This is a genomic window from Nonomuraea antimicrobica (assembly GCF_039536965.1).
GTDB lineage: Bacteria > Actinomycetota > Actinomycetes > Streptosporangiales > Streptosporangiaceae > Nonomuraea > Nonomuraea antimicrobica.
The window spans coordinates 1-41571 of sequence record NZ_BAAAZP010000070.1 but is presented as its reverse complement, the minus strand read 5'-3'; the positions used below and the strand labels follow the sequence as shown (position 1 = coordinate 41571).

Annotated in this window: 42 protein-coding genes and 7 pseudogenes; 23 read left to right on the top strand and 26 right to left on the bottom strand. The window is 67.8% G+C overall.

Annotated features, from left to right (window positions below):
* From ABD844_RS17975 to ABD844_RS17950, 6 genes are all read right to left on the bottom strand, one after another.
* Window positions 1–244 (bottom strand): hypothetical protein (locus ABD844_RS17975; RefSeq protein ID WP_344878464.1); only part of this gene is annotated, 244 nt, incomplete at its 3' end.
* 538 nt (window positions 245–782) lie between these two features.
* A complete protein-coding gene (locus tag ABD844_RS17970; protein ID WP_344878460.1) occupies window positions 783–1136 on the bottom strand; it encodes a DoxX family protein in 354 nt (117 codons plus the stop codon).
* Between the two features lie 93 nt (window positions 1137–1229).
* Window positions 1230–2396, bottom strand: coding sequence for an NAD(P)/FAD-dependent oxidoreductase (locus ABD844_RS17965; RefSeq protein ID WP_344878457.1), 1167 nt, complete (start codon window positions 2394–2396; stop codon window positions 1230–1232).
* Window positions 2397–2631: 235 nt separating this feature from the next.
* Window positions 2632–2865 carry a ferredoxin gene (locus tag ABD844_RS17960; protein WP_344878454.1) on the bottom strand — a complete coding sequence of 78 codons (234 nt, stop codon included), beginning with the start codon at window positions 2863–2865 and terminating at the stop codon, window positions 2632–2634.
* A gap of 7 nt (window positions 2866–2872) precedes the next feature.
* Entirely contained in the window at window positions 2873–4096 is a 1224-nt protein-coding gene (locus ABD844_RS17955) for a cytochrome P450 (protein WP_344878451.1), read from the bottom strand.
* 173 nt (window positions 4097–4269) lie between these two features.
* Window positions 4270–5178, bottom strand: coding sequence for an RNA polymerase sigma-70 factor (locus ABD844_RS17950; protein ID WP_425568603.1), 909 nt, complete (start codon window positions 5176–5178; stop codon window positions 4270–4272).
* Between the two features lie 300 nt (window positions 5179–5478).
* Between ABD844_RS17950 and ABD844_RS17945 the strand changes: the two genes are divergently transcribed.
* Together ABD844_RS17945 and ABD844_RS17940 are read left to right on the top strand one after the other, a co-directional pair.
* Complete coding sequence (locus ABD844_RS17945; protein ID WP_344878444.1) at window positions 5479–6330, top strand: SDR family NAD(P)-dependent oxidoreductase; 852 nt, start codon at window positions 5479–5481, stop codon at window positions 6328–6330.
* 51 nt (window positions 6331–6381) lie between these two features.
* A complete protein-coding gene (locus ABD844_RS17940) occupies window positions 6382–7587 on the top strand; it encodes an NAD(P)/FAD-dependent oxidoreductase (RefSeq protein ID WP_344878442.1) in 1206 nt (401 codons plus the stop codon).
* A gap of 175 nt (window positions 7588–7762) precedes the next feature.
* On the opposite strand, the pseudogene ABD844_RS53200 reads toward ABD844_RS17940, so the two are convergent.
* The 3 genes and pseudogenes from ABD844_RS53200 to ABD844_RS17930 form a co-directional block, all read right to left on the bottom strand.
* Window positions 7763–7945, bottom strand: a pseudogene (locus ABD844_RS53200) (HIT family protein); the annotation flags it as partial.
* A gap of 32 nt (window positions 7946–7977) precedes the next feature.
* Window positions 7978–8271 (bottom strand): annotated as a pseudogene (locus ABD844_RS53195) (hypothetical protein); the annotation flags it as partial.
* A gap of 292 nt (window positions 8272–8563) precedes the next feature.
* The gene (locus ABD844_RS17930; RefSeq protein WP_344878436.1) at window positions 8564–9073 is read right to left on the bottom strand and encodes a winged helix-turn-helix transcriptional regulator; all 510 of its coding nucleotides are present in this window, start codon (window positions 9071–9073) and stop codon (window positions 8564–8566) included.
* 81 nt (window positions 9074–9154) lie between these two features.
* Between ABD844_RS17930 and ABD844_RS17925 the strand changes: the two genes are divergently transcribed.
* Entirely contained in the window at window positions 9155–9589 is a 435-nt protein-coding gene (locus ABD844_RS17925) for a tautomerase family protein (protein WP_344878433.1), read from the top strand.
* Between the two features lie 162 nt (window positions 9590–9751).
* Here the strand turns inward: ABD844_RS17925 and ABD844_RS17920 are convergent, their stop codons facing one another.
* A complete protein-coding gene (locus tag ABD844_RS17920) occupies window positions 9752–10234 on the bottom strand; it encodes a tyrosine-type recombinase/integrase (RefSeq protein WP_344878430.1) in 483 nt (160 codons plus the stop codon).
* 772 nt (window positions 10235–11006) lie between these two features.
* Between ABD844_RS17920 and ABD844_RS17915 the strand changes: the two genes are divergently transcribed.
* Together ABD844_RS17915 and ABD844_RS17910 are read left to right on the top strand one after the other, a co-directional pair.
* The gene (locus ABD844_RS17915) at window positions 11007–11510 is read left to right on the top strand and encodes a SigE family RNA polymerase sigma factor (protein WP_344878427.1); all 504 of its coding nucleotides are present in this window, start codon (window positions 11007–11009) and stop codon (window positions 11508–11510) included.
* A 5-nt stretch (window positions 11511–11515) separates the two neighbouring features.
* Window positions 11516–12568 (top strand): hypothetical protein, encoded by a 1053-nt coding sequence (locus ABD844_RS17910; protein ID WP_344878424.1) that lies wholly within the window; start codon window positions 11516–11518, stop codon window positions 12566–12568.
* Here ABD844_RS17910 and ABD844_RS17905 read toward each other — a convergent pair.
* From ABD844_RS17905 to ABD844_RS53190, 5 genes and pseudogenes are all read right to left on the bottom strand, one after another.
* Window positions 12550–12870, bottom strand: coding sequence for a hypothetical protein (locus tag ABD844_RS17905; RefSeq protein ID WP_344878421.1), 321 nt, complete (start codon window positions 12868–12870; stop codon window positions 12550–12552). The genes ABD844_RS17910 and ABD844_RS17905 overlap by 19 nt on opposite strands.
* A gap of 171 nt (window positions 12871–13041) precedes the next feature.
* Complete coding sequence (locus ABD844_RS17900; protein WP_344878418.1) at window positions 13042–13335, bottom strand: hypothetical protein; 294 nt, start codon at window positions 13333–13335, stop codon at window positions 13042–13044.
* Window positions 13336–13480: 145 nt separating this feature from the next.
* Window positions 13481–13609 (bottom strand): hypothetical protein, encoded by a 129-nt coding sequence (locus ABD844_RS17895; protein ID WP_344878415.1) that lies wholly within the window; start codon window positions 13607–13609, stop codon window positions 13481–13483.
* 89 nt (window positions 13610–13698) lie between these two features.
* Window positions 13699–14094 carry a peptidase inhibitor family I36 protein gene (locus ABD844_RS17890; RefSeq protein ID WP_344878412.1) on the bottom strand — a complete coding sequence of 132 codons (396 nt, stop codon included), beginning with the start codon at window positions 14092–14094 and terminating at the stop codon, window positions 13699–13701.
* 258 nt (window positions 14095–14352) lie between these two features.
* Window positions 14353–14502: pseudogene (locus ABD844_RS53190) on the bottom strand (IS701 family transposase); the annotation flags it as partial.
* 330 nt (window positions 14503–14832) lie between these two features.
* Here ABD844_RS53190 and ABD844_RS17885 point away from each other — a divergent pair.
* The 3 genes from ABD844_RS17885 (at window position 14833) to ABD844_RS17875 (ending at window position 17139) form a co-directional block, all read left to right on the top strand.
* Entirely contained in the window at window positions 14833–15204 is a 372-nt protein-coding gene (locus tag ABD844_RS17885) for a peptidase inhibitor family I36 protein (RefSeq protein ID WP_344878409.1), read from the top strand.
* 177 nt (window positions 15205–15381) lie between these two features.
* Entirely contained in the window at window positions 15382–16446 is a 1065-nt protein-coding gene (locus ABD844_RS17880) for a hypothetical protein (RefSeq protein WP_344878406.1), read from the top strand.
* A gap of 294 nt (window positions 16447–16740) precedes the next feature.
* On the top strand, window positions 16741–17139 hold the full coding sequence (locus tag ABD844_RS17875; protein WP_344878403.1) for a peptidase inhibitor family I36 protein: 399 nt from the start codon (window positions 16741–16743) through the stop codon (window positions 17137–17139).
* Window positions 17140–17176: 37 nt separating this feature from the next.
* Here ABD844_RS17875 and ABD844_RS17870 read toward each other — a convergent pair whose 3' ends face one another.
* The 3 genes from ABD844_RS17870 to ABD844_RS53185 form a co-directional block, all read right to left on the bottom strand.
* Window positions 17177–17743 (bottom strand): helix-turn-helix transcriptional regulator, encoded by a 567-nt coding sequence (locus ABD844_RS17870; protein WP_344878399.1) that lies wholly within the window; start codon window positions 17741–17743, stop codon window positions 17177–17179.
* A gap of 192 nt (window positions 17744–17935) precedes the next feature.
* Window positions 17936–20698, bottom strand: coding sequence for an AfsR/SARP family transcriptional regulator (locus ABD844_RS17865; protein ID WP_344878396.1), 2763 nt, complete (start codon window positions 20696–20698; stop codon window positions 17936–17938).
* 383 nt (window positions 20699–21081) lie between these two features.
* Entirely contained in the window at window positions 21082–21237 is a 156-nt protein-coding gene (locus ABD844_RS53185) for an HNH endonuclease (RefSeq protein ID WP_425568602.1), read from the bottom strand.
* A gap of 119 nt (window positions 21238–21356) precedes the next feature.
* Between ABD844_RS53185 and ABD844_RS17860 the strand changes: the two genes are divergently transcribed.
* The 3 genes from ABD844_RS17860 to ABD844_RS17850 are packed head-to-tail and all read left to right on the top strand — an operon-like array spanning window position 21357 to window position 23480.
* Window positions 21357–22580 (top strand): S8 family serine peptidase, encoded by a 1224-nt coding sequence (locus ABD844_RS17860; protein WP_344878393.1) that lies wholly within the window; start codon window positions 21357–21359, stop codon window positions 22578–22580.
* Window positions 22581–22609: 29 nt separating this feature from the next.
* Window positions 22610–22738, top strand: a complete 129-nt coding sequence (locus tag ABD844_RS17855; RefSeq protein WP_344878390.1) for a peptide deformylase — start codon at window positions 22610–22612, stop codon at window positions 22736–22738.
* A 10-nt stretch (window positions 22739–22748) separates the two neighbouring features.
* Complete coding sequence (locus ABD844_RS17850; RefSeq protein WP_344878387.1) at window positions 22749–23480, top strand: SDR family oxidoreductase; 732 nt, start codon at window positions 22749–22751, stop codon at window positions 23478–23480.
* A 574-nt stretch (window positions 23481–24054) separates the two neighbouring features.
* On the opposite strand, the gene ABD844_RS17845 is transcribed toward ABD844_RS17850, so the two are convergent.
* The gene (locus ABD844_RS17845; protein WP_344878384.1) at window positions 24055–24816 is read right to left on the bottom strand and encodes a GNAT family N-acetyltransferase; all 762 of its coding nucleotides are present in this window, start codon (window positions 24814–24816) and stop codon (window positions 24055–24057) included.
* Window positions 24817–25109: 293 nt separating this feature from the next.
* Here ABD844_RS17845 and ABD844_RS17840 point away from each other — a divergent pair, with 293 nt between their 5' ends.
* Window positions 25110–25832 carry a transposase gene (locus ABD844_RS17840; protein ID WP_344878380.1) on the top strand — a complete coding sequence of 241 codons (723 nt, stop codon included), beginning with the start codon at window positions 25110–25112 and terminating at the stop codon, window positions 25830–25832.
* A 201-nt stretch (window positions 25833–26033) separates the two neighbouring features.
* Window positions 26034–26165 (top strand): annotated as a pseudogene (locus ABD844_RS53180) (Tn3 family transposase); the annotation flags it as partial.
* 145 nt (window positions 26166–26310) lie between these two features.
* Here ABD844_RS53180 and ABD844_RS17835 read toward each other — a convergent pair.
* On the bottom strand, window positions 26311–26997 hold the full coding sequence (locus ABD844_RS17835) for a TetR/AcrR family transcriptional regulator (protein ID WP_344878377.1): 687 nt from the start codon (window positions 26995–26997) through the stop codon (window positions 26311–26313).
* Between the two features lie 130 nt (window positions 26998–27127).
* On the opposite strand from ABD844_RS17835, the gene ABD844_RS17830 reads away from it, so the two are divergent.
* The 9 genes and pseudogenes from ABD844_RS17830 (at window position 27128) to ABD844_RS17795 (ending at window position 37420) form a co-directional block, all read left to right on the top strand.
* The gene (locus ABD844_RS17830) at window positions 27128–28183 is read left to right on the top strand and encodes a serine hydrolase domain-containing protein (RefSeq protein WP_344878373.1); all 1056 of its coding nucleotides are present in this window, start codon (window positions 27128–27130) and stop codon (window positions 28181–28183) included.
* Window positions 28184–28501: 318 nt separating this feature from the next.
* Entirely contained in the window at window positions 28502–30289 is a 1788-nt protein-coding gene (locus tag ABD844_RS17825; RefSeq protein ID WP_344878370.1) for an ABC transporter ATP-binding protein, read from the top strand.
* Entirely contained in the window at window positions 30286–32010 is a 1725-nt protein-coding gene (locus ABD844_RS17820; protein ID WP_344878367.1) for an ABC transporter ATP-binding protein, read from the top strand. The genes ABD844_RS17825 and ABD844_RS17820 overlap by 4 nt, the downstream gene beginning before the upstream one ends.
* Window positions 32011–32151: 141 nt before the next feature.
* A complete protein-coding gene (locus tag ABD844_RS17815) occupies window positions 32152–32907 on the top strand; it encodes a transposase (protein ID WP_344878469.1) in 756 nt (251 codons plus the stop codon).
* A gap of 367 nt (window positions 32908–33274) precedes the next feature.
* A pseudogene (locus ABD844_RS17810) lies at window positions 33275–34043 on the top strand (IS3 family transposase); the annotation flags it as partial.
* 237 nt (window positions 34044–34280) lie between these two features.
* Window positions 34281–34667 carry a transposase family protein gene (locus tag ABD844_RS53175; RefSeq protein ID WP_425568601.1) on the top strand — a complete coding sequence of 129 codons (387 nt, stop codon included), beginning with the start codon at window positions 34281–34283 and terminating at the stop codon, window positions 34665–34667.
* A 5-nt stretch (window positions 34668–34672) separates the two neighbouring features.
* Window positions 34673–35023: pseudogene (locus tag ABD844_RS17805) on the top strand (ISL3 family transposase); the annotation flags it as partial.
* A gap of 487 nt (window positions 35024–35510) precedes the next feature.
* Window positions 35511–35873, top strand: a complete 363-nt coding sequence (locus ABD844_RS17800) for a transposase (RefSeq protein WP_344878466.1) — start codon at window positions 35511–35513, stop codon at window positions 35871–35873.
* 629 nt (window positions 35874–36502) lie between these two features.
* Window positions 36503–37420 carry a hypothetical protein gene (locus ABD844_RS17795; RefSeq protein WP_344878364.1) on the top strand — a complete coding sequence of 306 codons (918 nt, stop codon included), beginning with the start codon at window positions 36503–36505 and terminating at the stop codon, window positions 37418–37420.
* A gap of 33 nt (window positions 37421–37453) precedes the next feature.
* Here the strand turns inward: ABD844_RS17795 and ABD844_RS17790 are convergent, their stop codons facing one another.
* From ABD844_RS17790 to ABD844_RS17785, 3 genes and pseudogenes are all read right to left on the bottom strand, one after another.
* Window positions 37454–37579: a hypothetical protein gene (locus tag ABD844_RS17790; protein WP_344878361.1), complete on the bottom strand. Its 126-nt coding sequence runs from the start codon at window positions 37577–37579 to the stop codon at window positions 37454–37456.
* Window positions 37580–37619: 40 nt separating this feature from the next.
* Window positions 37620–37748: pseudogene (locus ABD844_RS53170) on the bottom strand (hypothetical protein); the annotation flags it as partial.
* Window positions 37749–37817: 69 nt separating this feature from the next.
* The gene (locus ABD844_RS17785) at window positions 37818–38048 is read right to left on the bottom strand and encodes a hypothetical protein (RefSeq protein ID WP_344878358.1); all 231 of its coding nucleotides are present in this window, start codon (window positions 38046–38048) and stop codon (window positions 37818–37820) included.
* 843 nt (window positions 38049–38891) lie between these two features.
* On the opposite strand from ABD844_RS17785, the gene ABD844_RS17780 reads away from it, so the two are divergent.
* Window positions 38892–39122, top strand: coding sequence for a P-loop NTPase family protein (locus ABD844_RS17780; protein WP_344878355.1), 231 nt, complete (start codon window positions 38892–38894; stop codon window positions 39120–39122).
* A 477-nt stretch (window positions 39123–39599) separates the two neighbouring features.
* Here the strand turns inward: ABD844_RS17780 and ABD844_RS17775 are convergent, their stop codons facing one another.
* From ABD844_RS17775 to ABD844_RS17765, 3 genes are all read right to left on the bottom strand, one after another.
* Entirely contained in the window at window positions 39600–40337 is a 738-nt protein-coding gene (locus tag ABD844_RS17775) for a hypothetical protein (protein WP_344878352.1), read from the bottom strand.
* Between the two features lie 23 nt (window positions 40338–40360).
* Window positions 40361–40708 (bottom strand): hypothetical protein, encoded by a 348-nt coding sequence (locus ABD844_RS17770; RefSeq protein ID WP_344878349.1) that lies wholly within the window; start codon window positions 40706–40708, stop codon window positions 40361–40363.
* Window positions 40709–40943: 235 nt separating this feature from the next.
* Window positions 40944–41222: a hypothetical protein gene (locus ABD844_RS17765; RefSeq protein ID WP_344878346.1), complete on the bottom strand. Its 279-nt coding sequence runs from the start codon at window positions 41220–41222 to the stop codon at window positions 40944–40946.
* Window positions 41223–41571: the final 349 nt, after the last annotated feature.

Sequence of the window (41571 nt, the reverse complement as noted above, 5' to 3'; positions counted from 1 at the left end):
CCTTGAGGTTCTCGGTCATGGTGCTGCGGGTTTCGGCCAGGGCCGGTCGGGCGTCTTGATCCGATGCCGTGGCAGTGGCAGTGGCAGTGGCCGTGGCGGTGGCGGGGGGAGCGCTGGCGGCCGGGGCACTCGACGTCGGAGCGGTGGTGGCGGGCGGGGGCGCGGCGTCCCTCATCGGCAGCACCCCGCACCCGGCCACGGCAAGCGTGAGTACGGCGGTCAGAGCCAGAGTCCGGCTAGACATGGGGGAGATGGTGTGATGTTCGAAATGACAGAGCTTGGTCATGGTCCTCGACTGCAGTTGATGGGGTCGGTCGCGAACGGACTGAAACTAGCCCAGCAACTTGCTCGCCTCCTCTATCTCGTGTGCCTCGTGCCGCTCGGCGGCAGTCAGCCGTGTCAGCGACTCTAAACGGGTGTCAAAGCGGCTGACGCCGACCTGACACCCGTTCGGCGTTCGCCTCGCTGAGTGCCTCGCACAACGTGGCTCGTGGCGAACGCCATGCCCCTTCTCGACCCATTCGCAATGGATCACCGGTGCAAGCCGCATGACCTGCAGGGATGCCATTATCGGCAGGCACGGAGCCGAGTCGGGAGATGGCGGATGTCCTTGGACGGCTCGCGGTCGTCCCTGGCGAAAGGGGGTCCGTGTGCGGCGTGCGCGCAGATCTCCCGGACCTTCGCCGCGCAGGTATCGTTCGGTTAGAGATGTCGTCATTGGGCATCAGCAGGCCCAACCAGACTGCCCGTACACCACTGTTCCTCAACCCCGGTGCCGGGGATCACGCCCAGTGGTAGGCGAGGTTCACGGCCAGCGCGGCAACAGCGGTGGCGAAGAATCCCGCCCAATTCGCGAGCTTGCGGGAACCCACTCGCAGGTGTGCGAGAAGCGCGCCAAAGAAGTACAGCACGAGGCCGCTCGCAGCGAGTGTCCCCAGCATCGGCACGCGGAACCCGCCCAGCAACCCCAGAGAGCCCGCCGCCAGCATCATGCCCAACACCGGCACCCATGACCGTGGTAGGCGCTTCATGTCCGCCTGCGCCTTGGGGAACTCGTGTCCGATCAGGTAGACCACGGCTGCGCTGCCGTACAGCAGTGAGGCGAAGATGGTGACCGTGACGTAGGCAGCGAACATGAGCTCTCCTTTATGGTTGGTGGTTGCCCCGGTGTCTCATGAGTGCGACGAAACAACAGCCGGAAAGGTCAGGCGACGCCTTCTCATCGAGCGTCAGACCCCTCGCACCGCGGACGCCGGCTGTTCCAGGCGCGGGCCGCCCTTCAGCCACATGGCCGAACCCGGCTCGCTGGCCTCGCGGCGGATCCTCGTCACCGCGAACCTGCAGGTGAACTCCTTGATCGCCGCACCTATGCGGCCTCCCACGTAGGCGTTCATCGCGGTGTCGTCCTTGCGGGCGATCTGCCGTATGGCGATGCGCCGGCCGAGGCTGACACACGCCCCCGAGAAGGCCAGGTCGATCACCGCCGGTTCGGTCCCGGCAATGCGGCTCAGCACGGTGTTGGCGGCTTGCGCCCCGAGCGGCCCGGCGGCGTAGCAGCTCATCCGGAGCGGCTGCCCCGACGGAGCGGCGGCGTCGCCGGCCGCGACGATGCGGTCGTCGTCGATGCTGGTCAGCGTCTCGTCGGTGAGCAGCCGGCCGAGCTCGTCGGTCTGCAGCCCGCTCGCGGCCGCCAACTCCGGCGCACCGAAACCGCCCGCCCAGATGGTCAGCGCGCTCGTACGCGCCGCGCCGTCGGCGAAGCCGAGCGCGTCCGGCCGAACCTCGCTGACCATGGCATCCTCGAGCACCGCGACACCGTGCCGGGACAGCCACCTGGCCACGGCCCGGCGGCCTGACGGGCTGAATGACGGAGCCAGGCTCCGGCCACACACCAGCGTGACCGCGCGTCCTTGCTCGGTCAGCTCGGCGGTCGTCTCGATGCCGGTTAACCCGCCGCCGACCACGGTGATGGGAGCGTCGAGAGGCAGCTCCTCCAGCCTGGTGCGCAGCCGCTGCGCGGACTCGAACTCGGCGATGCCGTACGCGAACTCGGCAGCGCCGGGCACCGACGGCGGTATCGTCGCGGTGCTGCCAACCGCGTAGATCAGGTAGTCGTAGTCCAGCGAGCGGCCGGACGCCAGAAGGACCGTGCGGGCGACGGTGTCGATGACCGCGGCGCTGTCGACGGCCAGCCGGACGCCCTCGCCCAGTAGCGTGCCGTAGTCCACGGTGGCCTGGCCAGTGCCGGCCACGAACTGGTGCAGCCGGACCCGTTCGACGAACTCTGGGCGGGGATTGACCAGGGTGATGTCGACGTCGGCACGCATCCGCAGATGGTTGGCCGCGAGCGCTCCGGCGTAACCGCCACCGATGACGACGACCTTGTTGTTGGACATGGCGAGGTTCCGTTCTCGATCACAGCGGTGTTGTGGGCCTTGGCCTGCGCCGGCGCGGGTGTCCCACCCGTACGGCGACGTAGCCCGGCCGAATGTCAGGCGACGCGCCGACCTGGCATTCCGCGCCGTTGCCTCGTCGTACTGATGAAGGCGGAGACGAGGAAGGAAGTGCGGCACCCAATGAGCCCCCCGGATCCAGGCATGAGCGCGATCATGAGCGAACGGGCTTTGCTGATCAATGTCGCCTACCGGCCCTCGGCTCCTCGGCTCCATGGCCGGGGCCGATGGAGAGGGCTCGGGATGGGCACAGGGTGATGGCTTGGCGTGCGTGTGCGGCGCTCTGGTCGTCGGGGTGATCGGTCAGCAGGGCGACGATGCCGTCGTCGTCTTGGTCGAAGACGGCCGGTGCGGTCAGGACGCATTGGCCGGATCCGACGCAGAGGTCGGTGTCGGCTTTGATTCGTATCATGTCCTGCTCACCAGGTGACCGGGAGTTCGTGAACGCCGTAGATGACGGCGTCGTTCTTGAACGGCAGGTCCTCGGCCGGTGCGGCGAGGCGCAGGGTGGGGATGCGGCGGAACAGGGTGTCGAAGACGATCTGCAGTTCCATCCGGGCCAGGTTCTGGCCGAGGCACTGGTGCGGGCCGAAGCCGAAGGCGAGGTGGTGGCGGGCGCCGCGCTCGACATCCAGTTCGGCCGGGTCCTTGAATGCCGCCGGGTCCCAGTTGGCCGACAGGGTCGAGACGATGACGCCCTCGCCAGCTTTGATGCTCACCCCGCCGATGTTCGCGTCTTCGGTGGCCAGCCGGGTGGTGACCCCGTCGGCGATGGTGAAGTAGCGCAGCAGTTCCTCCACGGCCATGGGCGTCTTGTCCGGTTCGGCTTTGATCAGGGCCAGTTGCTCCGGATGGGTGAGCAGCCCGACCACGCCGAGGGAGATCATGTTCGCTGTGGTCTCGTGTCCGGCGGTCAGCAGCAGGAAGGCCAGGCTCACCTGGCCCGCGTGGTCGAGGGCGCCCTCCTGGCGTTGCCGGGCGATCTGCCGGCCGAGCAGGTCGTCGCCGGGTTCGGACTCTTTGTGGGTGAGCAGGTCGTCGATGTAGGCGCGTAGTTCGGTGATGGCTCGCCGGCGGTCTTCGAGCGAGGTCCGGCTCACCATCATGGTGGTGCGGCTTTGGAAGAAGTCGTGGTCGGTGTAGGGGACGCCGAGCAGTTCGCAGATCACCAGGGAGGGCACCGGCAGGGACAGCGCCTGGACCAAGTCGACCGGCCGCTGGTCGGTGGCGAGCAGGTCGTCGATGAAGTGGTCGACGATGCCCTGGATGCGCGGGCGCAGCGCGGCCAGCCGCTTCACGGTGAACTCGCCGATCACCGGGCGGCGGGCCGCGGAGTGTTCCGCGCCGTCCATGCCGAGCATCAACGGCGGCTGGCTGCGGAGCTGCTGCAGGGTCGCCGCATCGAGGGTGAAGAGTGGGAAGCCGTCTTTGCGCTTGTCGGAGGAGAAGCGGGGGTCGGCGAGGACGGCACGGCCTTCCTCATGCCCGGACACGCACCACGCCTCGCCGCCGCTGGTCAGGCGGACCTTGCTGATCGGCGCCTGCTCGCGCAGCCGTTCGTAGGCGGTGGGCGGGGCGAACGGGCAGCCACGCTCGATTGGCAGTTCTAGGCCGGTGAGTTCGCCGGCCACGCTCTTCGTCATGAAGGACCTCCCAGTACTAGATCGGGCGGAGTTTGTTGTGCCTGTGGCGGCCTCGGGTGGCGTGATCGACACTGTTGGCGCGGGCTTCCCGGTCTGACGGGCCGTCCTGCGCAGGCTGGGCCGCCGTCAGGTCCAGGCCGCTTGGAGGTTGCGGGCTGGCTCGTCGTTGGTGTTCATCGCAGGGTGAGCGGGGTCTCGGAGGCGATGCGGGTCAGCTTCTGCGGGTTGCGGACGTAGTAGAGGCCGGTGATGCGGGCGTCCTCGACCCGGACCGCTATGACGCCGTCGATCTCGCCGTCCACGCGGAGGAGGAGTGCCGGGTTGCCGTTGACCACGGTGGGATCGCTGGTGAGCGCGATTTGGGCCTTGCCGAGGCCGCTGACGATCATGCGGGCCACCTTGCCGGCGCCAATGATCGGCCGCGGCGCGGCCTGCTTGACGCCGCCGCCGTCGCTCATCAGAACGACCTCAGGGGCGAGCACGTCAAGCAGGCCCTGCAGGTCCCTGGTTTCCAACGCGCGCTGGAACGACTCCAGAGCCATCCGGGCCTGGCTTGGGGAGACCACCTCGCGAGGGCGTCGGGCGTCGACGTGCCGGCGGGCCCGGTGCGCGATCTGGCGGACGGTCGCCGGGGTCTTGCCGACGGCGGCCGCGATCTCGTCGTAGCCGACGTCGAAGACCTCGCGCAGCACGAAGACGGCACGCTCGGTCGGCGACAGCGTCTCCAGGACGAGCATGAGCGCCATCGACACACTCTCGGCGAGCTCGACGTCCTCGGCCACGTCCGGCGCGGTGAGCAGCGGCTCGGGCAGCCAGGGGCCGACGTACGCCTCCTTGCGGCGCTTCATGGCGCGCAGCCGGTCCAGCGAGCGTCGGGTGGCGATCCGCACCAGGTAGGCGCGCTGGTCGCGCACCTGGTCCAGGTCGACCTTGACCCAGCGCAGCCAGGTTTCCTGCAGGACGTCCTCGGCGTCGGCCGCCGATCCGAGCATCTCGTAGGCGACGGTGAACAGCAGGTTACGGTGAGCGAGGAATGTCTCGGTCGCCTCGGTGGCGCAGTCCATCCGGCCACCACGGGCCATCGGCTCGGCTGTGCCCGTCTTTGCATCCCTGTGCTCGTTCATACCTGGCTCCTGCCTGTTCACCCGCAACCCCGCCGCCACGCACAAGACGCCGGCCCTCACCGCTGTGTGACACCCCATGCTCAGTGGCGTACATCACAAGACCGCGCCGTCACAAAGTTCGGGGCGTCGGCGCCTCATGGTCTGTCAGGACGCCACGCGAACGATCCGCGCGGCACACAACTCCCCGAGCGATCACCTTGGCCCCGTTGCGTGGTGACCACGGCACAACCGCCACCGTAGAAGGAACGGAAAGACATCATGAGCAAGGTCTGGTTCGTCACCGGTTCGTCTCGCGGCCTGGGCCGCAACTTCGTCGAGGCCGCCCTGTCGCGCGGTGACAAGGTGGCCGCGACCGCCCGGACCACCGCAAGCCTTGACGAGCTGGTCGTCGCCTACGGCAAGGCGGTGCTTCCGCTGGAGCTGGACGTAACCGACAAGGCCGCCGTCTTCGAGAGTGTAAAGCGGGCCAGGGAGCACTACGGCCGTCTCGACATCATCGTGAACAACGCCGGCTACGCCCAGGTCGGCGCGATCGAGGAGCTGACCGAGCAGGACCTGCGCGACCAGTTGGAGACCAACCTGTTCGGCGCGATGTGGGTGATCCAGGCCGCGCTACCCTATCTGCGCGAGCAGGGTGCAGGGCACATCATCCAGTTGTCCTCGGCGGCCGGGCTCATGGCGATGCCGCTCAGCGGCGCCTACAGCGCCTCCAAGTGGGCCCTGGAAGCCCTGAACGAATCCCTCGCCCAAGAGGCCGCCGACTTCGGTGTCAAGGTGACCGTGATCGAGCCCGGCGGCTTCGCCACCCGGTCCGGCAAGAACCCCGATCCCCTCGACAACGGCCACATGTCCGAGCCCAACCCGGTCTACGACGGCCTTCGCCAGCGCATCGCCGCGTTCGCGGGAAAGCAGCCCGCCGGCGACCCTGCCGCCGCGGCCCAGGCACTCCTCAAGATCGTCGACTTCGACAACCCGCCCCTGCGGGTGCTCTTCGGACAGGGCTTCTACCCGATGCTCCAGCAGGTCTACACCGACCGGCTCAAGACCTGGGCCGACTGGCAGGACCTTTCGGCGCAGGCTCACGGCAACCTCGATCAAGAGAATCGGTGACCCAGGGCCGAGTCAACTCACCGGCAGTGAGCGAACCGACAGGAGCAACACATGAAGCACCGCATCGTCGTCCTCGGCGCCGGCTATGCCGGGTCCTACGTGGCCGGGAACCTGGCCCGCCGGCTGTCCCCGGCGGACACCGAGATCACCGTGGTCAACGCTGAGCCGGACTTCGTCGAGCGGCTGCGGCTGCACCAGCTCGCGACCGGCCAGCAGATCGAGGCTCAAAAGCTCGCCGACGTCTTCGCGGGCACGGGGATACGGCTGCGCCTGGCCCGTGTCACCGCCGTCGACCCCCAGCGCCAGGTCGTCGCCGTGGCCCACGCCGACGACGGCGGCGGCGGCGAACTCGGTTACAACACGCTTGTCTACGCGCTCGGCAGCCACGGCGACGACCGCGGCGTCCCCGGCGTGGCCGAGCACGCCTTCGACATCGCCGGCCGGCCCTCGGCGCTGCGCCTGCGCGAGCGCCTGGATCGCCTGGGCAGGCGGGACAAAGGCGGGAGAGTGCTGGTCGTCGGCGACGGGTTGACCGGCATCGAGACCGCTACCGAGATCGCCGAATCCCGGTCAGAACTGTCGGTGGCGCTCATCGCCCGCGACGAGTTGGGCGCCCGGCTCTCCGCCGGAGCCCGCCGCCACCTGCGCCAGGCCTGCGACCGGCTGGGCATCACCGTCCTGGAGCACACCAGCGTCGAAGCCGTCGAAGCGACGCGGGTGCTGTGCGCCGACGGCACTGCCCTGACGTCCGACGCAACCGTGTGGACGGCCGGGTTCGCGGTCAACCCCATCGCCGCAGCCAGCGGGCTGGAGGTCACCGAGAACGGTCAGATCATCGTCGATCGCACCATGCGGTCGGTCTCGCACCCGACCGTCTATGCCGCTGGCGACAGCGCCTACGCCATCGGCGACAACGGCCGGCCGCTGCCGATGTCCTGCGCTTCGGCCGGCTCCACCGGCCGACAGGCCACGGACGCGATCGTGGGGCATCTGACCGGCCGCAAGATCGCGAACACCAAGCTGGACTACCCGGGCAACCACATCAGCCTCGGACGGCGGGACGCGATCCTGCAGCCGGTCGACGACGAAGCGCAAGCAAAGCCGACGTATGTGGGCGGCCGGAAGGCCGCGCACATCAAGACGGGCATCCTCAAGATCTCGCTGTGGGGCATCTCGCACCCGACCTTCGGCCTGCCCAAGCGCAGGCGCCGCCTGGCCACCGCGCCGGGTGCGTCAACCGTTATCTGGGGTGTTTAAGTGAACTGGCTGGTCAGCAGCGTGAAGGTTTGTCAGGCATGTTAGGCAAGTAGGCGGGCTGCCTGTCCGACGATCAGTGATCTCTTCGTAGAGCTGTGCCTGTCAGGTCGCGTCAGTGGCCAGGGCCTCGATGAGCCTGGGGATGGGATCATCGTTCAGCTGGTGCGTGGAGCGTTCAGGGGGGCCAGGTCGAGAAGCCGTCGCCGGGCCAGCATGGGACGACGTGGAAGTGCAGATGAGGCACTGACCGTTGTGATCCGGGGCCGCTGGCGTGCAGGAGGTTCACTCCTCCAGCGCCGAGAGCTGCTCGCATGGCGCCGGCGAGTTCCCGGACGAGCGACATGGTCTCGGCGAGAACGTTCGGGGGCGTGTCAAAGAGATCTGTGTAGTGCTGGACAGCGACCGCTCGGGCATGCGCCGCTCGATCGCCGCGGCCAGCTTCTCGGCGGCCTTCAACGTCTGGCGGTCGCGACGCCGCTTGACGGTGGGCACCCCGTCGTCGCTGATCACCAGGTGAGTGTTGTCCTCATACCCGGCGTCCAGCTCCGCGGCGGCCGCCAGGTGACTGCTGTGCAGGTGCGCGACGAAGCCATCTGCGGTGCGGGGCAGGCCGACCTGCTCGCAAAAGCCTTCCAGCAGCGGCTCACATTGGGCCCAGGCCAGCAGGTTGGCGCTCCAGCCGGCACCCGCCGGCGCCTTTCACCATGGCCACCGCGCGCTCGGCCCCTGATCGGCCTCAGGACTGTCAGGGTCCAGATGCTCCAGCACGGTGCGGTAGGTGCCGATCAGCCTTTCGCTGGCGGCGCGCTGCCCTGCGGATGTTCTCCAGTGCGGCCCGGGCCTGGGCATCGAGCGCGACGGCTCCCTGCGGAACTGACCCAGCATCTCGACGAAGTGTCGGCGCCCACGAATAGCCCGGTGAACGGCATGCTCGTAGTTGCTCTGGCGTGCGAATGCGGCACCGTGATCTCGCTGGTTACAACTCCTCGGGCACGATGCCGCTGCGCCGGGCCAGCACCCTGGTTCCCGGCCCGGAGGCGGCGCCCGGACCTGGCAGCGCCGTCACATTGGCGCTGGTCGCCGGTTTCCCGCACGCCGAGCAGCAGACCTGCGGCGTGAATTCTGCACCACATTCGCGGTGCACCAGGCGCACTGGTGGACCGCCCGCCGGTGTCGCCCATTTGTCGCCCCAGGCCATGAGCGCCATCAGTACCGGCACGAGTTCGCGGCCCGCCTCGGTGAGGTGGTACTCGTGCCGCAGCGGTCGCTCCTGATACGCCCGGCGCTCCACGATGCCGTCGGTGACCAGCGTCTCGAGCCGGCGGGTGAGCAGGTTGCGGGCGATGCCGAGGTTCTCCGCGATCTCGTCGAACCGGCGCAGGCCAAGGTAGATGTCCCGCACGATCAGCGGCGTCCACCACTCGCCCACTCGTTCCAGGGACTGCCCGATCGAGCAGTGCATCTCCGCGAAGCTGGTCCGTTGCATGACCCCAGTGTAGAGGGTTGATTCAATAAACTCACTGCGGTATGTTACTGAACACAGAGAGTTTAATGAAAGGACTGACGGATGCCGTTCGTGGAGTTGTTCGTTCCCAAAGGCTCGCTCGATCAGGAGCGCCACGAGAAGATCGGCGGGCGGCTGGTGTCGGAGGTGATGATCGCCGAGGGCGCCCCGGACAACGAGGCGGCCAGGTCCATCTCATGGCTCGTGGTGAACGAGATCGACGCCTGGTTCGTGGGCGGCCGGCAGCTGCCCGCCGGGGAGAAGCCGAAGTACGTGGTGCGAGTGGGAGTTCCGGCCGGTTCGATGAACGATGATAAACGCCGAGACATCGTGCGGCGCGTCACGCGCGTGCTCGCGGACGCCGACGTGGATCCGGGACGGTTCACCCAGGCCACCGCCGCGTGGGTGCACATCAACGAGATCCCGGAGGGCAACTGGGGAGCGGGCGGGGAGATCGTGCGCATCGAGGACATCGCGGCCATGGTGACCAGCGGTTAGGCCCTCGGCCGGGACCATGCTGCGGATCCGGCTATGGTCCCGCGCACCCCGCGGGATACCTTTGGGTCCCGGCGCCCATTACTACTCCGATGACGAAGCAGGCGGGGGAGAACTCGGTGTAGTGGGGAAGGGGTCCGGGGACCCTACTCGCTGGTAGTAACGCTAAGGACCGAGTCGCAGGTCAGCGGGTGGCTCGGTCGCGGCGGCGATGTCGTCGGCGAGCAGGGTGTAGAGCTGGGTGGTTTCGGTGGAGGCGTGGCTGAGGCGGCGGCGGACGGCTTCGATGGAGACGCCGGCGTTGATGAGTTCGGTGGCGTGGGCGTGCCGGAGCTGGTGGATGTCGATCTCGATCCCGGCGGCGGCACAGTAGGTCTCCCACCGGTGGTGGGCTGCGTCGTAGGACAGTGGTCCGGTGCTGCCGTTGATGCCAGCGCGACACAGCGGGCCGCTGGTGTAGCCCGATCGGGCTAGATACAGCTTGAGCAGGGCGACGTAGCCGCGGTCGTCGAGCAGCACGCTGCGCACGCTGCCGCCTTTGCCGTGGATGCGCACGTGCTCGTCGTCCAGGCGCAGGTCGAGGTCCTCGACATATAGGCCGCAGACTTCGGCGGCGCGGCCGCCGCAGGCGTAGACGGTCTCGAACAAGCACCCGGCCGCGGATCCGGTCCAACGGGAGGTCCTTGCGCGGTCGTCGGCTGCAGATCGCGGCCAGCACCTTGGTGACGTCGGCGACCGTGGCCGGTCGGGGCAGCGCCTTGGGCACCTTGACGGTGTCGATCCGGTCCATCGGGTTGGCGTGTAGGAGGTCGTGGCGGACCGCCCACTTGGAGAAGGAGGCGACGGCCGCGCGCTTGCGCTTGCGGCTGGCCAGCGACAGCTCGGTGATCTCGCCGCCGTGGTGGACGGCGAACTGCAGCAGGTCTCCGCAGTAGGCGCGCCGGGTGTGCGGGGAGGCGTCGGCGTTGGCCAGGTCGGTGAGGAAGTCGTCCAGGTGCCGGGCGAGCGGGCGGGCTGCTCGACGATGACCGGATCCATCCCCGCCGCCCTTCCAGGCCGCCAGATAACCGGCAACGAACTGTCCGTGTCGTCTGGCCCGCGCCCAGACCGCACCCGGTCTGTGATCGCCATCTTGCCAGATAGCGAAGGTTGTCCCGCAACCCGTGCTCGCCCAGACGGGCACGCAACGGGCACGCCGTGGGGTGGCGGCTGCTTCCCTATCAGGACTATTCCGGCGGTGATCCGCGGTTCGCGACTCGGGCGTGAATATGAGCGGTCGTAAGGGACTATTCGCTGCAGGCGCGCCCGGAAGTCCACTGCGGAACTGATGGAACTCCGAGGCGCTGGATCGCGTCGCGGGCAACCTTCTCGCGCCCCGGCGGCGTAGAACGGGTGACTGTCGTTTGAGGGAGGCCTGTGAATGGCGGATCGATCGGAATACGACGCGTTCGTTGCGGCGGCGTGGCAACCATTGCTCCGCACCGCCTACCTGCTGACCAGGGACTGGGCGGTGGCCGAGGACTTGGTGCAGACGGCGCTGATGAAGGCGTGGCTGGCCTGGTCTCGCTTGGGGAACGAACGCGAGGCGTACGTCCGTAAAATCATCGTCAATGTGCACGTTTCGTGGTGGCGGCGGCGATGGAGACAGGTGGAGGTCACGACCGGATCGCCGCCTGACCGGACACAGGCGGCCGACGACATGGGACGGGCTGACGAGCGCGAACTCGTCTGGCAGGCGCTCGGACGGCTGCCCGCCCGGCAGCGAGCTGTGGTGGTGCTGCGGTTCTTCGAGGACATGACTGAGGCCCAGACCGCCGAGACACTCGGGTGCAGCGTAGGGACGGTCAAGAGCCAGACCAGTAAGGCACTGGCCAAGCTGCGGATCGACGACTCGTTCGCGTCCACATTCGTGAGAAGAGGGTAAGCCTTATGCCCATCAACCGGCGAGATCTCCATGACCTTCTGGAGGAGCGCAGCCGTCCCGCGGTCGAGCGCCCGATCCCGTGGGAGTCGCTGCGGACACGGGTGCGTGGCGCCCGGCGCCGCCGTTTCACCGCCGTCACCGCTGTCACCGCCGGCGCCGTCGCAGGCTTCGCGGCTGTGGCAGTCGTGGCGTCGGGGAGCCTGCTGAACCTGCGTGGGCCTGACGAAGACGGCCATATCGCCGCGTCCGTCGCTGGCCAGATCCCGGCTCAGTTCCAGGAGGCGGACGGGACGGTCTACCGCAGGGTCGCCACGGCGACGCTCGACGCCCCCCGCAAGAAGTCGGTGACGTTCGACGTGGAGATGCGCGGCAAGCCTTTGGCCATCCTGGCGGACTGCCCGACGGAGTCGATGTTCATGATGCCGCACGTCACCGTAAAGGTGACGGGCGTATCCAAGGTGTTCACCCTGTCGCCCGCGCCCTCCCTGTCGGCCGGATGCCAGAGCAACAGGCCGGTCGATGTGATGCCGCTCCCGGCCGGGACGCGCCGGGCGACGTTCACCGTCGAAGCACCCAAGGGGTTCGAGAACGTCGCTCCGCACGAGCGCCTGGAGAGATGGCGGTTCGGCGTCTACGAGTGGACGCCTCCCGCCACGATGAAGGCCGCATCGCCACCGGCCGAACCACCCGCGGCTTTCGGGGGACGGCCACCCGAGTTCAACCTGATCACGAAAAAGAGCGACACCTGGCCGGCCGCCCGCGAAGTAACGATCACCGTGCCGAACACGGGCAGGCCGCTGGCCTTCGAGGCGTACTGCGGAGGCGACATCGCCGACCGCCTCAGCACTGAGGTTCGGGTGAACGGCCGCCTGATCAAGGGCCTCCTCGACTGCCCCGCCGCGCCTGCCAACCAAGGGGGCGCGTACACCGACTTGGGCGGGCCGAAGCCGCGCAGCCAGAAGACGGTGACCATCCAGGTCCGGCTGGTGGCGAAGATTCCTGAGTATCGGCAGCGGCCGGGGACGCTGACGGTAGCCGTCTACGAGGGGCCCAGGTGAGCTCGGGCCCGGCCAGGTAGCAGCAGCACGGGCACGACCGCGAGCGACGTGAACGCCGGTGCCCAAACGAAGGTGTGGATGAACGCGGCATCGGCACTGACCGGCTCGCGCTGCAGCGCCGCCAGCAGGAGAGGCACGGTTACCGCCACGTGCCGATGTGCGGCGGATGCTCCCTGCGGGAGATCTGTGACGGCTTCCACCCGCAGTACGTCGAGCGCTGGGGCGGCGATGAGGCCAGGCCCTACCCAGGGCCGCCCATCCACGATCCCACCCATTTCATCCAGCAGCAGAACAAGCTCCACTATCCCTGCACCCCAGGCCCTCAGACCTCCTCAGACGCCGCCGTGGGCCCAAAGCCGCCGCAGCCGCAATCTCTCGCCGGTATCCACCTGACCGTCCGCCCCCTCATGATCCACCTAAACCCCAGTCAGATCACGGACCACAACCCACGCGCCGCGAGTTAACCAGCAGGGTCATGGTGCAAGGTCGACGGCGTGGTCACGGATGACGGTGGTGCCGCGCTGCTGGGCGGCCCGGTACAACTGCTGAAGCATTGTAAGGGCGCCGCTGCCGTCACCTTCGCGGATGAGGAGTCTGGCGATGTTCACCAGCGGCATGAGCGACATGACGGCGATGTCCTGGTTGAGGCTGTCGGCTTCGGTGAAGATCTTGTGTTGGCGCCAGCACAGTTCGGCGGCCAGGTCGGGCATTCCGCTGTCGGAGGCGATGAGCGCGGCGAAGCTGAGGACTCCGCTGGCGCGGGCCACCCGCTGGGGGTGGTCCGCGCCGGGCGTTTCGACGGTCGGCGCGGTGAGTTCCGCAATCGCTTGTCCAGCGGAAGTCCGGGCGCCTTGGGCCGCAGACCAGCGGGATGCGGCGGGCGATCGCGGGGTTCCTCACGCTGCTCCCCTTCTACGGCCAGTCGATGACGAGTCGGCTGTTGGGCTTGTCGATGATGAAGCGCGGGTCGGTGGCCTTCAGCAAGTCGCGGTGGTCGGCTGCGGCCATCCGGAAGCCGGGGGCGGTCGGCCCACGAAGCACACCGGAGTGCCATGCCGGGCGCTGCTACCGTTCTACCGTCCCGCGTGGCAGCAACTTGGACGCCCGGGTGGGGAGGCGTTCGCCGGGCGTCAGGGGCGCGCGTGCCCCATGCAAACCTGGTCCATTTCGAAGGCGCCCAGGTTGGTGCCGCCGTTGTCGCTGCTGAACCCACCGGTCGGCATCGCGCGAGTTGCGCTGTAGCCGCCGGTGTCGTAGCGGTAGGACCAAACCATCGCGTGCACCGGCAGGTTGTTGTCGTACGACATGATCGCGCGGAACCTGTCTGAGACGTCTTGCGGATAGAAACAGGCATTAGTGCTTCTGCTGATGATTCGATTGCCAGTGAAATGGCGGCCGTCGTAAAGGCAGAGCTGGTTCGCCGGGCAAGGGCCGTCGGCGACGGCGGGCGACGCTGTCACCAGCATGCCTCCCACCGCGAAGAGCAGTGCCGAAGCGGCAGCTGTGGTTTTCCTTTTCCACGTCACGGGATTTTCTCCTGTCGTGTTGATCTCATATTTAGGCGCAGTCCGCCTGGCCAAGTTTTTTCAAGCCGCTGGCGTGAACCCGATCCTTTGCATCGGCTCTCCGATTATCCAGGTGAGTTGTTGAAAATCGAGAGTCCCGCAAATGTGGGTATTGACCGTGCCCACGGTCAGGGGCTAGCATGGCAGCCGCCATTCGTTAGTTGAGCTGCGATGATGCGCTCTGTGCCGATGCGATCTTGTGACGGGATTCCAGCACAACTCATCCAGCGCGCCCACGGTCAGACTGCCGGGCCGGGCGGCGGTGTCCAAAGGGGTGACGGCGAAGCGGCGGATGGTGCTCACCGCGCCCGGCGTGTCCCAGGGGGCGCGGTTCAACAGTCGCTGGGTGGCATCGGGGCTGCGGTCGCCCACCCTGTGGGTGCCAAGAACTCGGCCGCCCTATGCGACCTGCGCGTATTCGTGGATCAGCCCGCCGAGGGGGTCATGTCGAATGACCTTGATATCACCCTCGACCGGATCGGGAAGGGCCCGCAACGTTCAGCGAAGCGCGAAAGTCGCCGAGTATGTACACCTCGCCGTCGGCGCGGTCAAGTCCCATTTTGTGGGCTCCCTACTTCTAACACATACCCGGATAATCAGAGCGTCGACGCAGAAGGATCGGGGTCTCGCTGGCGGCTGGAAGGGGTTTGATCGGCGGACTGTGCATACATAAAGGCTAAACACGACAGGAGAAATTCTATGACGTGGAAGAGGAAAGCCGCGGCTGCCGCTTCGGCACTGCTCTTCGCGGCGGGAGGCATGCTGGTGACAGCGTCGCCTGCCGTCGCCGACGGCCCTTGCCCGGCGAACCGGATCTGTATCTGGGACCAGCCCAACTTCAAAGGCAACCGGGTCCTCAGCGGAAGCACCAATTCCTGTTTCCGTTCGCACAGTTTTCCGTTTTCCTCAATTGTGTCGTATGACAACAATCTGTCGGTGGACGCGATCGTCTGGCACTACAACGGGGTTGAGTACAAAGCGGCCCGCACGCTGGTGGCCGGCAAGTTCAGCAGCAACATCGGCGACCCCGACCTGGCCTTCCACTATCGCGACCAGGTGTGCATGGGGTGAGCGGATCCCTTCTGACGCCCGCCGGGCGTCTCGCGACCCGGGCGTCCGCATGCTCTGCTCGCCGTGCCCCGCTTCTACGCAGAGGCACGGCTTCGGGAGCCAGGTGAGTGGACCGGCGGACACCACCGCGCCGACCGCCCTGGGCGGCGCCGAGAAGAGGCGGGGGCCGATGCGCGCATGATCACGACCGCGACGTCATTCGACCGCAGGGCGCTCGTGGCCGCCCTGGCGATGGCGCCGGTGCTGCTCGGGTTCGTTCCGGCCGGCGCGGCCGGCACGGGCGCCGGGCGCGTCACCCGCGTCAGCCTGGCGGCCGACACGGACATCCCCCGGGGCGCCACGGTCGACCTGGTCCGGCAGACGATGACGCTGGCCGCCGGGGAGAAACGGCACCTGCGGGGCCGGCTGGAAGCCACCAGCACCACGACCGGCATCGTCGGCCTGACCCAGCGCGTCAGGTGCCTGAACGCGGCGGGAGCAACGGTGCCCGTCGTCGCAGCGTCAGCCCGCAACCACGAGGGCAGCGACACCGCCACGTATGCGATCCCGGGCCATCTGCCGCTCTATGCGGACCTGCTCCTCACCGCGCCGACGGCGGGCGTCTACACCTGTGTGCTTCAGGGAACGGCCTACTCGACCCTGTCGGGCACCTACCATCTGACGGCGGTCGCGGGCAGCACCTGGCTGGAGGCAGACGACACCGACCAGGCTGGCGCGCGCTGGTGGCAGAACCCCGCCTGCGAGAGCGCCGACCCCACCGGCGCCTGCACCTATGTCGGTGGCGGCCCGGCCCGGCGGGACGCCTGGGTCTTCTACGACGACGGCACCCCGGTCCACAAGTGGCAGGCCCACCCGGGTGCGGCCACCGTCTCGGCCAGGGCGAACGTAGAACTGACGACGTGCTACCAGGGGACCGCCTCCTGCCCCGACGAGATGGAGGCCTACCCGCGCGGCAAGAACGCGGTCGTGGACACGCGCTTCGAATTCATCCAGCTCGACACGACCGGTCACACCTGCCGCACGCACAGCACGTCCGCCCGCCGGACCGTCACCGACGACGCGCATCATTCTGTCGGCTACTCCACACTGTCCGGCATTCCGATCGACTCCGCCTGCGGCACCCGGACGTTCCTCATGCGGGTGTACGTGAAACACGTGTCGGGGCAAACGGTCAAAATCGACGGAGTGCAGAGCGGGATCACGTCCCTCACCAACGGCATCGCGTTCAACCATTTCCCCTGAGCATCGGCTGCTCCGCTCGGAGGACGTCGAAGGCGGGAGCGCACGGATTCGCAGATTCCTGGAGGCTCACGTAAAGGAAAGTGCGTGACCCGGACGAGGCAGGGGGTCAAGAGCGCCAAGCGCTCGGGCATGTCATCCCGCGCCTACGCCACATACGTCGTAACCGCCGTCGGCCTGCGGGCCTGGCGGCACCATCTCAGGATGCGCCATCGCATGCTGCCAGGCGTTTGCGCCTGGCAGCAGGTCAGCCAGTGTCAAACATGTTCCAAGACCGTATCCCCAGGAGGAATCCACATGACGTGGAAGAGGAAAACAGCGACTGCCGCTTCTGCACTGCTCTTCGCGGCGGGAGGCATGCTGGTGACGGCGCCGCCCTCGGCCGCCGCCCTCTCATGCCCGGTGAACCGGCTCTGCATCTACGACAAGCCCAACTTCGGTGGCAACCGGATCGCCAGCGGGAGCACCAATGCCTGTTTCTCGTTGAGAGATTTCGAGTTCACGTTCGGCACGATCGTGTCGTACGACAACAACCTGTCGGTGGATGCGATCGTCTGGCGCTACATGGGTTTCGGGACCCCGAAGCCCTACCAGGCGGCCCGGACGCTGGTGGCCGGCAAGTTCAGCAGCAACATCGGCGTCCCCGGCCTGGGCGGGGACGCCGACAAGGTGTGCATGGGGAGCGCGCGTCCCTGACGTCCGGCGGGCGTCTTCCTGCTTGCGACGCCGCCGGTCAGCCGACCCCGGCGACCCGGCCCAGCAGGGCGGCTCGGGTGAGCTCGGCCTTGTTGCCGGCGCCGAGTTTGGCGCGGATCCGCTTGACGTAGGTGTCGACAGTGTGCCTACTGATGCCTAGGCGGGTGGCGATTTGGCCGTGGGTCAGCCCTTGAGAGATGCGGCGGAGCACTTCCCTCTCCCGTTCGGTCAGGGCCAGTTGGTCGGCCGGGTGGGGCTGCTCGGCGCGCCTGGCCGACGGCCTGGTGATGACCGTGCGGATCCCGTGCACGAGCACGTCACCGGGCGCTGCCTTGCTGAGCACCAGTGAGGCGCCGGCCAGCAGGTAAGAGTCGTCCATGGACGACTCATTCCAGGGCAGCACGACGACGGACGTGTGCGCCGAGAAGCGGGAGATGGAACCGAAGACGTCCGACAACGCGTCCGGATCGATCAGAAGGGCGTCCGCCAGCCAGGGAATGCACTCGGTCGGCGAGCTCCGCACGTCGAGGACCTTCATCCCGGCGTCGGAGAGGATGTGCGTCAGGCCCACCGCGAATATCGGTGACGTGTGCAGAATCTCCACACGGATCACAAATCCCCCCAGGTTCTCGCCTTGCAGCGTGGTGCGAGGGCCGACCGCAGCCAGCCGGGAGACAGGCTGGCAGGGGGACGTGAAACGAGCGTGGAAGAATCCTTGAACGCCTGTCAGATGGCGCTACGCGTCCGGTGGGAGTTCCACGGCAGGCGGTGCGGTCGGCCTGGGCGAGCGCCCTGCTCAGCCCCGTCGCCGCCCGCCTGACCGCTCGTTCCGGGGGCTGAGCAGGGCGTCGAGTTTGGCCTGGACCCGTTCGGCGTCCTTGAGCCGGTGCTGGCTGCGGTAGAGACCGGCCGCCCACTCCCAGGTACGGCGGGCCTCAGCGCGCCGGCGCCTCGCCGCGTACACGTCGCCCAGGCGGACCAGGGAGTCGACTTTCTGGCTGGCGTTTCCGGTGGCGTCGCGGAGGTCCACGGCTGAGAGGTAGTGGCCGATGGCCTCGCCGTGCCTGCTCATGTGGTGGGCGATGTAGCCCATGCTGTCCAGGGTGGCGGCCTCACCGTCGAGGTCATTGCACGTGCGGAACAGGGAGAGGGCCTGCTCACAGTGAACGTAGGCCTCTTCGTGCCGGTCGAGCTGGGCCAGGCACCAGGCCACGGCGTTGAGCGCGTTGGCCTCCCAGACCGGATTGTCGAGGACCTGATAAACGGCCGAAGCCCGCTGGGCGTGGTCCAGCGCCTGCTGCTGCTCGCCCCGCTGCGAGAGCACCCAACCGAGCGACTGGTGTACATGAGCTTCCGACCCGCGGTCGCCGACCTCCTCGAACAGGGTCAGCGCCGAATACAGGAAGTGGAGGACCTGATCGCGCTGACCGGCCAACGCGCGGGCGTATCCGAGACGCCAATGGGCCACGGCGCGACCGGTGGGCTCCCCCAGCCGTTCCGCGGCCTCGAATCCCGCCGCCCAGAGGTCGATACGGTCCCTCTGGTGCACCTGGCGCCAGCAGAACGTGTCGAGCGCCCAGGCCAGCTGCAACGTCTCGGGGTCCCAGCCCCGCGCCACTGTGAGCCGCTGGGCGGCGAGCAGGCAGGAGTATTCGGTGTCGAACCAGGTCAGCGCCTCCGCCACGTCCTGCGGCGGCTGGTTGGCGTCGTAGCGGGGGAATTCGAGTCTGGCCCGCAGGCGGTTGGGATACAGCAGGCGGTCTGCGGCGATCGCGCCGCGGAGGAAGAAGCCGACGAGGCGCCGCATTGCGACCTCGCCCTCGCCGTCTGGCATGTCGCGTTCCGCCGTCTCGATGGCGTAGAGGCGGACGAGGTCGTGCATGCGGTACCGCCCGGGAACGTACTGGTGGAGCAGGTGGGCGTCCTCCAGTGTGCGCAGCAGCTTCCGGGCGCTCGGGAGCGGCAGGTCGAGCAGGGCGGCGGCGGTGCGCAGGCCGATGGTCGGCCCCGGCGCGAGCCCGAGCAAGCCGAGGGTGCTCGCCGCGGCCGGATCCAGGGCCCGGTAGGAGGAGGTGAGGACCGCCCGGATGTCGGTGTTCGGGCCGCCGACGTACAGGGCGTCCAATCGGCTGGACTCCTCCCGCAGCTCTTCGGCCAGGAAAGCGAGCGGGAACTCCGGGTGGGTCATGACACGCGACGCCAGGATGCCGAGCGCGAGCGGCAGCCCCGCGCAATGCTCCAGCAGAGCCGTCACAGCCTCGGGTTCGGCGGCGACGCGGCTCTTGCCGATGTGGCGGGTGAGCATGCGGCGCGCCTCCGTGGGCGGCAGGACGTCCAGGGTGAGGGTGCGGGCGCCGTGGGTGACGGTCAGTTCGGCGAGCTGGTTACGGCTGGTGATCAGCACGACGCAAGTGGGGCTGCCTGGCAGCAGCGGAATGATGTGGGCCGCGTCGCGGACGTCGTCGACGACGACGAGCAGGCGCCTGCCCGCGACCAGTGATCGGTACAGTGCGGACCGGGCGTCGTGGTCGGCGGGTATGGCGGCGGGCTCGACCCCCAGACCTTCGAGGAATCCGCGCAGCACGGTCCCCGGCTCCTGACACTCGCCCGCCGGGTTGAAGGCGCGCAGGTTGGCGTACAGCTGCCCGTCAGGGAACCGGTCGAGGTGCTGATGCGCCCAGTGCAGGGCCAGATACGTCTTCCCGACGCCTCCGGTGCCGACGAGCGTGAGGACCGGATTCGTGTCCTGCTCGTCCATCCGGTCGAGGACGGCCAGTTCGCGCGCCCTGCCCTCGAATTCCATGGGCGCCAACGGAAGCTGGCGGGGTACCGGGAGCGCCGGAACGGCGGCGAGACGCGCGGGAGCGGGCGCGGAGGACAGCACCTCCAGATGTCGCGCGCGCAGCTCCGGTCCAGGGTCGACGCCCAGTTGCTCGGCCAGTTCCCTGCGGACCCGCTCGTACAGTCGCAGCGCCTCGGCCTGGCGCCCGCATCGCGACAGCACCGACATGAGCCGGGCGGCGAGCCGCTCGTCGAAGGGATGGGACGCGACCAGGTCCCGTAAACCGGGCAGCAGTTCCTCGTGCCGCCCGTGACTCAGCTGGATGTCCTGGTACAGCAGTGAGGCCGTGAGGTGCTCCTCATCCAGTTGCCGGCGCATCCCCTCGACCCACTCACCCGACACGCCCCCGAGGACGTCCGCCTGCCACAGGCCGAGCGCCTCACGCAGCCGGACGGCCCTCTTCTCGTCGCCGACGTCACGCCCCTGATCGACCAACATGCGAAAGCGGTGCAGGTCGACCTGCTCGCGCGGCGCATCCAGAACGTAGCCGCCCGCCTGGCGGAACAGCGTGACGCCGTCTCCCTCCGGGCACTGTACGACCGCACGGAGGCGCGCGAGGTAACTGTGCAAGGTGTTGCGAACCCTGCGAGGCGGAGCCTCCGCCCAGACCCGGTAGATCAGCTGATCCGTGGAGACGATCTGCCCCACGTCGACCAGCAACGCCGCCAGGACACACCGTTGCCTTGCCGGGCCGATATCCACGGGGTGCCTGCTCACGGTCGCTCCCACTGGGCCGAGCACATGGAACTCCATAGGTGTCCTCCCCCGAGGCACGGGTTTTGGCAGGTCTAGGCCCTGTACGGATTTTAGATCTTTGGACCGGTCGGGGCTCCGGATCCACAAGATGGTCCCGCGGAGATGAAGACCGGCCAGATAACTGCCGGGGTCTTGTCGAAGCGGAAGGCCAGCCCACGCCACGCCTTGATCCGACTGGTTGGGTAGGCCGCGTGGCGAGATGCCTGCTCTGGGCAGGTCCTTTTCCGCACGGCCCCCCTCCGAGCGAAGTCGACCGCCGGCGAGGTGCCCTTGGCCGGGTCCTTTTCCGTCGGTCTCTTCCCGAACAGGGCATGCAAGTTTCCCCGCACCCTGCTCTCCAGCGATCATTTCGGGTAGGGCTTGGCAAGACGTCCGGCGTGGATGTCCTCGTGACAGCGGCGGCAGATGACAATGGTCTTGCGCCGTCGCATGGCCATGAGGTACTTCCAGGCGGGCTGAGCCCGCCGTCCGGGCTGGTTGAGGTCGGCGAGTTTGCGGATGTGGTGGACCTACATATCGGTGTGATCCAATCGGGTGCATGACGTCCCTCTTCTCAAGGCCCTTCCGCAGGACGACGGGGCGGCGATGGTCGGCCGTCGCCGCCCGATACGATGCGGGCGTGCGCGCTCTGGCCGTCGTGTTGGTGTTCACCGCGGGATTGACCGGTCAGGCGTCCTCCGCGCACGCGGCCGGAGCCAGAGATGGGCAGTGGTACCTGGACCGGATGAACGTCGACCAGATCTGGAAGAAGACGACGGGCGAAGGTATCAAGATCGCCGTCATCGACTCCGGAGTGAACCCCTCGACGCCCTCGCTCAAGGGCCAGGTGCTGCCCGGCGGAGACGCGTCCGTCCCCGAAGGACGCCCCGGCAGCGGCGACCGCGACGGCCAGGGAACGACGACGGCCGAGCTGATCGCCGGGACCGGCGCGGGCGGCGGCATCCAGGGCCTCGCCCCCGGAGCCAAGATCATCCCGATCCGTGTGCCGCTGCTCGAGCACGACGAACTGCCGAGCATCGACGACCACGTCGACCGGGCCATCAGGATGGCACTTGAGCGCGGCGCGAAGATCATCAGCATCTCGGTCGGCAGCGAGTACGTCATCGGTGCCGGCATGACCGGGCAGCGATACGCCTTGCGGGACGCCCTCGCCAAGGAGGTGCTGGTGTTCGCAGGCACCGGCGACAACGCGAAGGAGGGCAACAAGCCGCTGGCTCCGGCACGTTTCTCGGAAGTCGTCGGGGTGGCCTCCTTCGACGAGAACTCGCAGGTCGCCGACTTCTCCCAGCACGGCGACGACGTGACCCTCGCGGCGCCCGGAGTGAACATCCCCCGCTGGTGCGACGCGACCTTCCGGCGCTACTGTCCCGACGGTGGCGGCGCCCACGCCGCCGCCGCCCTCGCCTCGGCCTCCGCGGCCCTCATCTGGTCCCTGCACCCCGACTGGACAGCGGCGCAGGTCCTGCGCGTCATGCTCGACACGGCCGGCCGCGGCGACGACTGGAAGCCCGGAACGGTCAGCAACTACCTGGGCTACGGGGTGATCCGCCCCGGCGCGCACATCAACCGGGGCCTCGGCGATCCGGGCCCCGCGGACCGCAATGAAATGCCGGAGTTCGTGGAACCGGTCGGCTACCGGTCCACCTCACCGTCCCCGAAGCCTCCCGAGAACCCGAAGCCGTCGCCGGCACACACCACGGCCGCGGACGATTCGCTACCGGACGTGCCGATGCTCGCTGGGGCCGGGGCGGCCGCCGCCCTGGTTGTCACGGTCGTGGCCGTGTGGGTCGCGAGGCGTGGACGGTCGCGTCCTCGGAGCGGTGTGAATAGCTCGACGAGGTAGGTGCCGTGGGTGGATCTTAGGCGGCTTCGGTGACGGGTGCCAAGGCCCGCGGCTCGCTGGCCCGCTGCTTCCAGCACGAGACCGGGCACCTCGACGGAGAGCTGTACGTGGACCGCCTGCCACGGGACGAGGCGCGCAAGATCATGCTCAGGGCGTAGGTTTGGCGGCATGAGCGTACTTTCAGGAAAGGGCGCACTGGTCACCGGCGGCTCCAGGGGCATCGGCAAGGCGATCGTGGAGCGGCTGACCGCCGACGGCGCGGACGTCGTCTTCTGTTACCAGCACTCCGCCGAGGCGGCCGAGCAGGTCGCCAAGGAGACGGGCGCGCACGCCGTACGCGCCGACCTGGCGAGCAAGGAGGACCTGGCGCGGCTGTTCGCCGAGGCGGAGGAGCGGCTGCCCGGGGTGGACATCCTGGTGAACAACGCCGCCACTGCCGAGGCGCAGAAACCCATGACCGAGATCACCGACGAGGACTACGAGCGGGTGTTCGCGGTGAACACCCGCTCGGTCTTCCTGGCCATCCAGTGGGCGGGGCGGGTGATGCGCGACGGCGGGCGGATCGTCAGCGTCTCCTCGCTCAACACGCTCGTGCCCGCGCCCACGCTGTCGCTCTACTGCGGCAGCAAGGGGGCGATGGAGCAGTTCACCAAGGTGGCCGCGCGGGAGCTGGGCGTGCGCGGGATCACGGTGAACACGGTCTCGTCCGGGGCCACCGACACCGACATGCTGCGCGGCGCCAACCCGCCGGAGGCGCTGGAGCAGACACCCGCCTTCACGGCGCTGCGGCGGCTGGGCAGGTCCGACGACATTGCCGCGGTGGTGGCGTTCCTGGCCGGACCCGACGGGCGCTGGGTCACCGGCCAGAACGTGCTGGCGACCGGCGGGCTGTTGCTCTGACACACACCCACCGCCGCTCAGGGGCTCGCTAGAACTGCAGCGACTTGACCTCAAGGTATTGCGTGAGCTGGAATCGGCCGGAGCCCCGGTGACCTTCGAGGCCATCGCCCGCAAGGCCCAGAGTCTCTCGATCACGGCTATACACCCAGCCTGATCTGCGAGCCGAGATTGAACGACTCCGCGAGCAGACCCTCTCCTCGCCGACGACAGTAGTACCACCTCGGCAACGAGCATCCGAAGCCTCGCTGCTCCAGCGACTCGAAGCCGCCAACGGGCGGAACCGGCAGCTCACCGAAGAGAACCGGCGGCTCCGTGAGCAACTCGCGCGAGCGCTCGAGGATCTGCGCGCCGCTCGCCTCGCTCCGCCAACGCCCGCTCCCCATCGCAGCGAGCGCGGTTTCGTAACGATCGACCCGTGTTGATCGAGCAATCAGATCGCCCCGACAGAGACCTACTGGTCACTGGCCACAACGCGACTCTGCTGGTCAGCGGACCATCTTCCCGGAGAACTGAAGAGAATGATGGTTTGTTGAGGATCACGGACGTCCTGTCACCGGCACTCGATGTCTGGCAATCAGCCCCGTTCGAAGCAGTGAGAGTGGCCGACGACGGAGAAGCCGCGGCGCTCGTACCAGTGTCGTGGCCAGTCCGCCGCATCAGCGGTCAGGAACCGGGTACCGCAGTCCTTGTCGGCGGCCAGGCGCAAGGCGGTGGTCAGGACGGCATCGGCGTAACCGCGCCTGAGGTGGGCCTCCGAAGTGATCAGGTCCTCGATCTGGGCTGTGCCGGTTGCCGGATCCAGATAGAGGTCGGCCCATGAGGCGACCTCGCCCTCCTCCGTGCGGGCACCGAGGAATTGAACGATGTCGGCCCCGCGGCGGCGAGCCTCGCGTCGGTCGACGAGATGGCGTATGACCTCGTCGTCGACGTCTGGAAGGAGCCCCCGCCATCGCCGGGTGAATGGGATACGTATCGCGTCGAGGTCCAACTCCTCCGCAGACCCGCTGGCCGGTGCCGGGCCCGCATGCAGCATGACCAGATAGGTGGAGTGGGTGTATCCATCCCGGATCAGTGGCTGTGCGCACGCCATTCCGACTTCGTGGTCAAGGACGGAGATCAGTCGGTGAGGCAGATGCCCCAGTGCCTCCTCCGCGATGGCGGGCACCGCCTCGGAGTCAACGACCGTGTCGATGATGACCTGGTTATTGGCGCGGGAATGTGCGAAGGCGTCGTCGTATACGGCGAACCCGCCCGGAAGGTCGACGCTGCGCGCGGCCTGGCGGCGGGCGAAGCCCGACAGGAAGGAATTGATCCGCTGTAGTTCTGAGTTTGACATGAGGGGAGCGTAGTGCGGCAGTCACCATTCACGGTGTGACCAGCACGGATGGGCGATAGACCGTTGCGATCTTGAGATTGGAAGCAGGCACAACGAGAGCAGCCGCTCGTGATCATGACTGTGTGACGAGTACAAGATCGAGAGCGGCTGCCGCGCTCATGCTAGAGGTGCGGCGCGTGCAGCGAAGCACCGACGAGCTGCTCAACGCGCTGGCACCGATGTTCACCCGGATCGAGCCCCGCTTGCGGCCGCCAAGTACATCCGTGCCGTCATGTCCGACCTGCCCAAACGCAATGGCTGGACGATCGCCGAGCACGCCGGGGACCGCCACCCAGTGGCTGCTGAACGGGGCCCGCTGGGACACCTCCGGCGCGATGAGTGTGGTGCGCCGCTTCGCCGTCGCCCGCCTGGACGCCGCCGCCGCGCCCGCAAGCCTGACCGTCGGCGCGCTGGATGAGTCCGGCCAAGAGAGGAAGGGCAGCGCCACCTCGGGCGTCAAAAGACAGCACATGGGCTGCGCGGGCGGCGTGGACAACGGCGTCAACACCGTCTACCTGGCCTATGTCCGCGCCGACTCCTGGCATGCGCTGATCGGCGCCCGGCAGTGGATCCCAGCCGAGCAGGTCACCAGCCCCGTCACGGCCGTCACCACTGGGCTGCCCCTGAACCTGGTCTTCGCCACCAAGGGCGAACTCGGCGTGAGCCTGCTGAGCGACGCCTACGCCGATGGCGTCCGCTTCGACTTCCTGACCGGGGATGAGGTGTATGGCGCCTGCACCAAGCTGCGTACCTTCCTGGAGGAGCACGAGCAGGCCTACGTGCTGCGCGTCCGTTCCTCCTTCACCGTGACCCTGGGCGGCGGCACCACCTTGACCTTCACTCCGGTCGAGCCCTTCGCCTGCTGGGCCACCGCCTCGGCGAGCGTCCGAGCCGCCATCGCGCTCTGTCCGCCGCATCCGGCCGTCAGGATGATCACGAGCGCGCTCGGCGCGATCCTCGGTAAAGGCACCCGGTGATCATAGGGCGATCGGTGAGGGCGTGCGCAGGCCACTCTGGCCTCTACCGGCTTCCTGCGGGCCACCGGCACACCCGGCGCAACCAATGCGACCCAGGGACCCCAGCGCTCTGCTACACGCAGGGGCACCAAGATGACCTACTGCGTTGCTCATGCGGACGCGACTGCATGAGTTCGACCTGCTCAAGCATAGCTTTTCAAGATCGCTACCCCAGAGATCGCCTGGAACAGCCTGTATCTGGACGCGGCCGTCAAGCACGTGCGCGAGCAGGGCTTCCCGGTCACCGATGAGATGTGCGCGCGGTTGTCGCCGATCCAGTACGAGCACATCTTCCTGGGTCGCTACGCCTTCGCCCGTGCCGACGTGGCGGGGGCTTGCGCTCCTTCCACGACCGCGCTCCCGAGAGCATCTGAGCCCAGACCCGCGGCTGGTTCAGGGGGTGGTTCAGGCACGATGTGCAGCAGCGCGGCCAGGTCGGCTAGCCCAGGCAGATTGCGGCCTCGATGTGGGCGAGTTGGACAGCGAGGACTTCTTCGAACGCGGCGCGGCGGTCCACCCCGAGAGGGCGGACGTCGCGGGCGAAGTGGGCCAGAGTTGGGAAGCGTTCGGGGTCGGCGCCGAGTACTGCGACGCGGAACAGCTCCATGCCCTGTTCGTGCTCTTCGGGGGTGACGGTGCTGACCCCGGCCTCGGAGGCGATCAACGCGGCGGTGAGGACAGCGATCCGGTGGTAGCGCACAGGGATCTCCTCGTCGGCCAGTCCCGAGGCGCGCAGCGCCTGCAGCACTTCTTCCATGATCAGCCGGGAACCGGTGCCGCCTGAGGCGTAACGTCCCCAGACCGCAGCGACCTGGGGATGCTGGCCGAATGCCTCTCTCACGCGCAGGGCCAGGGTCATGATGCGCTGCTTCCAGTCACCGTCGGGCCGGTAGCCGTCCATGGCGGCCAGGAGGATCCGGTCGGCGACCGCGCGCAGCAGCTCGGTCTTGCTGTGGAAGTGCCGGTAAAGGCTGGAGGAATCGGTGCCGAGCACTGCCGCGAGCTTGCGCACGCTGAACGAACCGGCGTCGCCCGTGCGCAGCAGCTCCGCTGCCGCATCCAGGATCTCTTCGGTCGACCAACGCCTTCTACCTGCCATCTCATCCCTCTCGTCGGAGATCAGCATACCTATGCACTTGGTGTTGCACGCACTGCGTGCATAATGGTGGCATGAGCCAGGCACCTACGGATGGACGCATGTCATGAGAAGTCCCGAAGAGCTGAACACCGCCCTGGAGAACGTCCACCGCGCCGGAATGCCCGGCCTGTTCGCCGAGGTACGTGACGGCGACGAGGTCTGGCGCGGTGCCGCCGGGGTCGCCGACGTCGCCACCGGCCGCCCTGTCTCCGCCGACATGCGGCACCGCGTCGGCAGCATCACCAAGACATTCACCGTCGCCGCGGTGATGCAGCTGGTCGAAGGTGGTCAGATTGGTCTCGACGCGCCGATCGGCCGCTACCTGCCGAAGGTGGTTCCCGGAGAACGCGGCGATGCGATCACGGTCCGGATGTTGATCAACCACACCAGTGGTCTTGCCGAATACCTCCCGTACGTCTACCCCTCCCTCAAAGCCTTCCCGGCCGTGGCCGACACGAGGCCGCAGAGCCTCGACGACCACCGGCTCACCCGGTTTCACGCCATCGAGCTGATCGAGAAGGGCGTCTCCGCACCCGCTTTCAGCGCGCCAGGCGGCACTCCGGGGTTGTACTCCAACACCAACTACCTGCTGCTCGGCCAGCTTCTGGAGCAGGTAACCGGTACGAAGGCCGAGACGTACATCACCCAGAACGTCATCGAGCGCGCTGGGCTGCGGGACACCGAGCTTCCCGATGGACCGCGGTTCAGTGGGCCGCAGTCGCAGATCTACGAGGCGTGGTTCGGCATGATCGAGCCGCCGCGCGACTTCAGCGTCTTCGACATGTCCTTTGTGGGGCCGGCGGGTTCGCTGATCTCGACCGTCACGGATCTCAACCGGTTCTTCGGCTTGCTGTTCGCCGGTGAGATCGTCAGCCCGTCGTCGCTGGCGGAGATGCGGCGCACCGTGCGCGTCATCTCCCAGGAGAGCAAGATCATCGACTACGGGCTGGGCCTGTACCCGATGGATGTGCCCGGCGGCGGCACCTTCTGGGGGCATGGAGGCACCGTCTGGGGTGCCGGAGCACTGGCCATGACCAGCGCCGACGGCAAGCGGCAGATGTCCGTCGCGGTGAACATGCAGAGGTGGAACAGGCTCGACTCCACGGGCAGGCCGCAGCCCCATCCCATCGACGAAGCGCTTGCGGCTCTGTATGGCATGGCGATGTACGGCTGACCGTGCCGGAGAAAGTCGCTTTCACCAAGACGACAAGCATGCCGAGACGGGATGGCAGCAGGAACGACCGCAGCACGTTCGGCACTGCGACGCCGCAGGCTCCTGGCGGTGATGTCGGCGAAGGCGTGCGACCTCGCCAGTCTCGACCTGCATCGGGAGCTCCACGGCGGGCTCCAGGTCGTGGAGACGGCGGTCAGGGCGAGCCTTCGTCAGCATGCCTGCCTTGCTCCGTAAGCGAAGGCCGCGCAGATGGAGATTCTCGAGTTCCTCCGGATGGCCTGTCGGTTGACGGGGGCCCGCCACGAAGACAGGAGAGCGATGACCACGACCGACTTTGCGCCGACGAGGGAGCAGTCCCCGCCCTCACTGGACGCCGATGACGCGGCGGGACAGTCCATGGCAGGGCTGCTGCGCCCTTACCGATGGAGCTTCGCCGCCGTTGTCATCTTGCAGGTGATCGGCGCCGTCGCAGGTCTGGCACCGCTGCTGGCGGTCATCGAACTGGGGCGCAGCCTGCTGGCGCCTGGCCCGATCGATCACGATCATGTCTGGTTCGTCGTGATCGCCGGTGCGGTCGGCTTGCTCGTCCGACTGCTGTTCACGGCCGGGTCATCCGGAATCGGGCACCTGCTCGACGGCCGGGTGCAACTGGCCCTTCGCCAGCACCTGGCCGCGCGGCTGGGACGCGTGCCGATCGGCTGGTTCTCCCTGCGCCGGACCGGCGAGCTAACCAAGGTGGTGGGCCAGGACGTCAGTGCCGTACACCCGTTCATCGCCCACGCTCCCGGCGAGCTCATCGCCGCGTTCGTGGTGCCACTGCTCTCGCTGGTCTACCTGTTCACCATCGACTGGCGGCTCACGTTGATCACGCTGATCCCGGTGGTGCTGGCCGTGGCGCACGTCCCGCTGATGATGACCCCGACCCGGCTGCGTGAGGAGAAGCAGTTCGATGCGGCCATGGGGCAGATCGCCAATTCCGTCGTCGAGTTCGTCCAGGGCATCTCGGTGGTCAAGGCGTTCGGCGGTTCCGGACGCGCCCACCGCAGGTTCCGCACGGCCACCGACGATTTCGTCGGCATCTACTACCGCTTCGTGCGCGGCCTCTCCGTGATCGCCGCCGGAATGCAACTGGTGCTGTCACCGCCGTTCGTGCTGCTGGTCGTCCTGATCGGCGGCACCGCCCTGATCGCGACAGGTGGCCTGCCCCCGGCCGACCTGCTGCCTTTCCTGCTGCTGGGACTGGGCCTGACCGCTCCGGTGGCGGCCTTCATCGCCCACAGCTTCGACGACCTGCAGACCGCCAGGCGCGCGGTCGGCCGGATCCGGGACGTGCTCGATGTGGCGCCGCTGCCGGAGCCCGCGCACCCGATCGCGCCGCGGGGCCACCAGGTGGAACTGCGTGACGTCCGCTTCAGCTACGAAGACGATCGCGAGGTGCTGCGCGGGATCGACCTGGTCCTCGAACCGGGCACGGTCACCGCGATCGTCGGGCCCTCGGGCGGCGGCAAGTCCACGCTGGTCCAGTTGCTGCCGCGCTTCTTCGACCCGACCCACGGTTCGATCACCCTGGGCGGCGTCGATCTGCGCGAGCTCGCCAGCTCCGACCTCTACCGGACGGTCTCCTTCGTTTTCCAGGACGTACGCCTGCTGCGCGCCTCGGTCGCGGACAACATCGTGCTTGCCGTACCGCATGCTGATTTCGACGACGTGGTGCGCGCAGCCCGGATGGCGAACATCCATGATCGGATTCTTGAGCTGCCACGCGGCTACGACACGGTGCTCGGGCAGGAGGCCGGGCTGTCGGGTGGCGAGGCGCAGCGGATAGCGCTCGCCCGTGCTTTGCTCGCCGCCACACCCGTCCTGGTGCTGGATGAGGCGACCGCATTTGCCGACCCGCAGACCGAGCAGGCGGTACGGCAGGCGTTGGCGGCGCTGGAGGGCGATCGCACGATCCTGGTCATCGCCCACCGCTTGGAGACGATCGCCGACGCCGACACCGTCGTGATGCTGGACAACGGGTTGATCGTCGAGCAGGGCAGGCCAGCCGACCTCCTGGCAGAGAACGGAAAGTTCGCCGCTTTCTGGCAATCCAAGGAGTACCGATGATTCGCATGTTGCTGCGCGTCCTGGGCCATGACTACGCCCGGCCGGTGTGTCGCACCGTGGCCTTGATGACGATGACCGCGATCGTCGAGGGTTTGTCCTACGCCCTGCTGGTCCCCGTGCTGCGGACCCTGTTGGGCGGCGACCCCGCAGACGCGCTGTCCTGGCTGATCGCGTTCGGCGGCGCGGTCGCGATCTACGCGGTGCTGCGTTATGTCAGCGATCTGTTCGGTTTCCGCGCCGGAACCACGTTGTTGCGTGGCATGTATCACCGGCTTGGCGATCATCTGGCCCGGCTGCCCCTCGGCTGGTACAGCACCGGCCGAGTCGGTGAGGTGTCCGTCCTGGCCAGCCAGGGCGTGCTGGAGACGATGGGCGTGATCGCGCATCTGCTGGCGCCCTACATCTCCGCCTTCGTCACCCCTGTGACGATCGTTGGCGTGATGCTCGCCTTCAATTGGCAGCTAGGGCTGGCCGCGCTGGTCACCGTACCGCTTGTGGCGGCGATCCAGATCTGGACCGGCCGCTCGATGGCCGCAGGCGATGCCGGCCGCCACGAACGTGACTCCGAGGCCACTGGGCGGGTCATCGAGTTCCTCCAGGCCCAGCCGGTGCTGCGCGCCGGCGGCCGGAGCGTCCAACGCTTCGCGTTGCTCGACGACGCGCTGCGGGAACTTCAGCGCGCGTCCCGCCGTACCGTGTTGTCGGTGTTGCCCGGCATGATCGGCTTGACGCTCGTGGTGCAGGCGATGTTCACCGTGTTGCTGGTTCTGGGCGCCTACCTCGCGCTCGGCGGGAGCATCGGTGTTGCGGAGGTGCTGACGATCCTGGTGCTGGCCGCCCGCTGCGCCGATCCGGTCCTGTCGCTGGCCGACATCGGCGGCAAACTCCGCGCCGCGCGCTCCGAACTGGCCAGACTCGACGCGGTCCTGCGTACCGCGCCGCTGCCGGAAGCACCGGAACCGATCCAGCCGGTGGGTCATGGCTTGGATTTGGAGTCCGTCGCCTTTCAGCATGGCGACCGCACGGTGTTCGATGACCTATCGTTGTCCGTGGCCGAGGGGCAGCGGCTCGCCGTGGTCGGCCCCTCGGGCGCGGGCAAAAGCACACTGCTGCAGTTGCTCGCGCGCTTCCACGACGTGGACGCGGGCGCGGTGCGCGTAGGCGGCGTGGACGTGCGCGCCATCGGCACCGAGGTGTTGATGGCGCGGATCGCCATCGTCTTCCAGGACGTCTACCTCTTCGACGGCACGATCGAGGACAACGTACGGCTGGGCCGCCCCGAGGCCACCGAGGCCGAGCTGCGGACGGCGGCGAGTGCCGCGCGGCTGGACGAGGTGATCGAGCGGCTGCCCGGCGGATGGGCGGCAAATGTCGGCGAGGGCGGCGCGCTGCTGTCGGGGGGCGAACGCCAGCGGGTCTCGATCGCGCGGGCTCTGCTGAAGGACGCGCCCATCGTGCTTCTGGACGAGGTGACCTCGGCGCTGGACCCGGTGAACGAGGCAGCCGTCCACGAGGGCATCGAACGCCTGATGGCCGGCCGGACGGTCGTGATGGTCGCTCATCGGATGCGGACGGTCCGACGCGCCGATCGCATCGCCTTTCTCGAGGGCGGCCGGATCGTGGAAAAAGGACGCCACGACGAGCTGCTCCGCAGCGGCGGCCGCTACGCCGACTTCTGGAATGCTTCCCTAAGCTTGTCGTTTAAGTTTCGATCTTCGTGAACGTCGCGGACCGCGACGAAATCGAGCTCCCACGCTTAGCGGACTGTTGCCATTTCGGTACGGTGTGTCGCCGTGACATGGGGCAGTCACCGTCTCATCTTCGGGCTCGTGCAAAGTCGCCGAGACGAGGCGGTGACCGCGATGTCCACGCTGGCATGCGTAACGGCGACGCGAACAGGTAGCGGCGAAATCTGCACCGGCAGCGACAGGCTGGCCGCGCTGTCGCGGTTCCGGCGGGCGTACTACCAGTGCCTGACCATGCGGGGTGATGAGCTGTTTGAGCTGACCGAGGCGGTGTTATGCACTGACGGGGCGGTCAAGACGCTGGTGTATCTGGCGCTGGCACCCGAGCATCGACGCGGGCACGGCGCGTTGTATGACGGACTCAACCATGGCCGCATAGAGATCGCCCGCCTTCGCAAGGCGCTGGCGGGTCCGCCCCTGCCCCGTGCGGCCGATGGCCGGATCGTGCTGGCCGCCGACGTCAGCCCGTGGCTGCGGCCGGACGCGGCCACCTGCCCGGACCGCTCGTTCTGCCACACCTACGGCCGGGCCAAGAACGAGCATCGGATGATCCCGGGCTGGTCGTACTCGATCGTGGCCGCGTTGGAGACCGGCCGCACCAGTTGGACCGCGCTGTTGGATGCGATCCGGCTGGAGCCGGGTGCCGATCTGGCCGCGCTGACGGCCCGCCAGTTGCGCGAGGTCGTCACCGGCCTGGTCCAGGCAGGCCAGCACGAGACAGGCGACCCCGACATCCTGATCGTGATCGACGCCGGCTACGACGTGCCCCGGCTGGCCTTCCTGCTGGATGACCTGCCCGTGGTGATCCTCGGGCGGATGCGCTCGGACAGGGTGATGCGCCGCCGGGCCCCTGCCGTCAGGAGTTCCTGCTAGCCAGCCCCTGCGGTGGCCGCCCGCCCAAGCGCGGCACCGAGTTCGTCTTCGGTGACGCGGCGACCTGGGGCGACCCGTCAGCGCAGACCGTCACCGACACCACCCGGTACGGCACCGCGCACGCGGCGGCCTTCGACAGGCTCCATCCCCTGCTCACCCGCCGAGCCGCCTGGACGGGCCGTTCTTGAGACGGCTGGACTGAGGCTGACGGGATCCCGTCTGATCATCGAGATCAGGCGGGATCTTGTCGTTTCTATTCTTTTGAAGCGAAGTTTGAGCATTGTCATCGAAGGTTGGTGAACGCTAGGTTTCTCACTGAATCGCCCCGAGTTCGGTGGAGACTTGATCTCTTGAGAGGATCGAGTCCATGCCAGGTAAGTCTCCCTACCCCGCCGAGCTGCGCCGTCGAGCGGTTCGGATGGTCGCCGAGGTGCGGCCGGATTGCCCGACCGAGTGGGCCACGATCAACGCGGTGGCGACCAAGCTCGGCATCGGCACTGCGGAGACACTGCGTACCTGGGTCCGCCAGGCACAGATCGATGGGGGCAGCCGGCCCGGCCGCACCACCGATGAGTCGGCCGAGCTGAAGCGGCTGCGCCCGCCGCGCCAACGAGATCCTGAATCTAAGTCGGCCGGCCACACACGCACTCGTGACCTTCATCGACCAGCACGCCGGCGTGTTCGGTGTCGAGCCGATCTGCCGTGTCCTGACCCAGCACGGCTGCCCCATCTCCACCAGCACCTACTACGCCGCCAAGAACCGACCGCCATCGCCGCGGGCGGTGCGCGACGCCGAGCTGGACGAGCACATCACTCGCATCCACGCCGACAACTACGGCGTCTACGGCGCCCGCAAGGTCTGGCAGCAACTGCTGCGGGAGGGGCATCGGGTGGCGCGCTGCACCGTCGAGCGGCGCATGCGCGTGCTCGGCCTGCAGGGCGCGCGGCGGGGCAGGAAGATCCGCACCACGACGCCCGATCCGGGACATGCGCGGGCGGCCGACCGGCTGCGGCGCGACTTCACCGCCCAGCGGCCGAACGCAACCTGGGTGGCCGACTTCACCCACGTTTCCGCCTGGTGCGGAGTGGTCTACGTCGCGTTCGTGGTCGACATCTACTCACGGGCGATCGTCGGCTCGACACGCCTCGACCGTCCCTACACCCGAGAGCACCAGCCGCCAGTACTCCGACTCCGCATCCAGTCTTCGCTTGGGCCCTCGCCTCGCCATCAACACGTCCTCCATGATCAGGTGTGTTGCGACAAGCACTAGAACCCGAGCGTCCCGCCTGGGGGTCAGTTTTCAGGGTCAGGCACACTTTCCGTGATCGGACCCGCTGAGTAGATCACGGTTCGGGCGTTCCGGCCGGTAGCCATGCCTCTGATTACAACCATCTGCAGCGTGTTGATCAAGGAGCTGGTCGCCGTCCTGTTCCCTCATCTGGTCGGCGTGTGCGTTGAGCAGGTCTTCCGGTCGGGAACCACGGTAAGGATCCGGGCCAGAACCGGCACCGCGGAGGCCGCCTGCCCGGCCTGTGGGACACCGTCGCGGCGGGTGCACAGCCACTATGAACGACGGCTGTCCGATACGGCAGTCGGGGGCCAGGAGGTGCTCATCCACCTGCGGGTGCACCGGTTCTTCTGCCGCGCTTCCACTACGGCCGCCGCAGCGTCCGGGCGGCGAGGGCGTTGCAGGCCATCGCGTTGGCGTTGGGGGGCCGGGCCGGAGCCCGGCTCGCCGGCCGGCTGGCGGCCTCAGTGAGCAGGATGACGTTGATCAGGCTGATTCGTGCCCTGCCGGACCCGGTACTGGAATCCGGTCCGCGGGTGCTCGGTGTGGACGACTTCGCCCTGCGGCGGGGCCACTCCTACGGCACGATTCTGATCGACATGTCCACCAGGACCGTGGTGGACGTGCTGGCCGACCGGACGGCCGACACCCTGGCCGCGTGGCTGCGCGCGCATCCCGGGGTCGAGATCGTCTGCCGCGACCGGGCCGGCGCCTATGCCGAGGGCATCGCCCGGGGAGCGCCGCACGCGATCCAGGTCGCGGACAGGTGGCACCTCTGGCGGAACCTCGGCGAGGCCGTCGAACGCACCGTCACCCGCCACCGCGACCACCTCCACGACCTGACCACCGCGCTCAGCACGCGCACCGTAACGTCTCCACCTGCGGCGCCGTCCGTCCCGCCCCGCTCGCCCACCGATCGTCAGGACCGCATCGCCACCCGAACCCGCGAGCGGCATGCCGCCATTCATACTCTGCTCGAGCAGGGCCAAGGACTGCGGGAGATCGCCTGCCTGCTGTCCCTGGGCCGCAACACCGTCCGGCGCTTTGCCCGTGCCGCCGGCCCCGATGACCTGCTCGTTCACGACGGAACGGGCCGACGACCCAAGACCCTGGAAGCCTTCGACTCCTACCTGCGCAGACGGTGGGCCGAGGGATGCACCAATGCCGAACTCCTCTACCGGGAGCTGCAGGCTCTGGGCTATCGCGGCGGCGGCACCACCGTCCGCCAGTACGTCCGCCCCTGGCGCGACGGAACGCCTCCCGCGCTGACACCAGGGCGGCCGCCCACGGTCCGGCAGGCCACCGGCTGGTTTCCTGCGCAACCCCACCAGCCTCGACCCCGGCGATCGCCGCCAGCTCCAGTCGCTGATCACCGCATGTCCCCAGCTGGCGGCGCTTCGACTGCACGTGCGTCAGTTCGCCGAGATGATGACGCACCGCCACGGCCAGAACCTGGAGGCATGGATGACCGCAGTTCTAGGCGACGATCTGCCTGAGCTGCACTCCTTCGTCGCCGGGCTACGCCGCGACCAAGACGCCGTCAACGCCGGGCTCACCCTGCCCTACAGTTCCGGCCCCGTCGAAGGGCACGTCAACCGGACCAAGATGCTCAAGCGACAGATGTACGGCCGCGCCAACCCCGATCTCCTGCGCAAACGCATCCTGCTGACCGACTGACCAGGGTCCGATCACGAAATGTGTGCCTGATCCAGTTTTCACGTGTCGTCGACAGTGGATCCAGAATCCGCGGTGGATGAGCATGCCGCGCTGGCGGCCGCCCTGTTCGGGGTAGCTGATCGAGTGCCACCACATGGTCAGGCGACCTCCGGGCGTGAGGGGGTGAGGGCATGTGAAAGGCCCTGGACCGGGAGTATCCAGGGCTTAGCTCGCGATCACGGATCTGAGACGTAATCGTTTCAGGGGGTACCGCGAGGGGTTGGGACGCTCGCGTTCGTGCGGGAGAGACGCTCTCAGCGTGCCGTCCGAACCGTACGCATAGAAAGAAATCCGACGTAACTACACGAATCCCAGATTGATCACGAGGGTACACACGGTTGTCAAGCCCTGGCAAGATCCGCAAGGACCCCCACGTATAGACGTTCCTGCTCAGACGAGTCGGCCGCATCGAGAATCGAGACACATGAACGACCATGATCTGGCATGGTCGCTATGTGCCTCTCTTCCCACCACCCCCCTCACGGATCATGCGAGGTTCCCGCCGCCGCTTCGGCATCGTTCGCGTTCTAACGACGCGAATCAGAAGCATCCAACGGCGCCCTGTCGCAGTGCTTTTAACGGCCATAGGCTTGGGCTACTGGGGGCTTTCGCGCTTTAACCAGGCGGCACCCGAGTTTCCCGATCCGGGCATCCCCGGCGTCATCACGATCGGTTTCAGTGAGCCGCCCCCCTCCGTCGAGATCAACATCAATTTCAATGTCGAGGACAACACGTTGAGCCTCAACGCCACCATGCCTCAGCCTGGGTCCTGCATCGACGCTTTCGTCCACCTTATAGGGAGCAATGGGCAATTCCTCGATGACGACAACTACGTGGTGGCCAACGGGGACCGTCTTGCGCGCATGAGCTTCTGTGATAAGCAGTCGCCCATTTTTAGCGAAACCATTCGCATCCTGTACAGCGAACCGATTCTCGAGACGAGCGGCCCTGTGACTAGCGTCAACTTTCCGGAGATGATGCTTCGCGATGTAGGTGGTACCGACATGACCGTGAAGTGGGCCATCGATCCGAACCGGGGCGGCTTGAAGCCCGAAGCGGTATCCGAGGGTTACAGAGGTCCCGGGTTCCGCTGGGAGGTCCGGGGCACTGGCGGGGGAAGCTCAGACGTCACCGCCCGGCCTGGAGTGAGGATATTGCACCCATTCAGTTCAGCAGGGGGCATCTTTATCTCCGTTGAGGTCGAGAGGGCGGCCAATAGGTCGCTTTTTTACGCCGGCCTGCTGACGGGCATGGCTGCGTCGTTCCTTGTGTGGGCCCTCGAAATGGGGCTGGGACTCCGGAGATCGAGCCGCAGTAGCGACAACCCGGCCGCCGACGTGACGGACGAGCAGATAGCGGGGCAGATTGCGCAGCTACTCGGCCAGCGAATGGCGGCTGAACAGGCGCAGGCCCTGCAGGTAGAGCGGGAGCGGCGGAGCGGCCGGTGGCGGGTTCGCGCGCTGCAGCGCATACGAGCGCGGCATGAGTCACCACCCCACAAAGATTGATCTTTGTGGGGTGGTGACATGAAGGCCAGAGTCTTATTCGATCGCTGCGGCGACGAGGTCGGACGGGTCGTCCTCCAGTCGCCTGGCCGCGGTCAGGTAGATGTCGGTGGTCGAGGACTGCGCGTGGTCGAGCGCCTCCTGGATCTTCTTCACGCTCACGCCCGCCTCCTCGGCCGTGGTGGCGAACGTGCCGCAGCTTGTGCGGGTGCAGCCCCTCGATTCCGGCCTGGCGGCCGATCCGTCTGACCAGCTCGTCAACGTCCTTGCGGTCGAGCCGCCGCCCGGAGGCGGAGGCGAACAGCGGGCCAGACAACTGCTCGAGCGTCACCCCGGCGCGCTCGGCCCGGTCGACGAGGTACACGTCGACCGCGTGCGGGAAGGCTGGCGCTCATTGGGGTCAGATTGGCAGCAACTCCGGTGGGAGCGGATCGCCGTCGGTGTACTCCACCCGGAGATCGAGCTTGCGATACCACCAGCGGAAGGCGCTCGCGGTGGGGATGCAGTACTCCTGCACCTGCGCGTCGTCTCCGTCGAGGATGTCCAGTACGGCGTAGCAGCCGCTGTCGGCCGGGCAGGTGGCCGGGCGGACGTAGCCAACATGAGCGGCCGTGCGCAGCAGCCGGGCCATCGCCTCGCGAGCGCCCGTGACAGGCTCAGAGACCGTGTATTGGCGGCCGCGGACCTCGGTGACGGCGGAAGGCCGTGTAGGCAGCGGCGTTCGCGTGGAGCGCCGGCAGCGAACCCGGATGCGCTGCCTTGACATCGATCATGGTAGGCGGCTCCTTCTGGGGTGACGGGTGGGCGTCGAACGGCGCGTCGACTGTGCCGCGCGGCGATCAATCAGGGCTCCGCGGGGGCGTCTGCGTGTGCCGTGTCAGCGCGCAGGATCAGCTCGCTCGCCCCGGGTAGTACATCACGGGCTCACCGTCCTCGGGCAAGCAGTTGACCACGGTGGCCTTCGCCGAGATGGATCGGCGGGAGTAGCGCCAGCCCGCCTGGCCGGGGCATTCACTCTGTAGCCGGTCGCGCTCCCGTTCGATGATCGTCGGCGTTGTCGCTGCAGCCGTTGCGAGTGCCGGTACGCGCGTGACTATTGCCGCCTGTCAGGTGCTGCTGGAGTGTTCGGCGAGCGTTTCGTCCACGACAGCGGTGGCGGCTTTCAGCCGTGGGTTGCGGGGCGGGCGACCCTCGCCATGTCACAGGGGCGGGCTGCTGATCCAATGGGCCGCCCACACCGCTGCCCGAAGCGGGGACCTGGCCGGGATGCACGAGCTCCACCGGATGGGACAGAATCCAGAACGGCAACGCGGTACGCGCGTCTCACGCAGGCATCAGACGGAACGTCGTCCTCCATCCCGTTCCCGCTCACCTCGTTGTGGCCAGAGATCGAGATCGTTTCTTCTCAAAAGCCAATCGGGCCCTGTCTCCCAAGCGGGTGGCTCGGTGCCCACCGGCCACGTACGCTCGCGGCATGGGCATAGAAGAGGACGAGAACGACCCCCGGGTCGTCATTGATTTCGAGCAAGGCGGGTACGAGAAGGCCACCGAGACGGTTGCTGCCCCTGACCTGGCCCAATCCCGGAGACCGGTGATGATCGTCGATGCGGACCCGCAGCCGTCAGCGTCGGCCTGGGCCTTGCCGCCATCGTTCGACGCCGTGATCATCGACTCGCCGCCCTCCCTTCTCCGGGAAGACCTCTAAGAACCGCCCTGGCCTCCTCGGCATGTTTCTCGGCGAGGAGGCCCAGCCTCGCCAGACGTAGCTGAGCGTGGTGCAGGTGCCGGCCCGAACGCCAGAACTGGCGCTCCGTCCCGGCATGGACGACGCTCGCGTACCGCGCAGGCGACATCACATCCACCGCGCAGTCTGCGGAGTGTCGGCGACATTGACCACGACATACCGGGCCGTCTTCTCCTCGGCGGCTGCGGCCGTCGCCAGGACACCGACCGGCCTCGGTGACCGCGCGGGACGCTGAGTAAGTAGCGGCGTGTGGGTGGAACGTCGGCAATTGCCCTGGATGCGCTGCCTGGAGGCTGGCCATGTGGGAGCGGCTCTGCGCCGTCGTGGGGGATGGGCTTCAGGAACGCGGCGCAGTGACGGTCAGCACCGCGGTGGCCAAGGCTGGGTCATGAGCCAGGGGGCATGTCGCCTGAGCCTTCGTGGCAGCACGGGCCGATCTCACATACGCTTCATCACCGGCCAGCCCTGCGTGATGATGTCGGTGATCTGCCAGCGCACCTCGATGGTCAGCTCATACCGGCTGTCGTGCGGATCCCAGACCGGGCGGCCCAAGACTCCTTGATAGGTCTCCAGCGCCTCGTGCACCGCGAAATCGGCCACCGCGGTGCCAGCCAGCAGCAGCAGGGCGGTGGCCGCGTCGGCACCGGCACGCATCGCCGACAGCGCCCGAAACGGCCATAGCGGAACGGCGAGGACACCTTGATCGGTCGTGTACGGCGACGTGTCCGGGTCGGGCCGTGGCGCCACGTCCGGCGTGCGCCGGTCCGGGACCGCGATCAGCAGATTTGAGCCGTTGTGGGCGAAAGCATGCTGGTCGATCTCCAAGCGGGTGTGCGGATGCAGCAGGCGACCTTCCAGCAGCCACGGCGCCTCAATCAGCTCCATCCAGACGGGATGGAACATGTCGTACTCGGCGTCATCGAGCATCGGTGCTGGGCGTGGCGCCCGGGTCCGGAAGGCGGTAGGTGGCCCGGCGGCCTGCCAGAGCGCGAGCTGGTGGCCGTCGTCGAACACGGCGCTCACCTCGGCGAGGAACAGGGCGAGCGGCCGGCCCGCCCAGGTGAACTCCTCTCGCAGCCATGCGTCCAGCAGGTCGCCAGCATGCCGGTGCCAGTTGGCGACGTCGAAATCGTCGGGATGACGTCGGTGCGCGGTGCCCTGCAGGGGTGGCGTCATGCGTGGCTCTGTTCTGTCGGCGGTCATGATCCGGCTGGGCCCGGCTCGCTGGGCGGGATGCCGGGCTCGTGCGCGCGCGGCATGCTGCCAGCGGTCTCGCTCTGCTCGAGCTCGCGGGTTCTTGACGCCGCCAGGTCGCGTGCCGTGCTCTTCAGGCGGCGTGCCTGGTCCGGCTGCCTGGCGAGCTCGCCGATTCCTCGCTCGGCCGCCTGCAGGTCCGCGCGGACCGCGACGGTCTCCTCGCGCGCCTGCTGGGCGGCGGCGGTGGCCGCCTCCGCGCGGGGCGCGTTCACGGTCGCGCTCGACCGCAGTGGCTCGCTGGCGCTCCTCCAGCGCAGCCGCTGCAGGCTGGCGGCGGGCCTGGGCGGCACGTTCATCGTGATCGAGAAGTCGCATCGCCCTCACCACCGACCACCCGCATTGGCCGTGACCAGCTGGATCACTTAACAAACTCAGGCTGAGGCCCGGGCGAGGCTGATGGCCGCGATCCGCTACGCCGCTGGGAACACAGAACGTCACCATCAGACCCGACGGTACGACAACTCACGACAGTTGAATACGCGGCTTCACCAGTCCCGACCCCGTGGTTCATGGCAAGACTGCTCGCTAATCCAGCGCGGTCAAGTCGATGGCAGCGATGGTGAAGGCGTTGCCGATCGCGCGCGGATCGTGGCCGGTGCGAACCAACTGCGGAATTGTGGCCGCAGCGTAGAACAGGACACGGCCGATCGTGACCTCGTCAACGTCCGGCAAGGCTCTGCCGAGGGAATCGGCGAGTTGGCTCCCAATCTCGCGATCCCAGTCAAGCAGCGCACCCGCAGCGCGAATGGCCTCTTTTGCGCTCTCAACGTCCGCCCGCTCAGCGGGGGTGAGACTACTCATCATGACCACCCATGTCGTTGGTCCGGTGTTGAAAGTCTTTCATCGGGCTCTCAGGAAATGTCAGCGACGCGAGGCGGGCAGGTCGGCGGCGCGCGTGCGGAGTGTCGTCGGTCATGGCCTCTCCGAATGGGTCGTGTCTGGTCTCATTGTGGCGGTTACGCCGTCGGGGCGGGCGGCGGATCGACGGTTGCGAGCAGCGCGCCAGCCAGCGCCCGGACGTGTGCTCTGGTGTGCGAGGGGTCCGCGAGCGGGATCTCGCCGCTGGCATGATGCAGCACCACGGCGCCGTCCGTGGGTTGCGTCTGACTTCGTGATACAGATCTTGGAAAGAATCAGACAGGATCGGCGTGCT

What these genes read in the sequence shown, in the direction of transcription:
- ABD844_RS17970 (WP_344878460.1), bottom strand. Translation starts at nt 1,136, where the DNA reads ATGTTCGCTGCCTACGTCACGGTCACCATCTTCGCCTCACTGCTGTAC.
- ABD844_RS17965 (WP_344878457.1), bottom strand. Translation starts at nt 2,396, where the DNA reads ATGTCCAACAACAAGGTCGTCGTCATCGGTGGCGGTTACGCCGGAGCG.
- ABD844_RS17960 (WP_344878454.1), bottom strand. Translation starts at nt 2,865, where the DNA reads ATGATACGAATCAAAGCCGACACCGACCTCTGCGTCGGATCCGGCCAA.
- ABD844_RS17955 (WP_344878451.1), bottom strand. Translation starts at nt 4,096, where the DNA reads ATGACGAAGAGCGTGGCCGGCGAACTCACCGGCCTAGAACTGCCAATC.
- ABD844_RS17950 (WP_425568603.1), bottom strand. Translation starts at nt 5,178, where the DNA reads ATGGCCCGTGGTGGCCGGATGGACTGCGCCACCGAGGCGACCGAGACA.
- ABD844_RS17945 (WP_344878444.1), top strand. Translation starts at nt 5,479, where the DNA reads ATGAGCAAGGTCTGGTTCGTCACCGGTTCGTCTCGCGGCCTGGGCCGC.
- ABD844_RS17940 (WP_344878442.1), top strand. Translation starts at nt 6,382, where the DNA reads ATGAAGCACCGCATCGTCGTCCTCGGCGCCGGCTATGCCGGGTCCTAC.
- ABD844_RS17930 (WP_344878436.1), bottom strand. Translation starts at nt 9,073, where the DNA reads ATGCAACGGACCAGCTTCGCGGAGATGCACTGCTCGATCGGGCAGTCC.
- ABD844_RS17925 (WP_344878433.1), top strand. Translation starts at nt 9,155, where the DNA reads ATGCCGTTCGTGGAGTTGTTCGTTCCCAAAGGCTCGCTCGATCAGGAG.
- ABD844_RS17915 (WP_344878427.1), top strand. Translation starts at nt 11,007, where the DNA reads ATGGCGGATCGATCGGAATACGACGCGTTCGTTGCGGCGGCGTGGCAA.
- ABD844_RS17910 (WP_344878424.1), top strand. Translation starts at nt 11,516, where the DNA reads ATGCCCATCAACCGGCGAGATCTCCATGACCTTCTGGAGGAGCGCAGC.
- ABD844_RS17885 (WP_344878409.1), top strand. Translation starts at nt 14,833, where the DNA reads ATGACGTGGAAGAGGAAAGCCGCGGCTGCCGCTTCGGCACTGCTCTTC.
- ABD844_RS17880 (WP_344878406.1), top strand. Translation starts at nt 15,382, where the DNA reads ATGATCACGACCGCGACGTCATTCGACCGCAGGGCGCTCGTGGCCGCC.
- ABD844_RS17875 (WP_344878403.1), top strand. Translation starts at nt 16,741, where the DNA reads ATGACGTGGAAGAGGAAAACAGCGACTGCCGCTTCTGCACTGCTCTTC.
- ABD844_RS17850 (WP_344878387.1), top strand. Translation starts at nt 22,749, where the DNA reads ATGAGCGTACTTTCAGGAAAGGGCGCACTGGTCACCGGCGGCTCCAGG.
- ABD844_RS17845 (WP_344878384.1), bottom strand. Translation starts at nt 24,816, where the DNA reads ATGTCAAACTCAGAACTACAGCGGATCAATTCCTTCCTGTCGGGCTTC.
- ABD844_RS17840 (WP_344878380.1), top strand. Translation starts at nt 25,110, where the DNA reads ATGGCTGGACGATCGCCGAGCACGCCGGGGACCGCCACCCAGTGGCTG.
- ABD844_RS17835 (WP_344878377.1), bottom strand. Translation starts at nt 26,997, where the DNA reads ATGCTGATCTCCGACGAGAGGGATGAGATGGCAGGTAGAAGGCGTTGG.
- ABD844_RS17830 (WP_344878373.1), top strand. Translation starts at nt 27,128, where the DNA reads ATGCCCGGCCTGTTCGCCGAGGTACGTGACGGCGACGAGGTCTGGCGC.
- ABD844_RS17825 (WP_344878370.1), top strand. Translation starts at nt 28,502, where the DNA reads ATGACCACGACCGACTTTGCGCCGACGAGGGAGCAGTCCCCGCCCTCA.
- ABD844_RS17820 (WP_344878367.1), top strand. Translation starts at nt 30,286, where the DNA reads ATGATTCGCATGTTGCTGCGCGTCCTGGGCCATGACTACGCCCGGCCG.
- ABD844_RS17815 (WP_344878469.1), top strand. Translation starts at nt 32,152, where the DNA reads ATGTCCACGCTGGCATGCGTAACGGCGACGCGAACAGGTAGCGGCGAA.
- ABD844_RS53175 (WP_425568601.1), top strand. Translation starts at nt 34,281, where the DNA reads ATGCCTCTGATTACAACCATCTGCAGCGTGTTGATCAAGGAGCTGGTC.
- ABD844_RS17785 (WP_344878358.1), bottom strand. Translation starts at nt 38,048, where the DNA reads ATGGCCCGGCTGCTGCGCACGGCCGCTCATGTTGGCTACGTCCGCCCG.
- ABD844_RS17780 (WP_344878355.1), top strand. Translation starts at nt 38,892, where the DNA reads ATGGGCATAGAAGAGGACGAGAACGACCCCCGGGTCGTCATTGATTTC.
- ABD844_RS17775 (WP_344878352.1), bottom strand. Translation starts at nt 40,337, where the DNA reads ATGACGCCACCCCTGCAGGGCACCGCGCACCGACGTCATCCCGACGAT.
- ABD844_RS17765 (WP_344878346.1), bottom strand. Translation starts at nt 41,222, where the DNA reads ATGATGAGTAGTCTCACCCCCGCTGAGCGGGCGGACGTTGAGAGCGCA.